This window comes from Nocardiopsis halophila DSM 44494 (assembly GCF_000341245.1).
Classification (GTDB): domain Bacteria; phylum Actinomycetota; class Actinomycetes; order Streptosporangiales; family Streptosporangiaceae; genus Nocardiopsis_A; species Nocardiopsis_A halophila.
Map to the genome: position 1 here is coordinate 1 of NZ_ANAD01000252.1, position 45227 is coordinate 45227.

Sequence of the window (45227 nt, forward strand, 5' to 3'; positions counted from 1 at the left end):
TGGCACCCCGACAGCCCGCCGCCCGGCCGCCAGCCCCGAGCGGGGCACCGGCCGCGCCATCGTCGCCGCGCCTTCGCGATGTCCCGAGAAGGGCTGCTGCCCGCGCCCCCGGCGCCGACCTGCCTGTGGCCGATGCTCGACCCGCCCCTCGACACCTGGCCGCGGTTCGGCCTGTGGTCGGCCGCCGACGTCGCGGTCTCCCTGCTCCACGGGCGCCGCACGAGCCTGCCGGCACGCCGCTGAGCCCACCGCCGAACCAGCCGAACCAGCCGCTGAAGCGGCTGGCGGNCCGGCGTCCGACACCGCTTCGCCGGGACGCCCCGCACCGCCGCACACCCCGGGTTCGGGGGCGGGAGGGCCGGAATCCCTGGCATCCCGGCCTTCCCTCGCACGGGTCCGGAAGCGCACCCCTGGCTCCCGGACTCCGCACCCCCTACCGCCCGGCGGCCCCGGGGCGGGTCATGAGCGAGGCCAGCGGCCCCGGTTCCCGCGCGGGCACCCGGCCCGCCAGCGGCAAACGGGCCTGGACCGTGCCCGTGGACGGGCGGCCCACCGCGGCCCCGAGCCCGCGCATGATGCCCAGCATCGCGCGGTTGTCGGCGGCGGTCTCGGCCCGGACCTCCGCCATCCCCCAGTCGACGGCCACGGCGGCGAGCGCACCGGCCAGCGCGGTGCCCACCCCCCGGCCCTGCCAGGAGTCCTCCACGAGGAAGGCCATCTCCCCCACACCGGGGTCGAGCGTGTACATCAGGTGGGCCAGGGCGACCGGCTCGTCGGCCCCCTCGGGCCAGGCCGCCAGCGTCAGCCCGCGCTCGGGATCGCAGAACACCCCCAGCACACCGGACCCGGGCTCCTCCACCGCCGTCAGGTAGCGCCGGCGCTTGGTGTGCGGCGTGCAGCGGCGGTGCAGCCGGCGGAGCGCGCGGGCGTCGCCGGAGCACACCGGTCGGGTGTGCAGCCGCTCGCCCGAGGCGGTGGTCAGCGTGCCGCCGGTGGGCACCGGCCCGGCCGGGGGCAGCACCGAGCGCACCAGGGCATCGGCGCGGGCCGACTCGGTCCAGGTGAAGGGCCGGTCCACCCGGCGCAGCCGGACCCCGCGCAGCGCGCCGACCGGCACCAGCAGCTCCGACTCGGGCTCCTCGGGGAACTGCGGCGCCGCCGCGCGCCCGGAGGTGCCCAGGCCGGTCCAGCGGGCCTCGTCGGCGTTGAGCAGCTCGGCCAGGGCCTCGGGCAGCCGGTGCGGGGCGCCGCGCAGCCGCGCGGTGAGCATCAGCGCCCGGGTGACGTCGTCGCCGACCTCCCGGGGCCGGGCGGGCACGGCCGCGGCCTCCTCGCCCGCGCCGCGCCGGGTGAGCTCCTCCAGCAGCCGGCGGTGGTCGCCGGGCACGTCCACGATGAACTCGTCGACCACCCCGGCGGCGTCGGTGTGGATGGTCAGCCCCACGATGTCGCCGCCCTCGGCGGCCACCGCGCCGGCCAGGTCGGCCAGCCGCCCCGGCCGGTCCTCCACCGCGGTGCGGATGCGCCACAGTCCCATGGCCGCCCCCTCGCTCTGCGGCGCGGCCCCGGTGGCCCCGCCGTCACCGAAGAGACTGCAGGGCGCAGGTTTCCGGCGCGCTACGGCAGGGTCAACCCCGGGTGAGATCCGCCCCGGCCACCGGACGGCCCGCCCGCCACACGGCCGCCGTCATCGGCACTCCGGGACGATAGGCCAGGTAGACCGGGTCGGGCGCCTCCAGCACCGCCAGGTCGGCGCGCGAGCCCGGGGTGAGGCGTCCCACATCGGTGCGGCGCAGCGCCCGCGCCCCGCCGGCGGTGGCCGCCCACAGCGCCTCCTCGGGGGTCATGTGCATCTCCCGCACGGCCAGGGCGATGCAGAAGGCCATGCTGGAGGTGAAGCAGGAGCCCGGGTTGCAGTCGCCGGCCAGGGCCACGGTGGCGCCGGCGTCGATGAGCGCGCGGGCGTCGGGGTAGGGCTGGCGGGTGGAGAAGTCGACGCCGGGCAGCAGGGTGGCCACGGTCTCGGAGGCGGCCAGCGCCTCAACGTCCTCGGGCTCCAGGAAGGTGCAGTGGTCGACCGAGGCGGCGCCGAGCTCGGCGGCCAGGCGCGCGCCCGGGCCGGGGCCGAGCTGGTTGCCGTGGACGCGGGCGTGCAGGCCGCGGTCCATGCCCGCTTTGAGGATGCGCCGGGAGGCCTCCTCGTCGAAGGCGCCGCGCTCGCAGAAGACGTCGATCCAACGGGCGTGCGGGGCGCAGGCGTCGAGCATCTCACCGGTGACCAGGTCGACGTACCCCTGCGGGTCGTCCCGGTACTCGGGCGGGACGATGTGCGCGCCCAGGAAGGTGGCCTCCTCGGTGAGGCGCCCGGCGACGCGCAGCGCGCGCTCCTCGTCGGCGGTGCTCAGCCCGTAGCCGGACTTGATCTCCAGGGTGGTGGTCCCCTGGGCACGGGCCTCGTTGAGCAGGCGGGTCGCCTTGTCCAGCAGCTCGGCGTCGGAGGCGGCGCGGGTGGCGGCCACCGTGGTGCGGATGCCGCCGGCCTCGTAGGGGCGCCCGCTCATCCGGGCGCCGAACTCCCGGCCCCGGTCGCCGGCGAAGACGATGTGGGAGTGGCTGTCGACGAAGCCCGGGATGACGCAGCGGCCCCCGGCGTCGACGCGGGCGTCGGCGGCGGGGGCTCGGGCGGCGGGGCCGGCCCAGGCCACCGTTTCGCCCTGCACGACCAGCGCGGCGTCGGGGATCGCGCCGGTGACGCCCTCCCCCAGGGCCGGGTCGTTGGTGGCCAGGACGCCGATGCCGTCGATGAGCACGGTCTCGGGAGCGGCGTCGGTCATCAGCTGCCTCCAGGGTGGTCGGTGGTGGACGTCGTGGTCGGGTGCGGTGCGGGCGCGGCCGGGCGGCGGCTCACGCCAGCAGCTCCGTGATCGCGGTGTGCAGGCGGGCGGCGGCGTCAGGGCGGTCGAGGTGCACCCGGTCCCGGACGATCCACCGGCCGTCGGCCATGGTGTGGCGCACCTCGGCCGCGGTGGCGGCGAAGACGGCGGTGTCGGCGGCGCTGCGCGGGTCGAACCCGGCCGTGCGCACCGAGTCCAGGTCCAGCACGACCAGGTCGGCACGCTTGCCGGGCGCGATCCGTCCGGCGTCCTCCCAACCCAGCGCGTCGGCGTGGCCGCCCTCGTGCAGGGCGTCCAGCAGGCGCGGCGCCGGGACGGTGCCGCGGCGCCCGGTGCGCAGGCGCTCGTGCATCTCCGCCCCGCGTGCCTCCTCCAGCAGGTCGATGGTGGAGTGGCCGTCGCTGCCCAGGGACAGGGGAACGCGTGCGGGGTCCAGGCCGGCCAGCGGCGGCAGGCCGTCGGCCAGGTCCCGCTCGGTGGTGGGGCACAGGCACACCCCCGCCCGGGCGTCCCGGAGCAGCGCCGCGTCGGCGGGCTCCAGGTGGGTGGCGTGCACCGCGACCGGGTGCAGGTCGGCGAACAGGCCCGCCTCGTGCAGGTGGGCGGTGGGGGTGCGGCCGTAGTGGGCGCGGCAGGCCGCGTTCTCGGCGGGCTGCTCGGACAGGTGGACGTGCGGCGACGTCCGGTCGAGGCCGTCGGGCCCGTGCAGGGCGGCGAACCGGGCGAGCTGGCCGGCGGGGACGGCGCGCACCGAGTGCGCGGCGGTGCCGACCCTGGCGTGGCCGCCGCCGGGGCGGAAGGCGGCGACCCGTTCGGCCCAGGCGTCGGCGTCGCCGTCGCCGAAGCGCAGCTGGGCGCCTTCCAGGGGGCGGTGGCCGCCCCCGGCGTCCAGGCCGCCGGCGAGGTAGAGGGTGTCCAGCAGGGTGATGCGGATCCCGGCGTCGGCGGCGGGCGNGGGGTCGTCGTAGCGCTTGCCGCCGGGGGCGTGGTGCAGGTAGTGGAACTCGCCCACGCAGGTGACGCCGGCCAGTGCCATCTCGGCGTACACCCCGGCGGCCAGCTCCCGGTAGGTGTCGGGGGTCAGCCGCTCGGCGGCCCGGTACATCAGCTCGCGCCAGGTCCAGAAGGAGCCGCCGTGCTCGCCGGTCCGGCCCCGCAGGGCCCGGTGGAAGGCGTGCGAGTGGGCGTTGGCGAACCCGGGGACGACCAGGCCGTCCAGGCGCTCGGCCCCGGGCGGGGGCGCGGGCTCGCCGGTGCGCACCGAGGCGATCCGTCCGTCGCGGACCTCGATGACGGCGCCGGGCGAGGCCGCCCCGGCGTCGGCACCGGGCCCCGGCCCGGGGGTGACCAGGGCCCAGGAGCACCAGTACAGCCCGTCGCGGTGGTCGGTGGCGGACACGCGCGTCTCCTTCACTGTCGGGGTGGACGGGGCGGACGCGGTCCGGACGCGCCCTTTTCCCCCGCCGCCAGGTCCTCCAGGACGTCGGCCAGGGCCCACACGCCCGCGTGGCAGTCGGGGCGCTCGGCGTGCTCCTCCGGGGAGTGGGACACGCCGGTGGGGTTGCGCACGAACAGCATCGCCGTGGGCACGTGCGCCGCCAGCACGCCCGCGTCGTGGCCCGCCCCGGTCGGCAGGATCGGGACGGGTCCGCCGGCGCCCCCGGCCACCGCGGCGGCCCGTTCGGTCAGGCCGCCGTCGAACTCCACCACGGGGGTGTCGGACTCCTGGTGCTCCTCGGCGCCCACCCCCTGCTCCTCGGCGGCGCGGCGGACCTCCGCGGCCACGTCGGCCACCACCGCGCCCAGGTCCCCGGTGTCGGGCGCGCGGGCGTCCAGCCACGCCCGCACCCGGGAGGCGATGGCGTTGGTGCCGTTGGGCTCGGCCTCGACGCGGCCCACGGTGGCCACCGCGCCGTGCGCGGCCGCGGCGGCACGGGCGGCCAGCACCATGCGGGCCATGGGCAGCATCGGGTCGCGCCGGTCCTCCAGGCGGGTGGTGCCCGCGTGGTCGGCGCGGCCGGTGAAGGTCCAGCGCCACCGCCCGTGCGGCCAGATGGAGCGGGCGGCGCCCACCGCGCGGTCCCGGTCGGCCAGCGCCCGCCCCTGCTCGACGTGGAGTTCGACGAAGCGGCCGATGCGCGCCAGCCGCTCGGGGTCGGGCCCCATCGCGGCCGGGTCCCTCCCGGCCCGCTCCATGGCCTGGGCCCACGTGGTGCCCGAGGGGTCGGCCAGAGCGGCGGCGCGCTCGGCGGTGACCGCCCCGGTGAGCAGCCGGCTGCCCAGGCACGGCACCCCGAAGCGGGCGCCCTCCTCCTCGGCGAACACCGCGACCGCCAGCGGGCGGCGGGGCCGGACGCCGCGCCGGCGCAGCTCGGCCACGGCCGCCAGCGCGCTCACCACCCCCAGCGGGCCGTCGTAGGCGCCGCCGTCGGGGACCGAGTCCAGGTGGGAGCCGGTGACCACGGCGTCCGGGCCGGGCGCGCCCCACCAGGCCCACATGTTGCCGTTGCCGTCGGTCTCCGCGTCCAGGCCGACCCCGGCGGCCGCCCGGTGGAACCAGTCCCGCAGCTCGGCGTCGGGCCCGCCGAAGGTGAAGCGGCGGGAGCCGCCGGGGGGGGGGGCCCCGCCNCCCGCCCGATCGGGGCCAGCTCGTCCCACAGCCGGTCGAACAGCCGGTCGAACCGGCCGGTGCCGCCGTCGGCGGTGTGCGGCTCAGGCACCGGCCCCGCCCTCCCGCATCGGCAGGCGCAGGCCCTCACGCTCGGCGACCGCCTCGGCCTCGGGGTAGCCGGCGTCGGCGTGCCGGACCACGCCCGTGCCCGGGTCGTTGGTGAGCACCCGCTCCAGCTTGCGCGCGGCCAGCTCGGTGCCGTCGGCGACGCTGACCTGCCCGGCGTGCAGGGAGCGGCCCATGCCGACCCCGCCGCCGTGGTGCAGCGACACCCACGAGGCGCCCGAGGCGGTGTTGACCAGCGCGTTGAGCAGCGGCCAGTCGGCGATGGCGTCGGAGCCGTCGCGCATCGCCTCGGTCTCCCGGTAGGGGGAGGCGACCGATCCGGTGTCCAGGTGGTCGCGGCCGATCGCCAGCGGGGCGCTCACCTCCCCGGAGGCGACCAGCTCGTTGAACCGCTCCCCGGCCGCGGCCCGCTCGCCCTGGCCGAGCCAGCAGATGCGGGCCGGCAGCCCCTGGAAGGAGACCTTCTCCCCGGCCAGCCGGATCCACCGGGCCAGGTGCTCGTTCTCGGGGAACAGGTCCAGCACGGCGCGGTCGGTGCGGGCGATGTCGGCCGGGTCGCCGGAGAGCGCCGCCCAGCGGAACGGCCCCTTGCCCTCGCAGAACAGCGGGCGGATGTAGGCGGGCACGAACCCGGGGAAGTCGAAGGCGCGGGCGAACCCGGCCTCGCGGGCCTCCCCGCGGATGGAGTTGCCGTAGTCGAAGACCTCGGCCCCGGCGTCCATGAACCCGACCATGGCCTCCACGTGGGCGGCCATCGACTCCCGGGCGCGGGCGGTGAACTCGGCGGGCTTGGCGCGGGCGTAGTCGGCCCAGTCCTCGAAGGCCACCCCGGCCGGCAGGTAGGACAGCGGGTCGTGGGCGCTGGTCTGGTCGGTGACGATGTCGACGGGCGCCCCGCGCCGCTGCAGCTCGGGCACCACCTCGGCGGCGTTGCCCAGCAGCCCCACCGACAGCGGGCGGCGGGCGTCGCGGGCCTCGGTGGCCAGGCGCAGCGCCTCGTCGACGGTGTCGGCGCGCACGTCCAGGTAGCGGTGCTCGATGCGGCGGTCGATGCGGCTCGGGTCGCACTCCACGACGATCGCCGCACCGCCGTTCATGGTGACCGCCAGCGGCTGGGCGCCGCCCATGCCGCCGAGCCCGGCGGTGAGGGTGATGGTGCCCTCCAGGGTGCCGCCGCGCTCGGCGGCCACCGCACCGAAGGTCTCGTAGGTGCCCTGGAGGATGCCCTGGGTGCCGATGTAGATCCAGGACCCGGCGGTCATCTGGCCGTACATGGTCAGCCCGAGCGCCTCCAGGCGGCGGAACTCCTCCCAGGTGGCCCAGTCGCCCACCAGGTTGGAGTTGGCGATGAGCACCCGGGGCGCCCACTCGTGGGTGCGCATGACCCCGACCGGGCGGCCGGACTGCACGAGCAGGGTCTCGTCGTCCTCCAGGCCGCGCAGCGTCGCGGTGATCCGGTCGAAGCTCTCCCAGTCGCGGGCGGCCTTGCCGGTGCCGCCGTAGACGACGAGCCGCTCGGGGTGCTCGGCCACCTCGGGGTCGAGGTTGTTGTGCAGCATCCGCAGCGCCGCCTCCTGGGGCCAGCCCTTGGCGGTGCGGGCGGTGCCGCGCGGGGCGCGGACGGTGCGGGGGGTGTGCTGGGCTGCCATGACGCCTCCTGGTGTGCAGCGCGGGCGGGGGGTTCAGCGCAGGGGGACGGCCGTCTCGGCGGCCTCCACCACGGCGCCGTCGGCGATCAGGGCCGAGGCATCGGCGATCTCGGGCGCCAGGTAGCGGTCGGGGCCGGGGCCGGGCACCCGGGCGCGCAGCGCGCCGCGCACGGCGCCGGTGGCCGGGCCGGGCTCCAGCGGCGAGCGCAGGTCCAGGGCGCGGGCGGCGGTGAGCAGCTCCACGGCCAGCACGTCGGTCAGGGCGGCCACCGCGCGGCGCAGCTTGCGGGCGGCGGACCAGCCCATGGAGACGTGGTCCTCCTGCATCGCCGAGGAGGGGATGGAGTCGACGCTGGCCGGGGCGGCCAGGCGCTTCATCTCCGAGACCAGGCCGGCCTGGGTGTACTGGGCGATCATGTGGCCCGAGTCCACGCCCGGGTCGTCGGCCAGGAACGCGGGCAGGCCGTGCGAGCGGGCCACGTCGAGCATGCGGTCGGTGCGGCGCTCGGCGATGGAGGCCACGTCGGCGGCGGCGATCGCCAGGAAGTCGAGCACGTAGCCGACCGGTGCGCCGTGGAAGTTGCCGTTGGACTCCACCCGGCCGTCGGGGGTGATCACCGGGTTGTCGATGACCGCGGCCAGTTCGCGCTCGGCGACGGCGCGGGCGTGGGCCAGGGTGTCCCGGGCCGCGCCGGCGACCTGGGGGGCGCACCGCAGCGAGTAGGCGTCCTGGACCCGGGTGCAGTCCGGGCCGCGGTGCGAGGCGACGATGGGCGAGCCGTCGAGCAGCGCCAGCATGTTGGCGGCGGCGTCGGCCTGGCCCGGGTGCGGGCGCATCCGCTGCAGGTCGGCGGCGAACACCCGGTCGGTCCCCAGCAGCGCTTCCACGCTCATGGCGGCGGGGGCGTCNGCAGGCCAGCACGAGCATGCCGAGCATGCCGTCGGTGCCGTTGATCAGCGCCAGGCCCTCCTTGGCGCCCAGCTCCACCGGCTCCAGCCCGGCGGCGGCCAGCGCCTCGGCGGCGGGGCGCCGCTCGCCGGAGGAATCGCGCACCTCGCCCTCGCCCATCAGGGCCAGCGCGACGTGGCTGAGCGGGGCCAGGTCGCCGGAGCAGCCCAGGCTGCCGTACTCCAGCACCACGGGGGTGATGCCGGCGTTGAGCATGCCCTCCAGGGCGCGGGCGGTGCCGGGCTCCACACCAGTGGAGCCGGAGGCCAGGGTGCGCAGGCGCAGCAGCATCAGGGCGCGCACGACCTCGGCCTCCACCTCGGCGCCGGCCCCGGCGGCGTGCGAGCGCACCAGCGAGCGCTGGAGACGGGCCCGCAGGTCGGGGGCGATGTGCCGGGTGGCCAGGGCGCCGAAGCCGGTGCTGACGCCGTAGGCGGGCCGGTCCCCCTCGGCCAGGGCGCGCACCTGCTCGCGGCCCTCGGCCAGCGCCTTGAGCGCGTCGTCGGCCAGGCGCACCCGCGCGCCCCGGCGCGCGACGGCGACCACCTCCTCGGCGGTGAGGGAGGAGCGGCCGAGCACGACCTCGTCAGCGGTTGCGGTGGTGGTGGTGGACATGCCCCCATTCCACGCCCTCGGCGGGCCGCCCCGCAGCACCGCCGCGCACCATCTGTCCGAGATCTCAGACAGAGCGGTCGCCGTCCCGGTCAGACGCCGAGCCCGGCGGCCACCTCTTCCAGGAGCCGGCGGCCCTGGGCGACCGCCGGGCGCTCGGCCGCTCCCCGGCGCACGACGGTGAAGACGCTCCGGTACGGGGCCGAGGCGCCCTCCAGGCGGACCCGGGCCACCCCGCCGTCCTCGGGCAGGGGGAGCATCCGCGGCCCCAGCGTCACCCCCAGCCCCGCGGCGACCAGCGCCAGCACCCCCGTCCAGTCCGACACCCGGTGCGCATAGTGCGGGGTGAACCCCGCCGCAGAGCAGGCCGCCTGCACGATCCACGCCTGGTGGCACTCGTCCTTGGAGGCGATCCACTCCTGTCCGGCCGCCTCGTCCAGGCGCACCGGCGCACGCCCTTGGAGCGGGTGTCCGACCGGGACGAACAGGTCCAGGGGCTCGCGCAGCAGCGGGCGCTGATCGAAGCGGCGGTCGTCGGCCGGGGGGCCGTCCGGCGGCGGCACCGCCACGGCGATGTCGGCGCGCCCCGCCAGCAGCGCCTCGTAGGCCGGCGTCCCGTCGACTTCGCCGATCTCGACCGAGAGCCGGGGCGCCCGCTCCCGGAGCCGGGCCGCCACCGGGGCCGCCAGCGCCGACACGGCCGTCGGGTAGGCGACCATGCGCAGCACGCCGGTCCGCCCCTCGGCGTGCGCGGCCAGGTCCGTCAGCGCCCGCTCCCAGCGCTCCTCCATGGCGTCGGCGTGCTCCAGCAGCACCTGCCCCTCGGAGGTGAGCCGGATCCCGCGCCCCTGCGGGGCCAGCAGCTCCACCCCCAGGTCCCGGCCGAGCGCCCGCACCTGCTGGGAGACCGCGGACGGGGTCAGGTGCATCGCGTCGGCGGCGGCGGTGACCGTCCCGTGGTCGGCGACGGCCCTCAGGACGCGCAGCCTGCGCACATCGATCATGTAGGCGATGCTACACGTTCCCTTTCACAAAGTTGAGATGGACCTGAAGGGTTCCCGGCGCCCACACTGGACGCATGGATACCGAAACCGCCCCCCGGCCCGTCTCCGACACCGGCCGCTGCCCCTCCTGCGGGCGCCCCGACGGCACCGATGAGCAGGTGGTCTCACGCCACCCCGTGTCCTTCGGGACCATCGTCTACACCCGCTGCGCCTGCGGCCGCCTCAGCGTCCGCACCGCCCGCGCCGCCCGAGCCGACACGTTCCTGGTGAGGTGAACCATGGCCGCACCGCGCAACCACGGCGACCACGGCAACGGCGCGAAGAGGCCGGCGCACCTCCCGCGGTCGCGCCGACCGGGGGGCCGCCTGCGGCCGGGGGCCGGGCGCCGGTGGAGGCGCCGACCGTCCTCCCCTGCCTGACGTGCCACAATGCGGAGCATGTCGCATGTACCGGCCGCCACGCGGGCGCTGCGGATGCTGCGGCACCTGGCCGGGCGCTCCGGCCCGGTGTCGGCGGCGGCCCTGGCCGCCGAGCTGGGCCTGCCCCGCTCCAGCGCCTACCAGCTCCTGGAGGCCCTGGCCGACGAGGGCTTCGTGGTGCACCTGCCCGAGGAGCAGCGGTGGGGCCTGGGCGTGGCCGCCTTCGAGATCGGCTCGGCCTACCTGCGCCACGACCCGCTGGAGCGGCTGGCCCGGCCGCTGCTGTCCCGGCTGTGCGAGGAGACCGGCGCCACCGCCCACCTGGGCATCCTGCACGGCCGCGACACCCTCTACCTGCTCAAGGAGCACCCCCCGCACGCCCCCGTGCTCATCACCGGCGTGGGGGTGCGCCTGCCCGCCCACCTGACCGCCTCGGGCCGGGTCCTGCTCGCGCACCTGCCGCGCGCCCAGGTGCGGGCGCTGTACCCGGGCGCCGACGCCTTCGTCGACCGCACCGGGCGCGGCCCGGCCTCCCCCGGCGAGCTGCGCGAGGCGCTGGCCGCCGAGCGCCGCCAGGGCTACGCGCTGGAGGAGGGCCAGGTCACCGACGGCTTCTCCTCGGTGGCCGCGGCCGCCTTCGACCACAACGCCGCGCCCGTGGCCGCGATCAGCCTCACCGTGCCCTCCGAGCGCCCGGTCACCCCCACCGCCCTGGCCTCGCGCGCCCGCGACGCCGCCGCCGAGCTCACCCGGCGCCTCGGCGGGCGCCCGCCCTCCGGCTGAGGGCCGCACACGAGAACGGGGACCCCGCGATGCGGGGTCCCCGTTCCGTGGTCTGCGCTGCGGCTCAGCGGCCCGCCTTGGCCTTGGCCTTCGCCTTGGCGTTGGCCTCCATCTCGGCCCGGATCTCGGCGCGCTCGGCGCGCAGCTTGGCCAGGGCCTCGTCCAGGATGGCCTTGCCGTCCTCCTCGCTGCGGCGCTCCTTCACGTAGGCCAGGTGCGTCTTGTAGGGCTCGGTCCGCGGCGGGGACGGCGGGTTCTGGGGGTCCTTGCCGGCGGGGAACCCGCACCGGGGGCAGTCCCACTCCTCGGGGACCGCGGCCTCGTTCGAGAAACTGGGCACGACCTCGTGCTTGTTGGCGCAGTAGAACGGAACCCGGATGCGCGGCGCGGACTCGCCGCGCTCGGCCTCGCCCATCGGACCGGCGCCCACGCGGCTGCCACGGATGGCGCTGCCACTACCCACGAAACTCTCCTTCGGCGGACACGCCCCACCGCGGGCGGGGCACGGAAAAGACTGGCGCGCGCCCCGGTGCGGCGGGCACGGCGGAACTGGTTCAGGCGCCCCGGTTGATGAGCAGGCCGAGCACGACCACGGCGATGATCCACACCAGGGCCGTGACGACGGTGATCCGGTCGAGGTTGCGCTCCACCACCGACGAACCGCCGAGGGAGGAGGTGACACCGCCGCCGAAGAGGTCGGACAGGCCGCCGCCCTTGCCCTTGTGCAGGAGCACCATGAGGACCAGCAGCACGCTGCAGAGCATCACGAGGATGGACAGACCGAGGATCACACGCTCACCCGAATCTCGACCCCGACGAGGGGAATGGACGGCTCGGGTCCCAAGACCGCAGGCACGCCGCTCGGCTGGGCCAAGGGCCCGGCGGAGGAGGGACCGGGGACAGTATCTGAAATTCTAACGCGAACGCGGGACGCACGTACGCCAGGAGGACGAACCTCCGGGGAAGTGTAGCGCGTCCCGCGCACCGGCCGTCACGTGTCGAACTTGACCAGCTTCGCGAAGTCGTCGGCCTTGAGGCTCGCCCCGCCCACCAGGGCGCCGTCGATGTCGGCCTTGGCCATGATGCCGCCGATGTTGTCCGGCTTGACCGAACCGCCGTAGAGCACCCGCGTCTTGGCGGCCGTGGCCTCGTCGTACAGGCCGGCCAGGGTGGCGCGGACCGCGGCCCCGCACACCTCCTGGGCGTCGTCGGGGGTGGCGACCTCGCCGGTGCCGATCGCCCAGACCGGCTCGTAGGCGATGACCAGGCGCTCGACCTGCTCGGCGGTGAGCCCCTTCACGGCCGCCTCGACCTGCGCGGAGGTGTGCGCGACCTGGTCGCCGGCCTTGCGCACCTCCAGCCCCTCGCCCACGCACAGGATCGGGGTGATGTCGTGCGCGAAGGCGGCCTTGACCTTGGCGTTGACCAGGGCGTCGTCCTCGGCGTGGTACTCGCGGCGCTCGGAGTGGCCCGCCAGCACGTAGGAGCACCCCAGCTTGGCCAGCATGGGGCCGGAGACCTCGCCGGTGTAGGCGCCCTTCTCGTGCCGCGAGAGGTCCTGGGCGCCGTAGGCGATGGAGAGCTTGTCGCCGTCCACCAGGGTCTGCACGCTGCGCAGGTCGGTGAAGGGGGGAAGGACGACCACCTCGGCGCGGTCGTAGTCCGCGGCGTCGAGGGCGAAGGCGAGCTTCTGCACCAGCGCGATCGCCTCGAGGTGGTTGTTGTTCATCTTCCAGTTGCCGGCGATGAGCGGCTTGCGCTCGGGCTGTGCCATGGTTCGGTGCTTCCTCTCAGTCCTTCAGGGCTTCGATGCCCGGAAGGTCCTTGCCCTCCAGGTACTCCAGGCTGGCTCCGCCGCCCGTGGAGATGTGGCCGAACCCCGCCTCGTCGAAGCCGAGCGCGCGCACGGCCGCGGCCGAGTCGCCGCCGCCGACCACGGTGAAGGCGGCCGAGTCGACCAGGGCCCCGGCCAGCGCGCGGGTGCCGTGGGAGTAGGGCTCCATCTCGAACACGCCCATGGGCCCGTTCCAGAAGACGGTGCGGCTCTCGTGCACCTTCCGGGCGAACAGCTCGGCGCTCTGCGGGCCGATGTCCAGGCCCATCCGGTCGGCGGGGATCGCCTCGACCGGGACCGGGCCGTGCGGGGCGTCGGCCGAGAACGACTCGGCGGCCACCACGTCGACCGGCAGCACGATCTCCACGCCGCGCTCCTCGGCCTCGCGCAGGTACCCGGCGACGGTGTCGACCTGGTCGGCCTCCAGGAGGCTGGAGCCGACCTCCTGCCCCTTGGCCTTGAGGAAGGTGTAGGCCATGCCGCCGCCGATGACCAGGCGGTCGGCGGTGCCCAGCAGGTTGGCGATGACGCCGAGCTTGTCGGAGACCTTGGCCCCGCCCAGCACGACGGTGTAGGGCCGCTGCGGGTCCTCGGTGAGCCGGCGCAGAACCTGCACCTCGGCCAGCACCAGGCCGCCGACGGCGTGCGGCAGCCGCGCGGGCAGGTCGTAGACGCTGGCGTGCCTGCGGTGCACCGCGCCGAAGCCGTCGCCGACGTAGAGGTCGGCCAGTCCGGCCAGGCGGTCGGCGAACTCGCCGCGCTCGGCGTCGTCCTTGCTGGTCTCCCCCGGCTCGAAGCGCAGGTTCTCCAGCAGCGCCACACCGCCGTCGTCCAGGGACTCCACGGCGGAGCGGGCCGCCTCGCCCGCGGTGTCCTCGGCGAAGGCGACCGGGGCGCCCAGCAGCTCGCCGAGGCGCTCGGCGACCGGGCGCAGCGTGTAGGCCGCGTCGGGCGCGCCCTTGGGGCGGCCCAGGTGGGCGGCGACGACCACCCGGGCGCCGCGGCCGCGCAGCTTCTCGATGGTGGGCAGGGCGGCGCGGATCCGGCCGTCGTCGGTGATGCGCCCGCCGTCCAGGGGCACGTTCAGGTCGGACCGGACGAAGACCCGCTTGCCCGCGACGTCGAGGTCGTCGATCGTCCGCATGCTCTTCTCCGTTGTCGGGGTCGTGGTCGGTGGTGAAACGTGCCGGGCGGCGCGCCCCGCCGAGCGGGGCGCGNGGCCTACAGGCCGGTGCCGACCAGCTTGGCGGCGTCGACGAGGCGGTTGGAGTAGCCCCACTCGTTGTCGTACCAGCCCACGATCTTGACCGTGTTGCCGAAGGCCATGGTCAGCTGGGAGTCGAAGGTGCACGAGGGGGAGGTGCCGACGATGTCGGAGGAGACGATCGGGTCGGCGGTGTAGCGCAGCACGTTCTTGAGCGGGCCGTCGGCGGCGGCCTTGAACGCGGCGTTGACCTCCTCGGAGGTGACCTCCCGCTCCAGCTCCACCACCAGGTCGGTGACCGAGCCGTCCGGCACCGGGACGCGCATGGCCATGCCGTCCAGCTTGCCCTTGAGCTCGGGCAGCACCAGGGCGGTCGCCTTGGCGGCACCGGTGCTGGTGGGGATGATGTTGGCGGCCGCGGCGCGGGCCCGGCGCAGGTCCTTGTGCGGGAAGTCCAGGATGACCTGGTCGTTGGTGTAGGCGTGGACCGTCGTCATCAGGCCCTTGGTGATCCCGAAGGAGTCGAGCAGGACCTTGGCCATCGGCGCCACGCAGTTGGTGGTGCACGAGGCGTTGGAGATGACGTGGTGCTTGGCCGGGTCGTAGGTGTCGTCGTTCACGCCCATGACGACGGTCATGTCCTCGCCCTTGGCCGGGGCGGAGACGATGACCTTCTTGGCGCCGGCCTGGATGTGCTTCTTGGCGTCCTCGGCGTTGGTGAACCGGCCGGTGGACTCGATGACGACGTCCACGCCCAGCTCGCCCCAGGGCAGCTGGGCCGGGTCGCGCTGCTCCAGCGTCTTGATGGTGGTGCTGCCGACCCGGATGGAGTCCTCGCCCACCTCGACGTCGCCGTCCAGGGTGCCCAGCACCGAGTCGTACTTGAGCAGGTGCGCCAGGGTGGCGTTGTCGGTGAGGTCGTTCACCGCGACGATCTCGACCTCGCTGCCGGCGGCCTGGGCGGCGCGCCAGAAGTTGCGGCCGATCCGACCGAAACCGTTCACGCCTACACGGATGGTCACGGTAACCAGTCTCCTCACGTTCGTTCGCGCGGGCGGGGATAAAGAGCGCCGGGGGGTTGTCAGGGCCGAGCCTATCGCCCCGCGGCGGCGCCGGGCCCAGTGTGGCACCGTCCGCGAGCAGAGGACTAGACCATTTTCAGAAGTTTTCGCAGGCCGCCCGCCCCTCACAAAGGCGAACACCCGCACCCGGGGTGACCGGGAAGAATTCTGATTCCTTCACACCGATTCACACGCTCAGCAGGCGAGCATGTCCGGGGTCAGGTTGGCGTCGGTGCCGGCGATACCAAGGTCACACGCGCGCTTGTCGGCCATGGCCAGCAGCCGCCGGATCCGCCCGGCGATCGCGTCCTTGGTCAGCGGGGGCGTGGACAGCTGGCCCAGCTCCTCCAGCGACGCCTGCTTGTGCGCCAGCCGCAGCCTGCCGGCCGCCACCAGGTGGTCGGGGGCCTCATCGCCGAGGATCTCCAGCGCCCGCTCCACCCGCGCGCCCGCGGCCACCGCCGCCCGCGCGCTGCGCCGCAGGTTGGCGTCGTCGAAGTTGGCCAGCCGGTTGGCGGTGGCCCGCACCTCGCGGCGCATCCGCCGCTCCTCCCAGGCCAGCACGCTCTGGTGGGCGCCCAGCAGGGTGAGCAGCGCCCCGATGGAGTCGCCGTCGCGCACCACCACCCGGTCCACCCCGCGCACCTCGCGCGCCTTGGCGTGCACCTTGAGCCGGCGGGCCGCCCCCACCAGCGCCAGCGCCGCCTCCGGGCCCGGGCAGGTCACCTCCAGCGACATCGACCGCCCCGGCTCGGTCAGCGAGCCGTGCGCGATGAACGCCCCCCGCCAGGCCGACTCGGCGTCGCAGGAGCCGCCGGCCACCACGTGCCGGGGCAGCCCGCGCACCGGGCGCCCGTTGTTGTCGATCAGCCCGGTCTGCCGGGCCAGGCTCTCGCCGTCCTTGATCACCCGGACCACGTACCGGTTGCCCTTGCGCAGCCCGCTGGGGGCCAGCACCACCACCTCGGACTCGTGGCCGAAGACCTCGGAGATGTCACGGCGCAGCCGACGGGCGGCCGCCCCGGTGTCCAGCTCGGCCTCGATCACGATCCTCCCGCCCACCAGGTGCAGCCCACCGGTGAAGCGAAGGATCGTGGAGACCTCGGCTTTGCGGCAGCACGGTTTGAGCACGGACAGCCGGCTCAGCTCGTCCTTCACCACGCCGGTCATCGCCATGGATGCGGTCCTCCCCCTGGAACTCGTCTTCCCACGGCACACTACTGCTCTGCGCCCCGGAACACCCGGTCGAACACGGCGGCCAGGCGGTCCGGGTCGTGACGGGGGCTGCCGTCGCCGACCCCGACGTCGGCCAGCACCAGCTCCCCGCCCAGCCGCGCCGCCGCCTCGCGCAGCGGCCCGGCGTCCTGCACCACCGAGCGGTCGGCCAGCACCACGTCCACCCCCAGCTCGGGGGCGTGCTCCTCCAGCACCCGCAGGTAGGTCTCGGGCGCGAAGCCGTCGGTCTCGCCGCGCTGCGGCGACAGGTTGAGCGCCACCACCCGCCGCGCCGCGGTGTCCACCAGCGCCCGCGCCAGGTCCGGCACCAGCAGGTGCGGCAGCACGCTGGTGAACCAGGAGCCGGGGCCGAAGACCACCCAGTCGGCCTCGTGCACCGCCTTGACCGCCTGCGGCGAGGCCGGCGGCGACTCCGGGAGCAGGGAGATCGAGCGCACCCGCCCCCCGGTGCTGGCGCAGGCCACCTGGCCGCGCACGGTCACCACCTCGCCGGGGCGGTCGGCATCGGCCCCCTCCACCTCCGCGGCGATGTCCAGCGGCACCGACGACATCGGCAGCACCCGCCCGTGCGCGCCCAGCAGCTGGCCCACCCAGTCCAGGCCCGCCACCGAGTCGCCGAGCAGCTCCCACAGCGCCACGATGAGCAGGTTGCCCACCGCGTGCCCGTGCAGCTCCCCCTCGCTGCGGAAGCGGTGCTGGACCACCTCGCTCCAGGTGTGCCCCCACTCGTCGTCGCCGCACAGCGCCGCCAGCGCCATGCGCAGGTCGCCCGGGGGCAGCACGCCCAGCTCGCGGCGGAGCCGCCCGCTGGACCCCCCGTCGTCGGCGACGGTGACCACGGCGGTCAGATCGGTGGTCACCCGGCGCAGCGCCTGCAGGGACGCCGACAGTCCGTGCCCCCCGCCCAGGGCCACCACCCGGGGCGGCGGCCCGGAGTCCGCGCCTGCTCCCATAGCCATCACCGGCCCAATGGTAGGCACGCCCGGGCGACTGCGCGATTCGACGCCCCCGGCCTCACTCCCGGCCGACGTCGCGGTGGACCACGTGCACCTCCACGCCCTGCTCGCCGAGGATCTCGCCGAACCGCTCGGCCATGGCCACGCTGCGGTGCTTGCCGCCCGTGCAGCCCACCGCCAGCGTCATGTAGTGCTTGCCCTCGCGCCGGTAGCCCTCGATGAGCAGGCGCAGCACCTCGGTGTAGGCGTCCAGCATCTCCTTGGCCCCGCCCTGGGCCAGCACGTAGTCGCGCACCGGCTCGTCCCGGCCGTTGAGCGGGCGCAGCTCGGGCACCCAGTGCGGGTTGGGCAGGAAGCGGCAGTCCAGCACCAGGTCGGCGTCGACCGGCAGGCCGTGCTTGAAGCCGAAGGAGACCACGTTGGCGCGCGGGCGGGCCTCCTCGGCCTCCCCGAAGAAGCCGATCACCTTGGCCTTGAGCTGGTGCACGTTGCTCTGCGAGGTGTCGATCACCAGGTCGGCCTCGCCCCGGATGGCGCGCAGCGTCTCGCGCTCGCGGGCGATGCCGTCGGTCAGCCGCCCCTCCCCCTGCAGCGGGTGCGGGCGGCGCACGCTCTCGAAGCGGCGCACCAGCGCCTCGTCGCCGGCCTCCAGGAACACCACGCGGGCGGTGATGCCGCGCGAGCGCAGCTCCTCCACCGTGGACAGCAGGTCCTCGGTGAAGGCCATGGAGCGCACGTCCACCACGGCGGCCACCCGGGGCACCGCGCCGCGGGTGCGCCCGGCCAGTTCGATCATGGTGGGCAGCAGCCCGGGCGGAAGGTTGTCCACCACGAACCAGTCCAGGTCCTCCAGCGCCCGGGCGGCGGTGCTGCGGCCCGCCCCCGACATTCCGGTGACGATCACGATCTCCGGCGGCAGATCCGCACTGAGTCCCTCCGCCATCACAGCTCATCCCCCATCGTTGCGTTCCTGTCCACCGTTGAGGTGGGCGTGCACGGCCTCGGCGGTGGCCCGGCCCACCCCCGGCACCTGTGCGATCTCCTCGGGGCCCGCCGCCTTGAGCCGCTTGACCGAACCGAAGTGCTTGATCAGCGCCGCCCGGCGGGCCGGCCCCAGGCCGGGGACGTCGTCCAGCGCGCTGCCGGTGAGCGCCTGGGAGCGCTTCTTGCGGTGGTAGGCGATGGCGAACCGGTGCGCCTCGTCGCGCACCCGCTGCAGCAGGTACAGCCCCTCCCCCGCGCGCGGCAGGATCACCGGGTCCTCTTCGCCGGGCAGCCAGACCTCCTCCAGCCGCTTGGCCAGGCCGCACACCGCGACGTCGTCGATGCCCAGGTCGTCCAGCGCCCGGCGGGCCGCCTCCACCTGCGGGCGGCCCCCGTCCACGACCACAAGGTTAGGCGGGTAGGCGAATCTGCCGGGAGCCGCCCCCTCGCCCTCGGACGCCTCCCCGGCCGTGGGCCCCTCCTCGCCCATGGTGGCCAGCTCCCCGCTCTTGGCTCCCTCCTCCAGGTAGCGGGTGAAGCGGCGGTGGACGACCTCGTACATCGAGGCGGCGTCGTGCTGCTCGCGGTCGCCCTTGGCGGTGCCGCGGATGGAGAAGCGCCGGTACTCCTTCTTGCGGGCCAGGCCGTCCTCGAAGACCACCATCGAGGCGACCACGTGCTCGCCCATCAGGTTGGAGATGTCGAAGCACTCGATCCGCAGCGGGGCCTCGGGCAGGTCCAGCGCCTCCTGGACCTCCTGGAGGGCGCGGCTGCGCGTGGTCAGGTCCCCGGCCCGCTGCGTCTTGTGCCGGGCCAGGGCCTGGTCGGCGTTCTTGCCCACGGTCTCCAGCAGGGTCTTCTTGTCGCCCCTCTGGGGTACCCGCAGGTCCACCCGCGCCCCCCGCAGCTCCGTGAGCCACGCCACGACCGCGTCGCGGTCGGCGGGCTCGGCCGAGACCAGCACCTCGCGCGGCACGGCCGCGCCTTCGGCGCCGCCGGCGTCCCCGCCTCCGTAGGCCTGGGCCAGGAAGCGCTCGACGAGGCCGCCGGTGCCCACGTCCTCGACCTTGTCCACCACCCAGCCGCGGCGTCCCCGGATGCGGCCGCCGCGCACATAGAAGACCTGGACCGCGGCCTCCAGGGGGTCCTCGGCGAAGGCGATGACGTCGCAGTCGGTGGAGTCGGACAGCACCACCGACTGCTTCTCCAGGGCGGTGCGCAGCGCCTGCACGTCGTCGCGGATGCGGGCGGCCCGCTCGTACTCCTGGTCCTGCGCGGCCTGGCGCATCGAGCCCTCCAGCGCGCGGATGAAGCGCCCGGTGTCCCCGGCCATGAAGGAGCAGAAGTCCTCGGCCAGCTCGCGGTGCTCCTCGGCGCCGATCTTTCCGGTGCACGGGGCCGAGCACTTGCCGATGTAGCCCAGAAGGCAGGGGCGGCCGCTGTTCCGGGCGCTCCGGAACACCCCGGCCGAGCAGGTCCGCACCGGGAACACCCGCAGCAGCAGGTCGACGGTCTCGCGGATGGCCCAGGCGTGGCCGTAGGGGCCGAAGTAGCGCACCCCCTTGCGTTTGGCCCCCCGCATGACCTGCACCCGGGGGAACTCCTCGCCCATGGTGACGGCCAGGTAGGGGTAGCTCTTGTCGTCGCGGTACTTGACGTTGAAGCGGGGGTCGTACTCCTTGATCCAGGAGTACTCCAGCTGCAGGGCCTCCACCTCGGTGCCGACGACGGTCCAGTCGACGTCGGCGGCGGTGGAGACCATGGTCTGCGTGCGGGGGTGCAGCGCGGCGAAGTCCTGGAAGTAGGAGGAGAGCCGCGCGCGCAGGTTCTTCGCCTTGCCCACGTAGATGACCCGCCCGTGCTCGTCACGGAAGCGGTATACCCCGGGCGAGGTCGGGATCGAACCCGGGCGGGGGCGCAGATGGGGTCGGACCGTCATGGCTCCATTGTGGTCGGCCCCGGGGACGATCGACCAATCGGCCGTAACGCCCGTCATGCCGGACAGCGTCGTCCACGACGCCCTAAACGTCACGATTCAGCATCCGGATGCCCTAGGTTGGGCACGACCCCGGATAGGGAGGACTGACGAGCCGTGGACCTCATGCAGTGGACGGGCATCGCGGTGTCGGTGCTGGTCTCGATGGGCCTGGTGGCGGTCGTGCACTGGCTGCTGACCCACCAGCTCGCCAAGGTGTGGAGCCTGGCCGGGTACCTGGTCAGGCGGTGCCGCTACTCGGCCTACGTCGCGGCGGCGGCGATCGGCGTGAACCTCTCGCTGCCGAGCGTGGCGGAGATGGAGGACCGGTCGCTGTACGGTCCGATCACCCACGCCCTGGCGATCGCCATGATCATCGGCATCACCTGGCTGGCGACCTCGGCGGCCTACGCGGTCACCGACGCGGTGCTGGCGCGGCTGGCCGACAGCAACGACGACGCCGACCGGCGGGCGCGCCGGCTGCGCACCCAGGTGCGGCTGACCCGGCGGATGGTGACCGGCATCATCGTGGTGCTGGCCACCGCCGCGGTGCTGTTCACCTTCGACTCGGTGCGGCCGCTGGGCGCCGGGCTGCTCACCTCGGCGGGCCTGATCGGCATCGTGGCCGGTGTGGCGGCCCAGTCGACGCTGGGCAACCTTTTCGCCGGGCTGCAGCTGACCTTCGGCGACGCGCTGCGGATCAACGACATCGTGGTCTTCGAGGGCGAATGGGGCCGGGTGGAGGAGATCAGCCTCACCCACGTCACGGTGCGCACCTGGGACGAGCGGCGCCTGGTGGTGCCGGTCTCGGACTTCACCACCAAGCCCTTCGAGAACTGGACCAAGGAGGGCACCGAGATCACCGGCTGGGTGATGCTGCGGGTGGACTGGGAGGTGCCGATCGAGGAGGTCCGCCGCGAGGTGGGCGCCTACGTCTCCTCCCACCCGCTGTGGGACGGGCGCCGCTGGTCGGTGCAGGCCACCGACGTGCTGGAAGGCGTGGTCGAGCTGCGCGCGGTGGTGACCACCGCCGACTCCGACGCCCGCTGGGACCTGTCCTGCGATCTGCGCGAGCACCTGATCGCCTTCATCGCCGAGAACTACCCCGAGGCGCTGCCGCGCCGCCGCACCGAGTTCATCGCGATGGACGAGGAGGCCTTCGGCCGCTCGGCGCGCGCCGGCCGGGAGCCCGCGAACGGGGCCCGGGGCGCCGCCTTCGCCGCGGTGCCCGCCCGGGGCCGGTCGGCCCAGGCGCCCGACGGGTCCCTGGCCGACCAGCAGCAGGCGCGCAGCGGCGACGGCGGGGACGGCGACGGCGGCGAGTAGCCGCCCGCCGGGACCTGCCCGTCAGGCGTCCTGCGGGCCGTCCAGGGTGATGTCGGTGCCGTCCACCGTGACGTCGAACCGCTCCAGCGGCTCGGTGGCCGGGCCCGCCACCGGCTCGCCCGTGGCGATGTCGAACTCGCTGCCGTGGCACAGGCAGTGGATGTTCTCCTCCACCTCCTGGACGGTGCAGCCGGCGTGCGTGCACACGGCGCTGAAGGCCCGGTAGTCGCCCTTCTCGGGCTGGGTGAGCACCAGCTTGCCCCGCACGATCACGGTGCCGCCGCCCTCGGGCACCTCACCGGTCTGCGCCACCACGGTCCCGACCAGCGCGTCCTGCGGCTCCGGCTCCTCCCCCCCCNGCCGCCCCGGCCGCCCCTGCGGTCCCGAGCATCCTGCGCCGCGTCATCCCGCAGCACGTTCCCCCCGCGCCCATGCACGGCTCCTTTCCGCACCACCGCGCCTTCTACTACGCGGTGTAGTACCACCGGGAGGCACTCTACGCCCCTCACGGGGGTGCCGTGACATCCCCCGCTCGTCAGCGGACGGTCAGGACCACGGTGCCCGCCACCTTGTCGTGCAGGCCCTGGCGGTTGGGGCGGTCCCACAGCGGCCACAGGCCGAACAGCACCGCGCCCAGCAGGGCCAGGGCCCCCATGGCCGGGGCGGAGAAGGCGAAGATCACCGGCCCCCACAGCAGGGCGCCGCGGGCGGCCGAGGCCATCACCGGCAGCGGGCCGGGGTACCCCGCCCCCGCCAGCGGGCCCACCCGGAGCCCCGCCAGGCGCATGCCCAGCGTCATCCGCCACCGGGTGATGCACACCGCCTCGTAGGCCGCCCCCGTCAGGAAGGCCGCCACCGAGGTCAGGATCCCGAAGCTGGACGACAGGTCCCGCCCGCCGGCCAGGGCCAGCATCCCGGTCATCATCAGCCCCAGCAGCGCCGCCACCAGGAACGCCGGGAGGGCCACCACCACCGTGTCGACCAGGCGCCCCAGGGCCCGCGGGCCCCACGAGGCGAGCGGAAGGCGCTCAGGGGCCGACGACACCGGATGCGCCTGCGGGTAGCTCATGGCCCGACTTTACCGAGCCGCGGCACCACGCCCGTCCCCGCGAGCCGGTCGTGCAGCCCCCGGTGCCCCGGCCGGTCCACCAGAGCCGAGAACGGCGCGTAGATGGACACCATGAGCGCGATCAGGTTCACCAGCGGGACGAAGTACACCAGCAGGTACCCGAACAGCACCGTCGAGCGGATCAGCACCGCCTTGGGGGCGGGCGGCTCGGGGTCCAGGCGGACCTTCAGCAGCAGCTTGCCGGGTGTGGCGCCGTACATCCCGGTCAGCACCACCTCGTACCCGGTGTAGACCGCGAACGCCGCCACCGCCAGCACGATCCCCGACAGCAGCGACGGCGACGCGACACCGGCCCCGCCGGGCAGGACCGGGTCCAGCCCCGCGCTCACCGCCAGGTTGATGCCGGTCGCCACGGCCAGGTCGACGATCCGGGCGACCACCCGCCGCCCGAACAGCGGCCACTCCCTCTGTGCAGTCTCCACGCCCCCAGCCTACGGGTCAGGTGGCGTGGCGGAGCGCGGAGACGTCGAGGCCGGCGCCGAAGCGGAGCCGCCCGTAGAGGGGGTAGACGCGGGAGGTCACCTGCACGTGCTGGGTGACGGTGTGGGCGTCGCGCAGCCGCCGCTGCAGCGGGTCCGACGCGCGGACGGCCGCGCCCCCGCCCAGGGCGTGGACCGCGTCGGCGACCGCCGCCGCCTCCGCCGCCGCGTGGCTCATCGCCAGCCGTCCGCGCGCCCGGGCCCGGGTGCCCGCCGTCGCGCCCTGCTGCGCCGTGCGCCACATGTCGTCCAGCGCCTCCAGCAGGAACGCCCGGGCGGCGGCGAGCCGGGCCTCGGCCCGGGCGAGCTCGATGTGCGCCAGGGGCGACTCCGCCAGGGTGCCGCCCGTGGCCCGGTCCAGCAGGTCGGCGACGGCCCCGGCGGCGTTGCCCAGGGCGACGGCGGCATAGGCGAAGGACACGTACGCGGTCAGGGGGAACAGCGCGAGCGGCGTCCGGTGCCGCGGCGCGGGGACGGTCATGTCCGCCAGGCGCCGCGCGGGGACGAGGGCGCCCGGCCGGACGGAGATGTCGCCCGAGGCGGTCGCACGCAGCCCCAGGGCGTCCCAGCCGCCCTCGACGACGATGTCCTCCGCCGGGAGGAACGCGACGACGGACCGCCCGTCGACGAGCATGGCCACGCCGGTCCAGTCCGCGTGCGGGGCGGCCGAGGCCCACGGCCAGCGCCCGCCCTCCACCCGGAGCCCGCCGTCGCCGGTGAAGTGCCCGGAGCCGCCCGGCATCGAGGCGCACGCCACCGGCGCCGTGCCGTCGAAGACCTCCTGGGCCCCCGCGTCCGGCAGGTAGTGGGCGTAGATCGCGTGGGTCGAGGAGGTGGCCGGGTACCACGCCGCGCTCGCGTCCCCCTCCGCGACCGCCATGACCGCCTCGGCGGCGGTGACCGGGTCGACCTCCGGGCCGCCCAGCCGGCCCGGCTTGCCCATCCGCAGCAGCCCGGTCCCGGCCAGCGCTTCCCGTACCGGGGCGGCGAGCAGGCCGGCCTGCTCCCCCTGCCGCGCATGGTCCCGGGCCACCTCGGCCACGGCCCGGGCGGATGCGATGATCGTGTCGGCCATGCCCCGATCGAACCGCACGGCGCCATGGGCCGCCCAGTCGCCCCTTCGGAGGACACCGCGGAGGACACCGGCCCCCGCGGGCGGCCTCAGCCGCCCCAGGACCGGCTGGGCGGCAGGCCGGCCGGGGCGGCCGGGCCCCCGGGGGCCGGGGGGCGCGGCCGGCGGGCGGTCGCGCCCATGACGAGGTTGTGCACGCCGTGGCACAGCACGGCGGCGAGCAGCCCGCCCGCGAGCGCCAGCACCGTCAGGACGGCGCCGAACACGAGCTGGTAGGGCAGCACCCTCCACCCGTTCCGCGGGACGTGCAGCAGGGCGAAGCCGACCAGGGACAGCGCGGCGGCCGGAGCCGCGGGCACCCCGGCCTGCACGAGGCCGCCCAGGGCAGCGAGCCGCCACAGCGCCTCCTCGGCGGCGGCGCACAGGACCGTGCGCACCGGTCGCCCGGGGCTCCGGACGAACCGTCTGGGGCGGCCGGCCGCNGGATCCCCGCGCCGGCCGCCGCCGACGCGGCCGCCACCGCGACGAGGACCCACCCCGGTCCGGGCGGGACCGGGGCCGGCCCCGCGGACGGCACCGCCGGCAGCACCGCCAGGCCGAGCACGATGGTGGCGGCCGGATAGACCGCGTCGGCCCGCGCCCGGCCCGAGCCGGCCAGGCGCAGCGCCCAGGGCAGGGCCAGGTGGAGCGCCGCCAGGACGATCCCCGTCATGCGGCCCCCGTCATGCGGCCGCGGGCCCGATCAGCACCGCGTAGACCGGGGCGTCGTCCACGCCGTTGTGGTCGGGCATCGCCGCGGTCAGCGGACCGTCGAAGAAGCCCCCGACCGGCCGGGCGGCCAGCCCGTGCGCCTCGGCGAGCAGCAGGAGGTTCTGCACCACGTGCCCCGCCTCCATCAGGACGAACCGCAGGGCGCGCTGCCCGTACTTGAACCGCGAACGCCAGAACACGGCGGAGACCACCACGGTGAGGGCGGGCTCACCGGAGAGGTTGCCCGCGTTCAGCCCCGTGCGCAGGGCCTGTGGGTCGCAGTCGCCCACGTCGGTGAGCACGGGCCCGAACGGGTCGAAGTGGTACCTCCCCTGCGCGCGCAGCGAGCCGACCCGGTGCGGGACCACGTACAGGTCCAGCGGGTAGAGGGCGCCGCCCGAGGGGGCCGGCCGCAGCGTGTGCCCGCCCATCGCCCCGGTGATCCCGTAGGAGCGCACCAGCAGGCTCGCCAGCACGTCCTCGCCGAGAGCGCCGTCGCCGAACGCCTCGGCGCTGCGCCGCGCGGCCAGCACCGACTCCAGCGGAGCGGCCGCCGGCGCCGGCTCGGGCAGCGGGACGGCCGGCCTGCCCTCGTACCGGCGGGTGGAGCGCGTGGTCAGCTCGCGCATCCGCTCCGACCGCTCCAGCCGCAGCACACCGGGCATGTCCCAGGGGACGCTGGAGGGGTGGATCTTGGACGCCTCGAAGTAGTCCTCCGCGGGGTCCCCCGTACCGGGAACCTCCGACTGGTAGACGACGTCGACGAGGTTGGAGGTGTCGACCTCGGTCATCTCGGCTCCTTACACCGGAACGGTCACGGGAACGGGTGGGGGTCGGGGTTGACGTAGTCCTGCGCCCCGGGCTCCACGAGCCCGAGCTCGGCGGGCCGGGCGTGCAGGCGCTCGCCGCCCAGGAGGCGCCGGCGGTACCCGGCGTCGAGGGCGCGCAGCTGCGGTGAGAACACCCTGACCACGCGCCCGCCGGCCTCGCGCACGTCCGGGCTGGTCAGGTCGACCGCGTACAGGTCGATCCCGGCGCGGGCCAGCAGGGAGACCAGCGCGTCGCGCAGCTCCCCCGGGCCGTCCGAGGGGAGCCGCGGCATGTCCCCCAGGGACGAGCGCTCGGCCGAGGCGTCCAGGAACCGGGTCTGCCCGGTCAGCTCCCCGCCGGCGTACAGGGCGATGTGGTCGTCGAAGGTCCGCACGGTCTCGTCGAAGTCCGAGTCCGGGTCGACGCGGATGCCGGCGCGCCGCTTGGCGACCGCCCACGACCGGGTGCTGACCGCCTCGGCGACCGCCTTGGTCGCGGCCCGCGCGGGCGAGGCGTCGGCGGCGGCGCCCAGCCCCAGCGGGACCGCGCCGGGCACGTCGTTGCGCACCACGGCGAGCACGGTGGACACGCCGGTGAACACGCTCAGGTCGACCAGCGAGGCCCGGCAGCCCGTGGGGGCCACGTGCCGGTCCAGGTAGGCGGCGACACCGGGATCGGAGGGGGGTCGATCAGCGGCATCGACAGCGCCTTGTACCAGGCGAGCATGACGGCGTCGCGTTCGACCAGCTCCAGCAGGGCGCCCACCAGCGCCTCGTCCTCGGTGCTGCCGTAGGCCAGCCCGTTGCTGGTCGCGTAGGCGACCGGGTTCACGTCCATCAGGTCGGCGCGCAGGTACACCGGCTGGGCGGGGATCCACACCAGGGCGCCGTCGCCCAGCCTGCGGCTCTGCACCCACGGGATCCAGGTCTGCTCGGTGAAGCGGACGTGGTCCGCGTCCGGCCGGTCGTACTGCCAGTCGGCGAAGGGCGTGTAGTCGTCGGGGGACAGGCACTCCAGGCCGCGCCCCGCCAGTTCGCCCCGGGTCCCGTACTCCAGCAGGTCGAACGGGACCCACGCGCCGCTGTAGCGCTCCACGGTCTCGCCGACGGCCGCGAGCCAGGCCCCCTGCCGGGAGGGGCCGCCGCCCCCGTTCACCTGGTTGCACGCGGTGCCCAGCACGATCCGGGTGTCGCACGCCTCGCTGCCCACCGAGTAGGCGTACAGGTCATCGGTGTCGCGGGTGCGCTCGAAGACCCGGCGCACGATCCCCGCCACCGGCGATACGAAGACCGACATCACCCGCTCGGCCTCGGCGGCCGGGGTCCAGGCGACGCTGCCCGCCGGTGCGGGCGCGCCCAGGGCGGTGCTCATTCCGCGGCCCCCTTCGCGTACCAGACCTGCGGGTAGCCGATGCCGGCGGAGGGCGAGCACCGCGGGCACCGGGGGACCCGGAGCACCCGGTGGTGCTCCATGCCGATCTCGTCGTGCCGCAGCGAGATCGTCGTCACCCCGCCGGGCACGGCCTGCCCCGACCGGTCCTGCAGGCCGACGCGCTCGGTGATCCGGTCCACGACCGCCCCGGTCTGGATCAGCCGCATCCCCGGGTGGCGCGCTGAGCCGTCGAACACCGGCCCCACCGGCTCGGCCCCGGCCAGCGCCGAGGACACCTCGTGCACGCCGAAGACCGAGGCCCGGCGCAGCAGGAAGCACTCGTAGCACGCCGACTCCCCCGGCACCACCCAGGGGCCGACCACGGCCTGCCCGCCGCTGAAGGACACCACGGCCAGCCACGGGTCCGGCGCCGCCTCCTCCAGGCGTGCGGCGTTCCACTCGGTCAGGACCGGGTCCTCCTCGTGGGCGCCCACCACCACCGCGGTCGCGGCCGGGGCGCCGTCGGCCGCGATCTGCAGCCCGGCGCCGGCCAGCGCGGCGCGCAGGTCCTCGGCCAGGCCGCAGGAGCCCACCACGCGGACCGGCCGGGTCCGCAGGCGCGCCTGGACGTCCGCGCGCTCCACCGCGCCGCCGCCGCGCTGCCACAGGCCCACCGCGACCGGGTCGGCGTCGTCCGCCTCCCCGTCGCCGGCGCCGGACTCGATGAACAGGCCCCCGGCCACGAGCCGCGCCATCAGCGCCTCGAAGCGGGCCGTCCGGGCCTCGCCGGCCTCGGCGGCGTCGAGCACCACCCGGCCCTCGACCGCCTTGTCGAGCAGCTCGGCGACGAATTCGCGGATGCCCGCACCGGTGCAGCGGGACACCAGCCCGCCGCGCCGGATCAGGATGTCCGGGCCGTGGGCCAGCACCCGGGCCTCGGTGTTCACCAGCCAGCTTCTGGTTCCGGTACTGGTCATGCGCAGGCTTCTCTCCTGGGGTCTAGCGGGCGGCGGTGAGACCGGACCGCGCGGATCGCACGAGGTAGTCGGACAGCGGGGTCGCGGGGCGGCCGAGCGCGTCGGCCAGCACGGGGGACACCTCGCGGCACGGGCCCGAGGTCGTCCAGGCCATGTAGTCGGCGCGCCGGGCGGCGAAGGCGGGGTCGAACCCCGCCTGCTCCATGCCCGAGGCCAGGGCCTCGGGCTCCAGGTGCACGTAGTGCAGCGGGCGGCCGTGCAGGTCGTGGAGCAGGTCGCAGGCCCGGTCCATCGGCACCCGTTCGGGGCCGGTGACGTCGTAGGCGGCGTTCCAGCGCTCCGGCTCGGACGCCAGCCGGGCGACCAGGGCGACCACGTCGGCCGCGGCCACCCACGGGGCGCCGCCGGGCCGCCACGCCGTCAGCAGGCTGCCCTCGGCCGTGTAGCGGGTGTTCCAGGCGAGCTCCTCGCCGAAGGCCGCGCACCGCAGCACGCACCAGCGGTCGGCCCCGGCGACGGCGGCGGCCTCCCGGGCGGCGGCCTCCGCGGCGAACGAGCCCGTCGGCGCCCGGTCGGCGGCGGCCACCGACAGCACGACCAGCGGGACGCCGGGACGGCCCGGCCCGGGGGCGCTCTCCCCGTAGCCGCACACGTCCCGGACGATGAGGTCGGCCTCTGCGGCCGCGTCGACGGGGGCGAGCTCCGGTGCGGCGGCGACCGCCTCGGCCATCCCCCTTCGGACGGAATCCCGCCCGTCCATGAGAAAGACCCTTGTCCTCGGCGCGCTCATATGTGCACTCTTCTCATGACCACCATTTATTCGGTATCCGGCGTCCGCATGACTTTCTCAAGCCGGTGGTGCGCGGGCAAGGCTCGGATCCCTTCTCCGGCGTCATCCTTTCGGGCGACTCGCCGCGCCGGGGGCGCCCGGCTACGTTGATTTCCGCCGCCGGTCGCGCGCGGCGGCGGTGGCGTTCTCAAGGAGAATGAGGAGGAAGGCAATGCCCGAACTGCTGACCGAGGTGCCCGAGATCGAAGTGGACACCTACGGCGAAGAGTACGACTATTTCGAGCCGGTGGTGGCGGGCTGCTGCAGCAGCAGCCTGGTGTGCTGCTGCTGCTGTTCCTGACCGCACATCCGGACCGGCGAAGAACAGGAGGAAGGCAATGCCCGAACTGCTGACCGAGGTGCCCGAGATCGAGGTCGACACCTACGGCGAAGAGGCCGTCTACTTCGAGCCGGTGGTGGCCGGCTGCAGCAGCAGCGTGATCTCCTGCTGCTGCAGCTAGGAGGCACCGTCCCCCGGACGGCCCCCAGGGGCGGGCGGGGTCCCCGGCCGCCCCGCCCCCGCTCACCCCTCCCGGGGCAGGCGGGCCAGTTCCGCCAGGGCCTCCTGGCGCCGGGCCCGGTCCAGCGGCCCCTCCGACGCCGCGACCGCCGCCTCCAGCAGGGACCGGGCCCGCGCGTACTCGCCGGCCCTGCGCCGGGCCGCCGCCTCCAGCACCGCCAGGCGGGGCCCGGTGTGCCGCAGGCCGCCGGCGACCTGGAGCGCACCGGCCTCACGGTAGGCCTCGCCCGCCGCGCGCCAGTCCTTCAGACCCGCGAGGCAGTCGCCGACGTGCTCCAGTGTCACCCCCCTCATCAGCCGCTGCGCCTCCTCGTTCGGGCGGCTCCGCCGCACCTGTTCGAGCAGGCCGCCGTGGACCCGCAGCGCCTCCCGGTAGCACCCCAGGCCCGCCAGGACCCGGCCCAGCGCGTGCTGCGCCGACATGCCCACGTCCAGGAACCCGAACTCGGCGGCCAGGGCGCAGGCCCGCCGGGCGGTCCGCAGCGCCTCGGTGATCCGGCCCAGCCGCTGCAGCTCCATCCCCATGTAGGCCAGCGCCCAGGCCTGCTCGCGCCGGTCGCCGACCTCGCGGGCGATCTCCAGCGCCGCGGTGTGCGTGGCCAGCCCGGCCTCGTTCTCGTCCAGGCACCGGTACTGGGCCCAGCCCAGGAAGTTGAGCAGCGCGGCCTCCTCCTTCCGGTCCCCCAGCGCCCGCGCCGCCTCGGCCCCCGCCCGGAAGACCTCGTCCCAGGGCCGCTCGTGCAGCCGGCCGTCGGAGTACCAGTGCATCGCCCTGGCCAGGTCGAGGACCTCGCGGTGGCGGCCCAGCCGAGCGGCGGTGCGGTGCGCGGCCAGCCAGTTCGCGGCCTCGCGGTCGAGCCAGTCGGCGGCCTCGGTCCGCGAGGCGAACGGGCCGCTGTGGTGCACGTCGGGGAAGAACAGCCGGGCGGCGGCGGTCGCCGCGGCCAGCGTGTGGGCGACCAGGCCCTCGCGCAGCCGCTCCCGCTCCGGCCCGGGCTCCTCGGCCTCCAGGCGGTCCGCCGCGAAGATCCGGATGAGGTCGTGGAACTGGAACCGTCCGGGCGGCGCCGCGGGCTGGAGCAGCCCGGCGTCGGCGAGTGCGTCCAGGTGGCCGCGGACCCGCTCGGGGGGCGCCCCGGTCGCCACCGCCGCCAGCTCGGCGCCGAAGTCCGCCCCGGGGACCGCGGCCAGCCGCCGGAACACCCGCCGGGCGGCCGGGTCCAGGCGCCGGTAGGACATCGCGAAGGCCGGCCGCACCTGCAGGTCCCCGGCCGACAGCGACCGCAGCCGGGTGCGCTCGTCGCGGAGCAGGTCCACCAGGTGGCCCAGCGACCAGTCCGGCCGCGTGGCCAGCCGGTTGCCGGCGATCCGCACGGCCAGCGGCAGGCCCTCGCACAGGGCCGCCAGCTCCTCGGCGCGCCCCGGCTCGGCCGCGACCCGGTCGGCGCCGGCGATCGCGGCCAGCAGGCCCACCGCCGACCCTCCCTCCAGGGGGTCCAGGCGCATCCACCGCACCTGCTCCAGCCCGGCCAGCGCCCCGCGGCACGTCACCAGGGTCAGGCACCTGGGGCCCGCCCCCAGCAGGGGGCGCACCTGTGCCTCCTGTGCCGCGTTGTCCAGCAGGAGCAGCACCCGGCGCTCCCGCAGCAGCGCGCGCAGCAGGCTCGAACGCTCGGCCTCGCTCCCGGGGACGCGCACGCCCGGCACGCCGAGCGCGCGCAGCAGCCGCTCCAGCGCCGCCCGCGCGGCGACCGGCCGCTCGTCCATGCCCCGCAGGTCCACCGCGAAGGCGCCGTCGGGGAACTCCCCGGCCAACGCGTGCGCGGCCGCGACCGCCAGGGCGGTCTTGCCCACCCCGGGCGGGCCGGACACGACCACCGCGCCGCCGGAGGCGGCCTCGGCGCGCAGGCGGTCCAGTTCGCGGTGGCGGCCGACCAGGCGGGGGACGCGGGGAGGCAGGCCGCAGGTCTCCAGGGGCCCGGCGTCCCGGGAGCCGCGGCGGCGGCCGAGCTCCGCGGCGATCAGGAACCGGTCCCGCTCACCGCCCTGCAGCCCCAGCGCCTCGGCCAGGACCTCCGCCGACCGGCGCTGGGCCGCACGCGCCCGCCCGTGCTCCAGCTCCCGGAGCGCGCGCACGCTCATCCCCGAGGCCCGGGCCAGCCGCTTCTGCGACATCCCCGCCGCACGCCGGTGCCCCAGGAGCAGCGCCCCGAAGTCCGATTCCGCTCCGCCCCCTTCGCCGCCCATCTCACCCGGCCTTTCCGTGGGCCCGGCGGTCTCTCCGGCGCGATAAGGCTGCCGCCGGGCGGAACTGGCCGCCGGCGCCCCGGAGCCGGTTTCCTTGAGTCGCCCCCGCGGGGCCGTACGGATCCGGCCCCGACCGTGTTCCGGCAGGTGCAGCCATAACTCTCCCCAGGAGAATGAAGATGACATCGACACGTTCCGGCCCGGAAAGGATCGCGGGGCGGCGCGCTCCCCGGGTGGTCGTCGCCGATGACGGGTCGATCGGATGCTACGGACTGGTCTCCGCGCTCTCCGTCAGCGAAAAGATGGAAACCGTGAGAATCGCGTACCTGGCGCCGAGAATACTCGAATCGGTCCAGAGGATCCTTCCGGACGTCGTCATCCTGCCGGTGCAGGGGAACACGACCGTGTCATTGATCGGTCACGTGCGTGACATTTCACGTGAATCGGCGTCGGTGCTGCTGGTCGGCGAGGACCCCGGACGGGCGGGCGCCCCGGCCGCCGAGGGCGCCGCCGGGACGATCCCCTGGTGCGCGACGGCGGAGGAGGTCGAGCTCGCGGTGGCGGTCGCCGCCACCGCCGGCGCGGGCCTCATCCGCGGCCGCCCCGCCCCCGCCGCCGCACCCGGCGTCCGGATGAGCGTCCGCGAACTCGAAGTGATGGGGCTTGCCGCCCACGGCCTGACCAACTCCAGCGCCGCCCGCGCACTCTCCCTGAGCGAGGCGACGGTCAAGACCTATTGGCGCCGCATCTTCCGCAAACTCGACGTGCACGACCGGACGACCGCCGTGGCCGCGGCGATGTCCATGGGCCTGCTCCCCGGACGGCCCCCGCGATGACCCCCCGAACGAAACGGATCCCATGCACACCGGCACCCGCTTCCACCGCGACCTGGTCCGCCTGCGCCGCACGCTCCACCGCATCCCGGAACTGGGCCTGCGGCTCCCGCGCACCCAGGAGGCGGTCCTGGACGCGCTCGACGGCACCGGCCTGGAACTGCGCACCGGCGAGGGGCTCTCCTCGGTGACCGCCGTCCTGCGCGGCTCCCGGCCCGGACCGGCCGTGCTGCTGCGCGCCGACATGGACGCCCTGCCGATCACCGAGGAGGGCGAGGGGCCCTTCGTCTCGCAGCACCCCGGCGCCATGCACGCCTGCGGTCACGACATGCACACGGCCATGCTCGTCGGCGCGGCGCGCCTGCTCCGCGAGGCCGACCCCGCCGGGTCCGTGGTCTTCATGTTCCAGCCCGGGGAGGAGGGCGCCGGCGGCGCGGAGCTGATGGTCCGCGAGGGGGTGCTGGAGGCCGCGGGCGAGCGGCCGGTCGCCGCCTACGCCCTGCACGTCGTGGCGTCGATGCTGCCGAGCGGGCTGTTCGTGTCCCGGCCCGGGGTGGTCCTCGGCGCCTCGGACACCATGCGCCTGGCCTTCACCGGCGCCGGCGGCCACAGCGCGATGCCGCACACCGCCCGCTCCCCCGTCCACGCCGCCTGCGCCGCCGCGAACGCGGTGCACACCGCCGTCGACGCGGCCGTCGACCCCTTCGACCCGGTGGTGGCGACCGTGACCGGTGTCCACGCGGGCGAGGCGGACAACGCCGTCCCGGCGCGGGCCGAGGTGACGCTGTCCCTGCGCTCCTACTCCGCCCAGGCCCGCGGCCGGATGTGCGAGGCGATCGAGCGCACGGCCCGCGGCATCGCCTCCGCCCACGGGGTGGAGGTCGAGGCCGGCACCGACCGGGGGTACCCGGTCACCCGGAACGACCCGCAGGAGACCGCCTTCGCGGCCGCGACCGTGCGCGAGGTGTTCGGCGAGGAGCGCTACGCCCGGCTTCCGCGCCCGCTGCCCGCCTCCGAGGACTTCGCCCACGTGCTCGACGAGGTCCCCGGCGCCTACCTCTCGCTCGGCGCCTGCCCCGCCGGCCGCGACCCCGCCACCGCCGCCCCGAACCACTCAGCGGGGGCGCGCTTCGACGAGGGCGTGCTGTCCGACGGTGCACGCCTCTATGCCGAGCTGGCGCTGCGCCGCCTCACATGATCTCGGCGAGGAACCGGCCGGTGTAGGAGCCCTCGACCCGGGCGACCTCCTCGGGGGTGCCCTCGGCCACCACGGTGCCGCCGCCCGAGCCGCCCTCGGGGCCCATGTCGATGATGTGGTCGGCGGTCTTGATCACGTCCAGGTTGTGCTCGATCACGATCACCGTGTTGCCCGCGTCGGCCAGCCGGTCCAGCACCCCCAGCAGCTTGCGGATGTCCTCGAAGTGCAGCCCGGTGGTGGGCTCGTCCAGGACGTAGACCGTGCTCCCGGTCGAGCGGCGCTGCAGCTCGGTGGCGAGCTTGACGCGCTGGGCCTCGCCCCCGGACAGGGTGGTCGCCGGCTGGCCCAGCCGCACGTACCCCAGCCCCACGTCGTTCAGGGTCTGCATGTGCCGCCGGATCGCCGTGATGGGCTCGAAGAAGTCCAGCGCGTCCTCGATGGTCATGTCCAGGACCTCGGCGATGCTCTTGCCCTTGTAGTGCACGTCCAGGGTCTCCCGGTTGAAGCGCGCCCCGTGGCACACCTCGCAGGGCACGTACACGTCCGGCAGGAACTGCATCTCGATCTTGAGCGTGCCGTCGCCGGAGCAGGCCTCGCACCGCCCGCCCTTGACGTTGAAGGAGAACCGGCCCGGCTGGTAGCCGCGCACCTTGGCCTCGGTGGTCTGGGCGAAGAGCTTGCGGACGTGGTCCCACACCCCGGTGTAGGTGGCCGGGTTGGAGCGCGGGGTGCGCCCGATGGGGCTCTGGTCGACGTGCACGACCTTGTCGACCTGGTTGAGGCCGTTGACCCGCACGTGCCGCCCGGGCACCGAGCGGGCGCCCTGCAGCTCCTTGGCCAGCACCTTGTACAGGATCTCGTTGACCAGGGTAGACTTGCCCGACCCGGACACCCCGGTCACCGCGGTGAACACGCCCAGCGGGAAGGCGACGTCGATGCCCTTGAGGTTGTTCTCCCGGGCGCCGCGCACCACCAGCTCGGCCCTGCCCCGGGGGCGGCGCACCTGCGGCACCTCGATGCGCCGGCGCCCGGCCAGATAGTCGCCGGTGGCCGAGTCGGTGCTGTCCAGCAGCTCCTTGACGGTGCCCGAGACCACCACCGAGCCGCCGTGCTCGCCGGCGCCGGGGCCGATGTCGACCACCCAGTCCGAGGCCCGGATGGTGTCCTCGTCGTGCTCGACGACGATCAGGGTGTTGCCGATGTCGCGCAGCCGCCGCAGGGTCTCCAGCAGGCGGAAGTTGTCCCGCTGGTGCAGCCCGATGGAGGGCTCGTCCAGCACGTACAGCACCCCCACCAGGCCCGACCCGATCTGGGTGGCCAGCCGGATGCGCTGGGCCTCCCCGCCCGACAGCGACCCGGCCGAGCGCTCCAGGCTCAGGTAGTCCAGGCCCACGTCGAGCAGGAAGCCCAGGCGGGCGCTGATCTCCTTGAGCACCTGGGCGGCGATCACCTGGTCGCGCTCGCTCAGCTCCAGGCTCCGCAGGAACTCCGCGGCCTCGTCCAGCGGCAGCGCGGCCACCTCGGAGATGGAGGCGCCGCCGACCTTGACCGCCAGCACCACCGGCTTGAGCCTCTTGCCCTCGCAGGCGGGGCAGGGCACCGTGCGCATGTAGCCCTCCAGCCGCTCGCGGCTGAAGTCGCTCTCGCTCTCGGAGTGGCGGCGCTTGATCCAGGGGATCACGCCCTCATAGGAGGTGTAGTAGGAGCGGGTGCGCCCGTAGCGGTTGCGGTAGCGCACGTGCACCTGGGTGTCGTGCCCCTCCAGCAGGGCCTTGCGCGCCTTGCGCGGCAGCCGCTCCCAGGGGGTGTCCAGGTCGAAGCCCATGGCGTCGGCGACCGCCTGCATCAGGCGGCCGAAGTACTCGGCGGCGTGCCCGCCCGACCAGGGGCCGATGGCGCCCTCGGCGAGGGTCCGCTCCGGGTCGGGCACGACCAGCTCGGGGTCGACCTCCATGCGGGTGCCCAGGCCCGCGCACTCGGGGCAGGCGCCGTAGGGGGAGTTGAAGGAGAACGAGCGCGGCTCCAGCTCCTCGAACGACAGGTCGTCGTAGGGGCAGTACAGGTGCTCGGAGAAGACCTTCTCCCGGTCGGCCGAGCCCTGCTCGGCGTCGACGAAGTCGAGCACGATGGTGCCCCCGGCCAGCTTCAGCGCGGTCTCCACCGAGTCGGTCAGCCGCTTCTTGGCCGACCCCTTGACGGTGAGGCGGTCCACCACCACCGCGATGTCGTGCTTCTCGGTCTTCTTCAGCGCCGGCGCCTCGTCCAGGCGCACCGGCGCGCCGTCGACCACGGCCCGGGTGTAGCCCTTGGTCTGCAGGTCCTTGAAGAGCTCGGCGTACTCGCCCTTGCGCCCGCGCACCAGCGGCGCCAGCACCTGGAAGCGGGTGCCCTCGGGCAGCTCCAGGACCCGGTCGACGATCTGCTGGGGGGTCTGCCGGGCGATCGCCCGGCCGCACTCGGGGCAGTGCGGCACGCCGATGCGCGACCACAGCAGGCGCAGGTAGTCGTAGACCTCGGTGATGGTGCCCACCGTGGAGCGCGGGTTGCGGCTGGTGGACTTCTGGTCGATCGAGACCGCCGGGGACAGGCCCTCGATGAAGTCGACGTCGGGCTTGTCCATCTGCCCGAGGAACTGGCGCGCGTAGGCCGACAGCGACTCCACGTAGCGCCGCTGGCCCTCGGCGAAGATCGTGTCGAAGGCCAGCGAGGACTTGCCCGATCCGGACAGCCCGGTGAACACGATCATCGCGTCCCGGGGCAGGTCCAGCGAGACGTCCTTGAGGTTGTGCTCGCGGGCTCCCCGGATCACCAGCTGGTCGGCCATGTCGCTCCATCCGCCTGATCGGCACGGGCGCGCCCGAGGCGCGCTGGGACGTCGAAGGCTGCGGCCCTCAAGCCTAGAGGGGGGCGGTGACGTACGGGTGCCGTTCGCGCGAGCGCCCCGCGTGGGCCGCGGCCTTCCTGGTCAACGCGTCACGGGCGGGGATTCTTCCAGGCCCTGGACGCGACGCGGCGCCCGCCGGGACCGGCGGGGGCCCCCCANAACTATAGACGAACATCCGTTCGAGGTTCAGCCGTTCCGGTCGGCCTTCGCGTCCTCGGAGTCCTGCCCGCCGGAGGCGACCGCGGCCGTCGCGCCGCGGGACTTGAGCAGGCTGGCCACGACGGTGACGGTCATCACGCCGATGATGACGGTCAGCGAGGTGGCGATGCCGATGTCGGGCACGTGCACCCCGTTCTCGTGCAGGGCGTGCAGGACCATCTTGACGCCGATGAAGGCCATGATGATCGACAGCCCCCAGCTGATGTAGACCAGCCGGTCCATCAGCCCCGCCAGCAGGAAGTAGAGCTGGCGCAGGCCCAGCAGCGCGAAGGCGTTGGCGGTGAAGACGATGTAGGCGTCCTGGGTCAGGCCGAAGATCGCGGGGATGGAGTCGACCGCGAAGACCAGGTCGGTGACGCCGATCGCGACGATCACCATGAGCATCGGGGTGACGTGGCGGCGGCCGTCCAGGCGCACGGTGAGCTTGGCGCCGTGGTAGTCGTCGGCCACCGGCCACACCTTGCGGACCATGCGCACGGCGAAGCTGTCGGTGTAGTCCTTGTCCTCCTCGTCGCCCTTCATGTGGTCGCGGACGATCTTGACCGCGGTGTAGATGAGGAACGCACCGAAGAGGTAGAACACCTCGCTCCAGGCGTTGATCGCCTGGGCGCCCACGGCGATGAAGACGCCGCGCATGACCAGCGCGATGACGATCCCCACCAGCAGCACCTCGTGCTGGTACTTCTTGGGCACCGAGAACGCGCCGATGATCAGGTAGAAGACGAAGAGGTTGTCGACGCTCAGGCTCTTCTCGGTGAGGAAGCCGGCGAAGTACTCGCCCGCGGCGGTCCCCCCGCCGAAGTACCAGACACCGAGGCCGAAGAGCACCGCGACGGCCATGTAGAAGGCCGCCCACCAGGCGGCCTGCTTGACGCCGAACTCCTTGGGGCCGCTCTTCTTGCTCCACGGGTGGTCGACGATGGCCAGGTCGACGGCGAGGATGGCGACCATCGCGCCGATGGTGGCGAACCACACCCAGGTGGGGACGTCCATGCTGAAGATCTCTCCTCCGGTCGAGCGGCCCTGGTCAGTTCGGGCACGCCTGCCAACCGGAGGTCTCTCCCGCCCCGGTGGCACGGCCGATGGGCCGACTCGACTCCGGGACCGGCGGCACCGGGCCCGCGCCTTTACGGACCGTGATGACGACACCGCCGTCGGACAGGGATACTCCCCTCACGACGGACCACGAGGAGGAACGCAGGACGAAACCCCGCGCCTCCGCGGATCCACTCCTCATCATGCCATCAAAAGCGGCCTCCGGGAACACGGTGCCGGCGAATGTCGCGTCGAATGCGTCACCTCCGCGCCAGCCCGGCATAGACCCCCTCCAGCTGGTCGGCGGCGTCCTCCTCGGTCGGCAGCCCCGCCGCGGCGGCGCGGGCCGCGCAGGCCAGGCGCGCGGACAGGCCCGGCTCCTCCAGCACCCGCCGCACCGCCGCCGCGAGCGCGGCGGGGTCCCCCGGCGGCACCAGCAGCGCGCAGTCCTCGTACAGGTCGGCGATCCCGCCCACCCGGGTCGCCACCACCGGCAGCCCGGCGCGCAGCGCCTCCATCACCACCAGCGAGGGCCCCTCCCACCAGCTGGGCAGCACGAACGCGTCCGCCGCGGCGAGCAGGCCCGCCACGTCGCCGCTGTGGCCCAGCAGGCGCACGGGCAGGCCCTCGGCGGCGATGCGGCGCTCCAGCGAGGGGCGGAGCGGCCCCTCCCCCGCCACCGCCACCAGCGGGTCCGCCCCGCCCGCGGCGACACCGGGCAGCGCGTCCAGCAGCACCGCAAGCCCCTTCTGCTCGGCCAGGCGGGCCACCACCAGCAGCAGCGGACGGTCGCCCGACAGGCCGAGGTCCGCGCGCACCCGCTCCCGGGTGCGCGCGGGCGGGGGCATCGGCGGCGCGGCCACCACCGCGCGCCCGGTGCGCCGCGCCCCCAGCGCGCGCATCCGCTCCACCAGGTCGCCGGAGACCCCCAGCACCGCGTCGGCACCCAGCGCCACCACCCGCTCCAGCGCCGGATAGGCCAGCGACCGGGGCCCCGACAGCCGCGGGGGCGCGTTGTGCACGGTCACCGCCAGCGGGCGGGCGCCCGCGGCCACGCACATCGCCCCCGCCCGCACCCCGTGGGCGTGCACCACGCCCGCCCCCGCGAGCAGCCCGGACAGCCGGGCGGCGGCCGCCGCGTCGTGCAGCGGGCGCGGGCCGGCGCCGATCTCCACCGGCGCGAAGCGGGCGCCGGCGCGCTCGAACGCGAACCGCTCCCCCACCTCGGCCGGGCCCAGCACCGCCACCCGGTGCCCGCGCCCGGCCATCAGCCGCGCCACCGAACGCACGTGGCCGCCCACGCCGCCGCTACTGGTGCCCAGGACCAGTGCGATCCGCATCCTGCTCCCCCTTCCTCGCCGCCATCGCCCTCAACCGCCCCAGCGCCGCGCGCACCGAGCGCACGTCCACCGCGCCCGCCACCGCGCCGTAAACCGCCAGCGCCGCCCCGCCCGAGGCGGCCACCGCCGCCAGCGCCGCCAGGGGGCCGGCGCCCGCGTCGTCCAGCAGGCCCGCCAGATGCCACCCGGCGGCGAAGCCGCAGCCCGCGCCCAGCGCCGCGGCCAGCAGCGAGCGCACGGCCCCGGCCAGCGCCCCGGGGCCGTGCGCCGCCCGCACCCCGGCCGCCAGCAGCACCGCCGCCAGGGTCAGGCCCGCGGCGGTCCCCGCGCCCAGCGCGGCCACCGTCCACGCCGACGGCAGGACCGCCACCAGCCCGGCGCCCGCCGCCATCACCACCGCCCACCCGGCGATCTGCGCCAGCGCGGCGCGGCGCCCGTGCCCCGAGGCGTACAGCGCCCGGCTCAGCAGCGCCACCAGGCCGAAGCCGACGATGCCCAGGGCGTAGGCGGGCAGCGCGCGCTCCAGCGCGAGCGGGTCCTGGCGGGCGAAGAGCTCGGCCACCGGCCCGGCGGCCGCCGCGAGCGCCGTGGCCAGGCCGCCGGTGAGCACCACCACGGCCCGCACCCCGGCCGAGAGGACCGAGGCGAAACCCGCCGTGTCGCGCTCGCCGTGGCGCACCGACAGCGCGGTGAAGGCGCTGGTCGCGATGGGCACCGCCACCACCCCGTAGGGCAGGGTGAACAGCGCCCAGGCGTAGTTGTACAGGACCGCCCGCCCCGCGCCCCCGCCCCAGTTGGCCAGCGCCACCGACAGCAGCAGGCTCAGCTGCATCGCCACCAGCGGGAGCAGCGCGGCCGCCGCCAGCGACCGCACCCTGCGCCCCACCCCGGGCGGGAACCGCAGCCGCGGCCGCAGCCCCAGGCGCAGCCGCGCCACCGGGACCACGACGGTCAGGAACATCGCCGCCACCCCGAGCGTGGTGCCGACCGAGAGCACCAGCTCGGCGGGGACCGGAAGGCGCGCCGGGTCGCCCCGGTCGGGCCCGGCCGGCAGGACGAAGGCCGTGTAGGCGGCCATCACCACCAGGCTGGAGACCAACGGGGCCAGGGCCGGGGCCAGGAAGGCCCGGTGCGCCTGCAGCACGCCGTACAGCACCGCGGCCAGGCCGTAGAACAGCACCTGGGGCGCGAACACCGCCAGGAAGCGCGCCGCCAGGGCCAGCACCGCGCCCCGGTCGCAGCCGGGCAGGGGGCCCAGCATCGCCGCCATCGCGGGGACCGCGGCCGCCGCCAGCAGGGCGCTCAGCGGCACCGCCGCCAGCACCACCCAGGTCACCAGCGCCGAGGCGGTCTCGGCCACGTGCCTGCGGTCGCCCCGGGCCGCCGCCGAGGCCAGCACCGGGACCACCATCCCGGCCAGCGCGCCGCCGATCGCGACCTCGAACAGGACCGTGGGCAGCTGGTTGGCGGTGACGTAGGCGGTGCCCACGCAGGTGTCCCCCACCGTCTGGGAGAACACCACGGTGCGCCCGAAGCCGGCCAGGCGGGCCAGCGCGGTCACCGCGGCGATCAGCGCGGCGGCCCCGGCGACCCCCGCACCGAGGCGGCGCAGGCGCACCGCTCACTCCCCGTCGGCGGCGGCGTCGGCAGGAGCGCGCGCGGCCGGACGGCGTCCCCAGCGGTCGATGCGGCGCAGCGGCGGGGTGGCGTCGATGACCCGGGTGAAGCTGACGACCTCGCTGGCGGCGGTCAGCGCCGCCGTCCCGGCCAGCAGCGCGATCCGGCCCGACCGCGGCAGGCCCGCCGCGGCCACCGTGCCCAGCAGCGCCCCCAGCGCGTTGGCCCCGGCGTCGCCGAGCATCGCCCGCTCCCCCAGGTCCTCCGGGAGCAGGGCGGCGGTCGCCCCGCACAGCGCGCCGGCCGCCGGGGCGGCGGGCCCGGCCAGGTGGAGCGCCCCGGCGGCCAGCACCGCCTTGCCCGCCCGCCCGGGGCGCAGGTCGAGCAGGTTGACCAGGTTGGCCGTGCCGGCGATGAGCGCGCCGTCGAGCAGCAGGTCGGCCCGGCCGCGCCCGAGCAGGGCCGCGGCCGCCAGCCCGGTCGCGCCGATCCCGGCGATCTTGACGGCCCCGGTGGTGACCCGGCCCCGGGCCAGGGCGCCCAGGTGGCCGCGGAACCCGCGGGCCTCGCCGCCGCCGGACAGGTCGTCATAGCAGCCGAAGGCGGCCGCGCCCGCGGCGGCGGCCACCGCGGCGGCGCGCTCGGCCCCGCCCAGCCCGGGGGCGGCCAGCACCCCCGCGCAGGCCCCCGCCGCGGCGGCGGGCCCCTCGACCAGGGTGACCGGCTCGCCGCGGAAGTTGGTGCGGGTCCACACGTCGCCGACGTGCTCGGGCAGCCGGAACAGGTCCCCTCCCGGCGAGCGCGCGGGGGCGCGCCCGGGCAGCGCGTAGGCGGCGCGGGCGGCCGCGGCCGACACCCCCGCGGCGACGGCGGCACCGGCGAGGCGGCGCAGGGGGCGTGCCGTGGTGGAGAAGAGGGGCATGGGGGCTCGCTTTCGCTCCTGTTCGCTGCGTGGTCCGGTGCCGGTGCGGCGCACCGGCCCCTACCCGGCCTGCGGGGTGCGGCGCTCGGTGGAGGTGCCGCCCCGCTCGGACGCCTCGCCGTCCTCGCGCGCCGGGGGCGGCGGGTCGGGCAGGAACCCGTCGGCCTCGGGCCCCACGCCGTAGTGGCCGGGGCCGTCCCCGACCGCCTCGGCCAGTGCCAGCACCGCCGCCACATCGCCGACCGCGCGCCCGACCGCGTCCGCGGTGGCGACCGGCGCCCCGTCCTCTCGGGCGCGGGCGACCAGGCCGCCCGGCCCGGCGGCCGAGGCGCCGCCGGCCAGCAGCGCCGGGGCGTCCTCTGCCACCGCCTCGGCCAGGGGCAGCACGGCGTCGTTGCCGGGCGGCTCGGACGCCTCCCCCTCCGGGGTGGAGGGGGCGCCGTCGGGGAACGGGGCGGCGGGGGCCAGCACCAGCGCCGCGTCGGCGGCCTCGGCGGGCTCTCCCTCCACGGCCAGCAGGCCCGCCTCGGCGAACCCGGCCAGCACCGCCTCCCCGTCGATGCCCGCGTCCCCTTCGCCGTCCTCGCCGTCCTCGCCGTCCTCGCCTTCGGAGCCGTCCCCGGCCCCGACCGCCTCGGCCAGCCGCACGGCGGCCCGCTCGTAGGGCCCGCCGGAGCCCGCGGAGCCGTCGGCGTCCTCGGCCAGCTGGTCGGCGAGCTCCCCGACGAAGGTGGCCTGGTCGGGGTCGATGTACTTGTCGGTCAGCGCCAGGCGCCCCTCGACGGTGCCGCCCGCCTGCTCCACGCGGGCCTCCAGCCCGTCGCGGACCTCCTCGTCGGCGCCGGGCGCCGACACCACGACCACCCCCAGGCCCTCCAGGCGGCCGCCCAGCATGTCGTCGGCGTAGACGCCGGCCATCGCGTCGCCGCCGTCGTTGAGCGCCTCGGCCCGCTCCTTCTCCGCGCGCAGGGTCTCGCTCTGCTCGCGCAGTTCGGAGGTCTCGGACTCGAGGGTGTTGAGCAGCGGGTCCTGCAGCATCGTGGTGCCCAGCACCAGCCCGACGGTGAGGGCGAGGAAGACGGCGACGATGGACACCAGGTGGTACCGGAAGTCGATCACGAGAACAGCCCCGTCAGCCAGTAGAAGAAGGCGTCCCAGCGCGCCCCCGCGTTGGCCAGGAACAACTGGCCCACAGGGGAGCTCCAGGCCGCGACCAGGATGGTGAGCAGAGAGGCGGCCACCAGCGCCAGCAGCGACCAGGGGGAGATGCGGCTGCGGTACAGGCGGCTCACGCCCTTGGCGTCGACCAGCTTGCCGCCGACCCGCAGCCGGGTCAGGAACGTGCTGGCCATGCCGGCGCGGCCCTTGTCGAGGAACTCCTCCAGGGTGGCGTGGGTGCCGACGGCGACGATGAGCTCGGCGCCGGAGTCGTCGGCGAGCATCATCGCCACGTCCTCGCTGGTGCCCGTGGCCGGGAAGACCACGGCCTCGTGGCCGAGGTCGGTCAGCCGCTTGAGCCCGGGGGCGCGCCCGTCCCGGTAGGCGTGCACCACCAGCTCGGCCCCGCAGGCCAGGACCCGGTCCGAGACCGAGTCGAAGTCGCCGACGATGACGTCCGGCCGGTACCCGGCCTCCATCAGCGCGTCGGCGCCCCCGTCCACGCCGATCATCACCGGGCGGTACTCGCGGATGTAGGACCGCAGGGCGGCGATGTCCTCCCGGTAGTGGTAGCCGCGCACGACGATGAGCACGTGCCGGCCCTCGATGGAGGTGGAGATGCGGGGCACGCCCACCCCGTCGAAGAGCAGCTCGCGCTCGCGTTTGAGGTACTCCATGGTGTTCGCGGCGAACGCCTCGAGCTGCACGGACAACCCGGCCCGGGCCTCGTCCATGGCCGCGGCGACCGAGTCGGCGTCCTGTTCGACGCCTTCGGCGACGAGCTCGCCGCCGCGGGTCAGCCGCCCGCCCTCCAGGTGCAGCACCTCGCCCTCGCGCACCCGCGCGAAGACCTCGGGGTCGACGTCGTCGACCAGCGGGACGCCGGCCTCGACGATCATCTGCGGGCCGAGGTTGGGGTAGCGGCCGCTGATACCGGTGGCCACGTTGAGCACCGCCGAGACCCCGCACTCCACCAGCGCCTCGGCGCTGACCCGGTCCAGGTCGGTGTGGTCGATCACGGCGATGTCGCCGTGGCGGAGGCGCTTGGTCAGGTTCTTGGTCCTGCGGTCCGCCCTGACGGGGGCGGTCACACCGGAAGAGCCGTCGACCTTGGGACGACGGAACCGCGAGAATCGGGCGCCGAGCGCCGTCGGGACCTTCATTGGTCGCATACTGCCACGCGGAGCCGGATGATCGTTATAACGGTCGGGTACACGGCGTGTTCACCACGTGATCACCCTGCCAGGCGGGGCGGCCCGCCCCCCGATGGCCGGAACCGGCCCGCACAGGCCGCCGGAGTGCCGGACTCAGGCCTCGGTGCGGGCCTTCTCCGCCATGGCCAGGAGCTCCTCGGCGTGGGCGCGGCCGAGTTCGGAGTCCTCCATGCCCGCCAGCATCCGGGACAGCTCCCGGGCCCGGGCCGCGGCGTCCAGCCGGCTCACCCCGCTCTCGGTGACCGTGCCCTCGCTGGACTTGCGGACCACCAGGTGGTTGTCGGCGAACGCCGCCACCTGCGGCAGGTGGGTCACCACGATGACCTGGGCCCCCCGGGCCAGCCGGGCCAGACGCCGGCCGATCTCCACCGCCGCCTTGCCGCCCACGCCCGCGTCGACCTCGTCGAAGACGAAGGTGGGCACCGGGTCCGCCCCCGCGAACACCACCTCGATGGCCAGCATCACCCGGGACAGCTCACCCCCCGAGGCCCCCTTGTTCAGCGGAAGCGCCGGCGACCCCGGGTGCGGGGCCATCAGCAGCTCCACCTCGTCGCGCCCGTTCGGCCCGAACTCCTCGCCGGGCTCCACCCGCACCTCCACGCGGGCGTGCGGCATCGCCAGCGCCGTCAGCTCCTCGGTGACCGCCACCGCGAACCGGTCGGCGGCCTCGGTGCGCAGCCGGGTCAGCTCGGAGGCCAGCTCCTCCATCCGCTCCGCCAGCTCGGACTCCTCGGCGCGCAGCTCCTCCAGCCGGTCGTCGTCGCCGTCCAGCTCCTCCAGGCGCTTGGCCGCGTCGCGCGCCCAGGCCAGCACGTCGTCGGAGGTCTCGCCGTACTTGCGGCACAGCTGCCCCAGCAGCGCCCGCCGCTCCTGGACCTCGGCCAGCCGCGCCGGGTCCGCCTCCACGGACTCGGCGTAGGAGGCCAGCTCGGTGGCGGCGTCGCCGAGCACGTAGGACACCTCGTCCAGGCGGTCGGCGACCGCGGCCAGGGCGGCGTCG

General features: G+C 75.4%; 37 protein-coding genes and 5 pseudogenes. 8 read left to right on the forward strand and 34 right to left on the reverse strand.

The genetic code is table 11. The features are described from left to right. Positions 1-243, forward strand: a pseudogene (locus D450_RS33800) (hypothetical protein); the annotation flags it as partial. Between the two features lie 190 nt (positions 244-433). Here the strand turns inward: D450_RS33800 and D450_RS0126885 are convergent. From D450_RS0126885 to D450_RS0126915, 7 genes and pseudogenes are all read right to left on the reverse strand, one after another. Further along, positions 434-1537, reverse strand: coding sequence for a GNAT family N-acetyltransferase (locus D450_RS0126885; protein ID WP_017541720.1), 1104 nt, complete (start codon positions 1535-1537; stop codon positions 434-436). Positions 1538-1628: 91 nt separating this feature from the next. Continuing rightward, positions 1629-2834: an imidazolonepropionase gene (gene hutI, locus D450_RS0126890; RefSeq protein ID WP_017541721.1), complete on the reverse strand. Its 1206-nt coding sequence runs from the start codon at positions 2832-2834 to the stop codon at positions 1629-1631. Positions 2835-2904: 70 nt separating this feature from the next. Then, positions 2905-4293, reverse strand: coding sequence for a formimidoylglutamate deiminase (locus D450_RS0126895; protein ID WP_017541722.1), 1389 nt, complete (start codon positions 4291-4293; stop codon positions 2905-2907). 11 nt (positions 4294-4304) lie between these two features. Next, positions 4305-5614: pseudogene (locus D450_RS31435) on the reverse strand (allantoate amidohydrolase). After that, positions 5607-7280 (reverse strand): urocanate hydratase, encoded by a 1674-nt coding sequence (hutU, locus tag D450_RS0126905; RefSeq protein WP_017541723.1) that lies wholly within the window; start codon positions 7278-7280, stop codon positions 5607-5609. The pseudogene D450_RS31435 and the gene hutU overlap by 8 nt, the downstream one beginning before the upstream one ends. Before the next feature lie 33 nt (positions 7281-7313). After that, positions 7314-8844 (reverse strand): annotated as a pseudogene (hutH, locus tag D450_RS31440) (histidine ammonia-lyase). A gap of 89 nt (positions 8845-8933) precedes the next feature. After that, a complete protein-coding gene (locus D450_RS0126915) occupies positions 8934-9845 on the reverse strand; it encodes a LysR family transcriptional regulator (protein WP_017541726.1) in 912 nt (303 codons plus the stop codon). Between the two features lie 74 nt (positions 9846-9919). Between D450_RS0126915 and D450_RS0126920 the strand changes: the two genes are divergently transcribed. Then, positions 9920-10120 (forward strand): hypothetical protein, encoded by a 201-nt coding sequence (locus D450_RS0126920; protein WP_017541727.1) that lies wholly within the window; start codon positions 9920-9922, stop codon positions 10118-10120. Positions 10121-10282: 162 nt separating this feature from the next. Then, a complete protein-coding gene (locus D450_RS0126925; RefSeq protein WP_026128792.1) occupies positions 10283-11047 on the forward strand; it encodes an IclR family transcriptional regulator in 765 nt (254 codons plus the stop codon). Positions 11048-11111: 64 nt separating this feature from the next. Here the strand turns inward: D450_RS0126925 and D450_RS0126930 are convergent, their stop codons facing one another. The 9 genes from D450_RS0126930 to uvrC all read right to left on the reverse strand — a co-directional run bounded on the left by D450_RS0126930 (position 11112) and on the right by uvrC (position 20261). Then, positions 11112-11510, reverse strand: a complete 399-nt coding sequence (locus D450_RS0126930; RefSeq protein WP_083932812.1) for an RNA polymerase-binding protein RbpA — start codon at positions 11508-11510, stop codon at positions 11112-11114. A 91-nt stretch (positions 11511-11601) separates the two neighbouring features. Beyond that, complete coding sequence (gene secG / locus D450_RS0126935; protein ID WP_017541730.1) at positions 11602-11838, reverse strand: preprotein translocase subunit SecG; 237 nt, start codon at positions 11836-11838, stop codon at positions 11602-11604. 200 nt (positions 11839-12038) lie between these two features. Next, entirely contained in the window at positions 12039-12821 is a 783-nt protein-coding gene (gene tpiA, locus D450_RS0126940; RefSeq protein WP_017541731.1) for a triose-phosphate isomerase, read from the reverse strand. 16 nt (positions 12822-12837) lie between these two features. Continuing rightward, entirely contained in the window at positions 12838-14025 is a 1188-nt protein-coding gene (locus D450_RS0126945) for a phosphoglycerate kinase (protein WP_017541732.1), read from the reverse strand. Between the two features lie 77 nt (positions 14026-14102). Then, positions 14103-15107: a type I glyceraldehyde-3-phosphate dehydrogenase gene (gap, locus tag D450_RS0126950; protein ID WP_026124652.1), complete on the reverse strand. Its 1005-nt coding sequence runs from the start codon at positions 15105-15107 to the stop codon at positions 14103-14105. Positions 15108-15341: 234 nt separating this feature from the next. Then, complete coding sequence (gene whiA / locus D450_RS0126955) at positions 15342-16322, reverse strand: DNA-binding protein WhiA (RefSeq protein ID WP_017541734.1); 981 nt, start codon at positions 16320-16322, stop codon at positions 15342-15344. 41 nt (positions 16323-16363) lie between these two features. Then, positions 16364-17335 (reverse strand): gluconeogenesis factor YvcK family protein, encoded by a 972-nt coding sequence (locus D450_RS0126960; protein WP_193374817.1) that lies wholly within the window; start codon positions 17333-17335, stop codon positions 16364-16366. 61 nt (positions 17336-17396) lie between these two features. Next, positions 17397-18281, reverse strand: a complete 885-nt coding sequence (gene rapZ / locus D450_RS0126965; protein WP_017541736.1) for an RNase adapter RapZ — start codon at positions 18279-18281, stop codon at positions 17397-17399. Between the two features lie 6 nt (positions 18282-18287). Continuing rightward, positions 18288-20261: an excinuclease ABC subunit UvrC gene (uvrC, locus tag D450_RS0126970; protein ID WP_017541737.1), complete on the reverse strand. Its 1974-nt coding sequence runs from the start codon at positions 20259-20261 to the stop codon at positions 18288-18290. Positions 20262-20414: 153 nt separating this feature from the next. Here uvrC and D450_RS0126975 point away from each other — a divergent pair, with 153 nt between their 5' ends. Beyond that, positions 20415-21623, forward strand: a complete 1209-nt coding sequence (locus D450_RS0126975; protein WP_017541738.1) for a mechanosensitive ion channel family protein — start codon at positions 20415-20417, stop codon at positions 21621-21623. Positions 21624-21644: 21 nt separating this feature from the next. On the opposite strand, the pseudogene D450_RS0126980 reads toward D450_RS0126975, so the two are convergent. From D450_RS0126980 to D450_RS0127020, 9 genes and pseudogenes are all read right to left on the reverse strand, one after another. Beyond that, positions 21645-22029 (reverse strand): annotated as a pseudogene (locus D450_RS0126980) (Rieske (2Fe-2S) protein). Between the two features lie 129 nt (positions 22030-22158). Next, positions 22159-22692, reverse strand: coding sequence for an RDD family protein (locus D450_RS0126985; protein ID WP_017541740.1), 534 nt, complete (start codon positions 22690-22692; stop codon positions 22159-22161). Next, on the reverse strand, positions 22689-23174 hold the full coding sequence (locus tag D450_RS0126990) for an RDD family protein (protein WP_241483291.1): 486 nt from the start codon (positions 23172-23174) through the stop codon (positions 22689-22691). The genes D450_RS0126985 and D450_RS0126990 overlap by 4 nt, the downstream gene beginning before the upstream one ends. 16 nt (positions 23175-23190) lie before the next feature. Next, positions 23191-24306 (reverse strand): acyl-CoA dehydrogenase family protein, encoded by a 1116-nt coding sequence (locus tag D450_RS0126995; protein ID WP_017541742.1) that lies wholly within the window; start codon positions 24304-24306, stop codon positions 23191-23193. An 86-nt stretch (positions 24307-24392) separates the two neighbouring features. Continuing rightward, positions 24393-24740: a CPBP family glutamic-type intramembrane protease gene (locus D450_RS33805; protein ID WP_017541743.1), complete on the reverse strand. Its 348-nt coding sequence runs from the start codon at positions 24738-24740 to the stop codon at positions 24393-24395. 285 nt (positions 24741-25025) lie between these two features. Continuing rightward, positions 25026-25844, reverse strand: coding sequence for a SagB/ThcOx family dehydrogenase (locus tag D450_RS0127005; RefSeq protein WP_017541744.1), 819 nt, complete (start codon positions 25842-25844; stop codon positions 25026-25028). Positions 25845-25867: 23 nt separating this feature from the next. Further along, positions 25868-27234 (reverse strand): annotated as a pseudogene (locus D450_RS35690) (YcaO-like family protein). Beyond that, entirely contained in the window at positions 27231-28211 is a 981-nt protein-coding gene (locus tag D450_RS0127015) for a TOMM precursor leader peptide-binding protein (RefSeq protein ID WP_017541745.1), read from the reverse strand. Before D450_RS0127015 ends, D450_RS35690 begins: the two are co-directional and overlap by 4 nt. A gap of 22 nt (positions 28212-28233) precedes the next feature. Further along, positions 28234-28971 (reverse strand): hypothetical protein, encoded by a 738-nt coding sequence (locus D450_RS0127020; protein ID WP_241483292.1) that lies wholly within the window; start codon positions 28969-28971, stop codon positions 28234-28236. A gap of 226 nt (positions 28972-29197) precedes the next feature. Here D450_RS0127020 and D450_RS33915 point away from each other — a divergent pair, with 226 nt between their 5' ends. Further along, a complete protein-coding gene (locus tag D450_RS33915; RefSeq protein ID WP_162531541.1) occupies positions 29198-29341 on the forward strand; it encodes a hypothetical protein in 144 nt (47 codons plus the stop codon). Between the two features lie 37 nt (positions 29342-29378). Next, on the forward strand, positions 29379-29501 hold the full coding sequence (locus D450_RS35335) for a hypothetical protein (protein WP_017541748.1): 123 nt from the start codon (positions 29379-29381) through the stop codon (positions 29499-29501). A 62-nt stretch (positions 29502-29563) separates the two neighbouring features. On the opposite strand, the gene D450_RS0127035 is transcribed toward D450_RS35335, so the two are convergent. Then, complete coding sequence (locus tag D450_RS0127035) at positions 29564-31807, reverse strand: ATP-binding protein (protein ID WP_017541749.1); 2244 nt, start codon at positions 31805-31807, stop codon at positions 29564-29566. A gap of 311 nt (positions 31808-32118) precedes the next feature. Here D450_RS0127035 and D450_RS32035 point away from each other — a divergent pair, with 311 nt between their 5' ends. Both D450_RS32035 and D450_RS0127045 read left to right on the forward strand, forming a co-directional pair. Then, positions 32119-32643 carry a helix-turn-helix transcriptional regulator gene (locus D450_RS32035; RefSeq protein WP_161631164.1) on the forward strand — a complete coding sequence of 175 codons (525 nt, stop codon included), beginning with the start codon at positions 32119-32121 and terminating at the stop codon, positions 32641-32643. Positions 32644-32665: 22 nt separating this feature from the next. Next, positions 32666-33838 carry a M20 metallopeptidase family protein gene (locus D450_RS0127045; protein ID WP_017541751.1) on the forward strand — a complete coding sequence of 391 codons (1173 nt, stop codon included), beginning with the start codon at positions 32666-32668 and terminating at the stop codon, positions 33836-33838. Here D450_RS0127045 and uvrA read toward each other — a convergent pair. The 8 genes from uvrA to D450_RS0127085 form a co-directional block, all read right to left on the reverse strand. Then, positions 33831-36662 (reverse strand): excinuclease ABC subunit UvrA, encoded by a 2832-nt coding sequence (gene uvrA, locus D450_RS0127050; RefSeq protein WP_017541752.1) that lies wholly within the window; start codon positions 36660-36662, stop codon positions 33831-33833. The two genes, D450_RS0127045 and uvrA, sit on opposite strands and share 8 nt — an antisense overlap. A gap of 246 nt (positions 36663-36908) precedes the next feature. After that, positions 36909-37934, reverse strand: a complete 1026-nt coding sequence (locus D450_RS0127055; RefSeq protein WP_017541753.1) for a TerC family protein — start codon at positions 37932-37934, stop codon at positions 36909-36911. Positions 37935-38236: 302 nt separating this feature from the next. Further along, entirely contained in the window at positions 38237-39316 is a 1080-nt protein-coding gene (locus D450_RS0127060) for a glycosyltransferase family 4 protein (RefSeq protein WP_017541754.1), read from the reverse strand. After that, positions 39285-40934, reverse strand: coding sequence for a murein biosynthesis integral membrane protein MurJ (gene murJ, locus D450_RS0127065; protein ID WP_017541755.1), 1650 nt, complete (start codon positions 40932-40934; stop codon positions 39285-39287). The genes D450_RS0127060 and murJ overlap by 32 nt, the downstream gene beginning before the upstream one ends. Positions 40935-40937: 3 nt before the next feature. Beyond that, on the reverse strand, positions 40938-41855 hold the full coding sequence (locus D450_RS0127070) for a hypothetical protein (protein ID WP_017541756.1): 918 nt from the start codon (positions 41853-41855) through the stop codon (positions 40938-40940). A gap of 60 nt (positions 41856-41915) precedes the next feature. Beyond that, complete coding sequence (locus D450_RS0127075) at positions 41916-42974, reverse strand: copper transporter (RefSeq protein WP_017541757.1); 1059 nt, start codon at positions 42972-42974, stop codon at positions 41916-41918. Continuing rightward, positions 42971-44176 carry a putative cytokinetic ring protein SteA gene (gene steA, locus D450_RS0127080; RefSeq protein WP_017541758.1) on the reverse strand — a complete coding sequence of 402 codons (1206 nt, stop codon included), beginning with the start codon at positions 44174-44176 and terminating at the stop codon, positions 42971-42973. Before steA ends, D450_RS0127075 begins: the two co-directional genes overlap by 4 nt. A gap of 144 nt (positions 44177-44320) precedes the next feature. After that, positions 44321-45227 (reverse strand): DNA repair protein RecN (locus tag D450_RS0127085; protein WP_017541759.1); only part of this gene is annotated, 907 nt, incomplete at its 5' end.

What these genes read in the sequence shown, in the direction of transcription:
- D450_RS0126885 (WP_017541720.1), bottom strand. Translation starts at nt 1,537, where the DNA reads ATGGGACTGTGGCGCATCCGCACCGCGGTGGAGGACCGGCCGGGGCGG.
- hutI (WP_017541721.1), bottom strand. Translation starts at nt 2,834, where the DNA reads ATGACCGACGCCGCTCCCGAGACCGTGCTCATCGACGGCATCGGCGTC.
- hutU (WP_017541723.1), bottom strand. Translation starts at nt 7,280, where the DNA reads ATGGCAGCCCAGCACACCCCCCGCACCGTCCGCGCCCCGCGCGGCACC.
- D450_RS0126915 (WP_017541726.1), bottom strand. Translation starts at nt 9,845, where the DNA reads ATGATCGATGTGCGCAGGCTGCGCGTCCTGAGGGCCGTCGCCGACCAC.
- D450_RS0126920 (WP_017541727.1), top strand. Translation starts at nt 9,920, where the DNA reads ATGGATACCGAAACCGCCCCCCGGCCCGTCTCCGACACCGGCCGCTGC.
- D450_RS0126925 (WP_026128792.1), top strand. Translation starts at nt 10,283, where the DNA reads ATGTCGCATGTACCGGCCGCCACGCGGGCGCTGCGGATGCTGCGGCAC.
- tpiA (WP_017541731.1), bottom strand. Translation starts at nt 12,821, where the DNA reads ATGGCACAGCCCGAGCGCAAGCCGCTCATCGCCGGCAACTGGAAGATG.
- D450_RS0126945 (WP_017541732.1), bottom strand. Translation starts at nt 14,025, where the DNA reads ATGCGGACGATCGACGACCTCGACGTCGCGGGCAAGCGGGTCTTCGTC.
- whiA (WP_017541734.1), bottom strand. Translation starts at nt 16,322, where the DNA reads ATGGCGATGACCGGCGTGGTGAAGGACGAGCTGAGCCGGCTGTCCGTG.
- D450_RS0126960 (WP_193374817.1), bottom strand. Translation starts at nt 17,335, where the DNA reads ATGGGAGCAGGCGCGGACTCCGGGCCGCCGCCCCGGGTGGTGGCCCTG.
- rapZ (WP_017541736.1), bottom strand. Translation starts at nt 18,281, where the DNA reads ATGGCGGAGGGACTCAGTGCGGATCTGCCGCCGGAGATCGTGATCGTC.
- uvrC (WP_017541737.1), bottom strand. Translation starts at nt 20,261, where the DNA reads ATGACGGTCCGACCCCATCTGCGCCCCCGCCCGGGTTCGATCCCGACC.
- D450_RS0126985 (WP_017541740.1), bottom strand. Translation starts at nt 22,692, where the DNA reads ATGAGCTACCCGCAGGCGCATCCGGTGTCGTCGGCCCCTGAGCGCCTT.
- D450_RS0126995 (WP_017541742.1), bottom strand. Translation starts at nt 24,306, where the DNA reads ATGGCCGACACGATCATCGCATCCGCCCGGGCCGTGGCCGAGGTGGCC.
- D450_RS0127005 (WP_017541744.1), bottom strand. Translation starts at nt 25,844, where the DNA reads ATGACCGAGGTCGACACCTCCAACCTCGTCGACGTCGTCTACCAGTCG.
- D450_RS0127015 (WP_017541745.1), bottom strand. Translation starts at nt 28,211, where the DNA reads ATGACCAGTACCGGAACCAGAAGCTGGCTGGTGAACACCGAGGCCCGG.
- D450_RS0127020 (WP_241483292.1), bottom strand. Translation starts at nt 28,971, where the DNA reads ATGGACGGGCGGGATTCCGTCCGAAGGGGGATGGCCGAGGCGGTCGCC.
- D450_RS33915 (WP_162531541.1), top strand. Translation starts at nt 29,198, where the DNA reads ATGAGGAGGAAGGCAATGCCCGAACTGCTGACCGAGGTGCCCGAGATC.
- D450_RS35335 (WP_017541748.1), top strand. Translation starts at nt 29,379, where the DNA reads ATGCCCGAACTGCTGACCGAGGTGCCCGAGATCGAGGTCGACACCTAC.
- D450_RS0127035 (WP_017541749.1), bottom strand. Translation starts at nt 31,807, where the DNA reads ATGGGCGGCGAAGGGGGCGGAGCGGAATCGGACTTCGGGGCGCTGCTC.
- D450_RS0127045 (WP_017541751.1), top strand. Translation starts at nt 32,666, where the DNA reads ATGCACACCGGCACCCGCTTCCACCGCGACCTGGTCCGCCTGCGCCGC.
- uvrA (WP_017541752.1), bottom strand. Translation starts at nt 36,662, where the DNA reads ATGGCCGACCAGCTGGTGATCCGGGGAGCCCGCGAGCACAACCTCAAG.
- D450_RS0127055 (WP_017541753.1), bottom strand. Translation starts at nt 37,934, where the DNA reads ATGGACGTCCCCACCTGGGTGTGGTTCGCCACCATCGGCGCGATGGTC.
- D450_RS0127060 (WP_017541754.1), bottom strand. Translation starts at nt 39,316, where the DNA reads ATGCGGATCGCACTGGTCCTGGGCACCAGTAGCGGCGGCGTGGGCGGC.
- D450_RS0127070 (WP_017541756.1), bottom strand. Translation starts at nt 41,855, where the DNA reads ATGCCCCTCTTCTCCACCACGGCACGCCCCCTGCGCCGCCTCGCCGGT.
- steA (WP_017541758.1), bottom strand. Translation starts at nt 44,176, where the DNA reads ATGAAGGTCCCGACGGCGCTCGGCGCCCGATTCTCGCGGTTCCGTCGT.